Annotated in this window: 49 protein-coding genes, 2 tRNA genes and 1 pseudogene (1 of these 52 running past the window's edge); 38 read left to right on the top strand and 14 right to left on the bottom strand. The window is 74.7% G+C overall.

Annotated elements, in window-relative coordinates:
• A protein-coding gene (locus GCU67_RS15960; protein ID WP_163612201.1) for a peptidase M16 family protein crosses the window boundary here: on the top strand, positions 1–383 show its 3' portion. Its footprint begins 1,807 nt before the window's first position; the window shows 383 of its 2,190 coding nt (coding positions 1,808–2,190); its start codon lies off the left edge, out of view; it ends in the stop codon at positions 381–383.
• Positions 384–436: 53 nt separating this feature from the next.
• Entirely contained in the window at positions 437–2,731 is a 2,295-nt protein-coding gene (gene ligA / locus GCU67_RS15955) for an NAD-dependent DNA ligase LigA (RefSeq protein WP_170311070.1), read from the top strand.
• Positions 2,732–2,842: 111 nt separating this feature from the next.
• Here ligA and GCU67_RS15950 read toward each other — a convergent pair whose 3' ends face one another.
• Positions 2,843–3,505, bottom strand: a complete 663-nt coding sequence (locus GCU67_RS15950; protein WP_163612200.1) for an ACT domain-containing protein — start codon at positions 3,503–3,505, stop codon at positions 2,843–2,845.
• 194 nt (positions 3,506–3,699) lie between these two features.
• Here GCU67_RS15950 and gatC point away from each other — a divergent pair, with 194 nt between their 5' ends.
• The 5 genes from gatC to GCU67_RS15925 all read left to right on the top strand — a co-directional run bounded on the left by gatC (position 3,700) and on the right by GCU67_RS15925 (position 7,842).
• Positions 3,700–3,999 carry an Asp-tRNA(Asn)/Glu-tRNA(Gln) amidotransferase subunit GatC gene (gene gatC / locus GCU67_RS15945; RefSeq protein WP_163612199.1) on the top strand — a complete coding sequence of 100 codons (300 nt, stop codon included), beginning with the start codon at positions 3,700–3,702 and terminating at the stop codon, positions 3,997–3,999.
• An 80-nt stretch (positions 4,000–4,079) separates the two neighbouring features.
• Positions 4,080–5,597, top strand: coding sequence for an Asp-tRNA(Asn)/Glu-tRNA(Gln) amidotransferase subunit GatA (gene gatA / locus GCU67_RS15940; RefSeq protein ID WP_338105071.1), 1,518 nt, complete (start codon positions 4,080–4,082; stop codon positions 5,595–5,597).
• Entirely contained in the window at positions 5,594–5,776 is a 183-nt protein-coding gene (locus GCU67_RS15935) for a hypothetical protein (RefSeq protein WP_163612198.1), read from the top strand. The genes gatA and GCU67_RS15935 overlap by 4 nt, the downstream gene beginning before the upstream one ends.
• Positions 5,773–7,278 (top strand): Asp-tRNA(Asn)/Glu-tRNA(Gln) amidotransferase subunit GatB, encoded by a 1,506-nt coding sequence (gatB, locus tag GCU67_RS15930; protein ID WP_163612197.1) that lies wholly within the window; start codon positions 5,773–5,775, stop codon positions 7,276–7,278. Before GCU67_RS15935 ends, gatB begins: the two co-directional genes overlap by 4 nt.
• A gap of 9 nt (positions 7,279–7,287) precedes the next feature.
• Complete coding sequence (locus tag GCU67_RS15925) at positions 7,288–7,842, top strand: GNAT family N-acetyltransferase (RefSeq protein ID WP_163612196.1); 555 nt, start codon at positions 7,288–7,290, stop codon at positions 7,840–7,842.
• 93 nt (positions 7,843–7,935) lie between these two features.
• Here the strand turns inward: GCU67_RS15925 and GCU67_RS15920 are convergent, their stop codons facing one another.
• The gene (locus GCU67_RS15920) at positions 7,936–9,081 is read right to left on the bottom strand and encodes a PQQ-dependent sugar dehydrogenase (protein ID WP_170311069.1); all 1,146 of its coding nucleotides are present in this window, start codon (positions 9,079–9,081) and stop codon (positions 7,936–7,938) included.
• Positions 9,082–9,163: 82 nt separating this feature from the next.
• On the opposite strand from GCU67_RS15920, the gene GCU67_RS15915 reads away from it, so the two are divergent.
• Positions 9,164–10,138, top strand: coding sequence for a 2-hydroxyacid dehydrogenase (locus GCU67_RS15915; protein ID WP_338105070.1), 975 nt, complete (start codon positions 9,164–9,166; stop codon positions 10,136–10,138).
• Positions 10,139–10,217: 79 nt separating this feature from the next.
• Here the strand turns inward: GCU67_RS15915 and GCU67_RS15910 are convergent, their stop codons facing one another.
• On the bottom strand, positions 10,218–10,577 hold the full coding sequence (locus GCU67_RS15910) for a PH domain-containing protein (RefSeq protein WP_170311068.1): 360 nt from the start codon (positions 10,575–10,577) through the stop codon (positions 10,218–10,220).
• Between the two features lie 99 nt (positions 10,578–10,676).
• Between GCU67_RS15910 and ilvD the strand changes: the two genes are divergently transcribed.
• From ilvD to ilvC, 6 genes are all read left to right on the top strand, one after another.
• Positions 10,677–12,386: a dihydroxy-acid dehydratase gene (gene ilvD, locus GCU67_RS15905; RefSeq protein ID WP_163612194.1), complete on the top strand. Its 1,710-nt coding sequence runs from the start codon at positions 10,677–10,679 to the stop codon at positions 12,384–12,386.
• A 76-nt stretch (positions 12,387–12,462) separates the two neighbouring features.
• Positions 12,463–14,415, top strand: a complete 1,953-nt coding sequence (locus GCU67_RS15900; protein WP_163612193.1) for an EAL domain-containing protein — start codon at positions 12,463–12,465, stop codon at positions 14,413–14,415.
• Positions 14,412–16,055 (top strand): EAL domain-containing protein, encoded by a 1,644-nt coding sequence (locus GCU67_RS15895; RefSeq protein ID WP_163612192.1) that lies wholly within the window; start codon positions 14,412–14,414, stop codon positions 16,053–16,055. Before GCU67_RS15900 ends, GCU67_RS15895 begins: the two co-directional genes overlap by 4 nt.
• A gap of 238 nt (positions 16,056–16,293) precedes the next feature.
• On the top strand, positions 16,294–18,231 hold the full coding sequence (locus GCU67_RS15890; protein WP_163612191.1) for an acetolactate synthase large subunit: 1,938 nt from the start codon (positions 16,294–16,296) through the stop codon (positions 18,229–18,231).
• Positions 18,232–18,314: 83 nt separating this feature from the next.
• Positions 18,315–18,845 (top strand): acetolactate synthase small subunit, encoded by a 531-nt coding sequence (gene ilvN / locus GCU67_RS15885; protein WP_163612190.1) that lies wholly within the window; start codon positions 18,315–18,317, stop codon positions 18,843–18,845.
• 64 nt (positions 18,846–18,909) lie between these two features.
• Positions 18,910–19,935 (top strand): ketol-acid reductoisomerase, encoded by a 1,026-nt coding sequence (ilvC, locus tag GCU67_RS15880; RefSeq protein WP_163612189.1) that lies wholly within the window; start codon positions 18,910–18,912, stop codon positions 19,933–19,935.
• 99 nt (positions 19,936–20,034) lie between these two features.
• Here ilvC and GCU67_RS15875 read toward each other — a convergent pair whose 3' ends face one another.
• Positions 20,035–21,006 (bottom strand): hypothetical protein, encoded by a 972-nt coding sequence (locus tag GCU67_RS15875; RefSeq protein WP_163612188.1) that lies wholly within the window; start codon positions 21,004–21,006, stop codon positions 20,035–20,037.
• Positions 21,007–21,187: 181 nt separating this feature from the next.
• Between GCU67_RS15875 and serA the strand changes: the two genes are divergently transcribed.
• The 4 genes from serA to cimA all read left to right on the top strand — a co-directional run bounded on the left by serA (position 21,188) and on the right by cimA (position 29,689).
• Entirely contained in the window at positions 21,188–22,801 is a 1,614-nt protein-coding gene (serA, locus tag GCU67_RS15870; protein WP_338105067.1) for a phosphoglycerate dehydrogenase, read from the top strand.
• A gap of 408 nt (positions 22,802–23,209) precedes the next feature.
• On the top strand, positions 23,210–26,635 hold the full coding sequence (locus GCU67_RS15865) for a S8 family serine peptidase (RefSeq protein ID WP_163612187.1): 3,426 nt from the start codon (positions 23,210–23,212) through the stop codon (positions 26,633–26,635).
• 164 nt (positions 26,636–26,799) lie between these two features.
• Positions 26,800–27,819 (top strand): 3-isopropylmalate dehydrogenase, encoded by a 1,020-nt coding sequence (locus GCU67_RS15860; protein ID WP_163612186.1) that lies wholly within the window; start codon positions 26,800–26,802, stop codon positions 27,817–27,819.
• Between the two features lie 262 nt (positions 27,820–28,081).
• The gene (gene cimA / locus GCU67_RS15855; RefSeq protein WP_163612185.1) at positions 28,082–29,689 is read left to right on the top strand and encodes a citramalate synthase; all 1,608 of its coding nucleotides are present in this window, start codon (positions 28,082–28,084) and stop codon (positions 29,687–29,689) included.
• Here cimA and GCU67_RS15850 read toward each other — a convergent pair.
• Together GCU67_RS15850 and GCU67_RS23075 are read right to left on the bottom strand one after the other, a co-directional pair.
• Positions 29,664–30,014, bottom strand: a complete 351-nt coding sequence (locus GCU67_RS15850) for a VOC family protein (RefSeq protein ID WP_420846362.1) — start codon at positions 30,012–30,014, stop codon at positions 29,664–29,666. The genes cimA and GCU67_RS15850 overlap by 26 nt on opposite strands.
• Positions 30,002–30,076: pseudogene (locus tag GCU67_RS23075) on the bottom strand (VOC family protein); the annotation flags it as partial. The gene GCU67_RS15850 and the pseudogene GCU67_RS23075, both read right to left, overlap by 13 nt.
• Positions 30,077–30,132: 56 nt before the next feature.
• On the opposite strand from GCU67_RS23075, the gene GCU67_RS15845 reads away from it, so the two are divergent.
• From GCU67_RS15845 to GCU67_RS15815, 7 genes are all read left to right on the top strand, one after another.
• Complete coding sequence (locus GCU67_RS15845) at positions 30,133–30,942, top strand: fumarylacetoacetate hydrolase family protein (RefSeq protein WP_163612184.1); 810 nt, start codon at positions 30,133–30,135, stop codon at positions 30,940–30,942.
• Positions 30,939–32,414, top strand: coding sequence for a glutamate--tRNA ligase (gene gltX, locus GCU67_RS15840; protein ID WP_163612183.1), 1,476 nt, complete (start codon positions 30,939–30,941; stop codon positions 32,412–32,414). Before GCU67_RS15845 ends, gltX begins: the two co-directional genes overlap by 4 nt.
• A gap of 176 nt (positions 32,415–32,590) precedes the next feature.
• Entirely contained in the window at positions 32,591–33,781 is a 1,191-nt protein-coding gene (locus GCU67_RS15835; RefSeq protein WP_163612182.1) for a CPBP family glutamic-type intramembrane protease, read from the top strand.
• A gap of 83 nt (positions 33,782–33,864) precedes the next feature.
• Positions 33,865–33,936: transfer RNA gene (locus GCU67_RS15830), tRNA-Gln, on the top strand.
• Between the two features lie 87 nt (positions 33,937–34,023).
• Positions 34,024–34,096 (top strand) — tRNA-Glu (locus tag GCU67_RS15825).
• Between the two features lie 351 nt (positions 34,097–34,447).
• Positions 34,448–36,148 (top strand): sodium:solute symporter family protein, encoded by a 1,701-nt coding sequence (locus GCU67_RS15820; RefSeq protein WP_338105065.1) that lies wholly within the window; start codon positions 34,448–34,450, stop codon positions 36,146–36,148.
• Between the two features lie 31 nt (positions 36,149–36,179).
• On the top strand, positions 36,180–36,545 hold the full coding sequence (locus tag GCU67_RS15815; protein WP_211661505.1) for a hypothetical protein: 366 nt from the start codon (positions 36,180–36,182) through the stop codon (positions 36,543–36,545).
• Positions 36,546–36,606: 61 nt separating this feature from the next.
• On the opposite strand, the gene GCU67_RS15810 is transcribed toward GCU67_RS15815, so the two are convergent.
• Both GCU67_RS15810 and GCU67_RS15805 read right to left on the bottom strand, forming a co-directional pair.
• The gene (locus tag GCU67_RS15810) at positions 36,607–37,719 is read right to left on the bottom strand and encodes a sulfite oxidase (protein WP_163612181.1); all 1,113 of its coding nucleotides are present in this window, start codon (positions 37,717–37,719) and stop codon (positions 36,607–36,609) included.
• A 154-nt stretch (positions 37,720–37,873) separates the two neighbouring features.
• Positions 37,874–38,575 carry an IclR family transcriptional regulator domain-containing protein gene (locus GCU67_RS15805; RefSeq protein ID WP_163612180.1) on the bottom strand — a complete coding sequence of 234 codons (702 nt, stop codon included), beginning with the start codon at positions 38,573–38,575 and terminating at the stop codon, positions 37,874–37,876.
• A gap of 62 nt (positions 38,576–38,637) precedes the next feature.
• Here GCU67_RS15805 and leuC point away from each other — a divergent pair, with 62 nt between their 5' ends.
• Together leuC and leuD are read left to right on the top strand one after the other, a co-directional pair.
• Entirely contained in the window at positions 38,638–40,077 is a 1,440-nt protein-coding gene (leuC, locus tag GCU67_RS15800; protein ID WP_338105064.1) for a 3-isopropylmalate dehydratase large subunit, read from the top strand.
• 2 nt (positions 40,078–40,079) lie between these two features.
• The gene (leuD, locus tag GCU67_RS15795) at positions 40,080–40,688 is read left to right on the top strand and encodes a 3-isopropylmalate dehydratase small subunit (protein WP_163612178.1); all 609 of its coding nucleotides are present in this window, start codon (positions 40,080–40,082) and stop codon (positions 40,686–40,688) included.
• A gap of 299 nt (positions 40,689–40,987) precedes the next feature.
• Here the strand turns inward: leuD and GCU67_RS15790 are convergent, their stop codons facing one another.
• The 3 genes from GCU67_RS15790 to cofC are packed head-to-tail and all read right to left on the bottom strand — an operon-like array spanning position 40,988 to position 44,638.
• The gene (locus GCU67_RS15790) at positions 40,988–41,935 is read right to left on the bottom strand and encodes an NUDIX domain-containing protein (protein WP_163612177.1); all 948 of its coding nucleotides are present in this window, start codon (positions 41,933–41,935) and stop codon (positions 40,988–40,990) included.
• Complete coding sequence (locus GCU67_RS15785) at positions 41,919–43,979, bottom strand: RNA degradosome polyphosphate kinase (protein ID WP_163612176.1); 2,061 nt, start codon at positions 43,977–43,979, stop codon at positions 41,919–41,921. The genes GCU67_RS15790 and GCU67_RS15785 overlap by 17 nt, the downstream gene beginning before the upstream one ends.
• Before the next feature lie 14 nt (positions 43,980–43,993).
• Positions 43,994–44,638: a 2-phospho-L-lactate guanylyltransferase gene (gene cofC, locus GCU67_RS15780; RefSeq protein WP_163612175.1), complete on the bottom strand. Its 645-nt coding sequence runs from the start codon at positions 44,636–44,638 to the stop codon at positions 43,994–43,996.
• Positions 44,639–44,730: 92 nt separating this feature from the next.
• Between cofC and GCU67_RS15775 the strand changes: the two genes are divergently transcribed.
• The 6 genes from GCU67_RS15775 to GCU67_RS15750 all read left to right on the top strand — a co-directional run bounded on the left by GCU67_RS15775 (position 44,731) and on the right by GCU67_RS15750 (position 51,461).
• On the top strand, positions 44,731–46,137 hold the full coding sequence (locus tag GCU67_RS15775) for a serine hydrolase domain-containing protein (protein ID WP_163612174.1): 1,407 nt from the start codon (positions 44,731–44,733) through the stop codon (positions 46,135–46,137).
• Positions 46,134–47,627: an amidohydrolase family protein gene (locus tag GCU67_RS15770; RefSeq protein ID WP_163612173.1), complete on the top strand. Its 1,494-nt coding sequence runs from the start codon at positions 46,134–46,136 to the stop codon at positions 47,625–47,627. The genes GCU67_RS15775 and GCU67_RS15770 overlap by 4 nt, the downstream gene beginning before the upstream one ends.
• Positions 47,628–47,719: 92 nt before the next feature.
• A complete protein-coding gene (locus GCU67_RS15765) occupies positions 47,720–48,517 on the top strand; it encodes a lysophospholipid acyltransferase family protein (RefSeq protein ID WP_163612172.1) in 798 nt (265 codons plus the stop codon).
• A complete protein-coding gene (locus tag GCU67_RS15760; RefSeq protein ID WP_163612171.1) occupies positions 48,514–49,509 on the top strand; it encodes an NAD(P)H-dependent glycerol-3-phosphate dehydrogenase in 996 nt (331 codons plus the stop codon). Before GCU67_RS15765 ends, GCU67_RS15760 begins: the two co-directional genes overlap by 4 nt.
• Positions 49,510–49,560: 51 nt before the next feature.
• Positions 49,561–50,733 (top strand): cystathionine gamma-lyase, encoded by a 1,173-nt coding sequence (locus GCU67_RS15755; protein WP_338105062.1) that lies wholly within the window; start codon positions 49,561–49,563, stop codon positions 50,731–50,733.
• A gap of 62 nt (positions 50,734–50,795) precedes the next feature.
• A complete protein-coding gene (locus tag GCU67_RS15750) occupies positions 50,796–51,461 on the top strand; it encodes a hypothetical protein (RefSeq protein WP_163612170.1) in 666 nt (221 codons plus the stop codon).
• A gap of 17 nt (positions 51,462–51,478) precedes the next feature.
• Here the strand turns inward: GCU67_RS15750 and GCU67_RS15745 are convergent, their stop codons facing one another.
• Positions 51,479–52,012 carry a DUF3515 family protein gene (locus GCU67_RS15745; RefSeq protein ID WP_338105061.1) on the bottom strand — a complete coding sequence of 178 codons (534 nt, stop codon included), beginning with the start codon at positions 52,010–52,012 and terminating at the stop codon, positions 51,479–51,481.
• A gap of 97 nt (positions 52,013–52,109) precedes the next feature.
• Positions 52,110–52,385 carry an Lrp/AsnC ligand binding domain-containing protein gene (locus tag GCU67_RS15740; protein WP_460695152.1) on the bottom strand — a complete coding sequence of 92 codons (276 nt, stop codon included), beginning with the start codon at positions 52,383–52,385 and terminating at the stop codon, positions 52,110–52,112.
• 65 nt (positions 52,386–52,450) lie between these two features.
• Between GCU67_RS15740 and GCU67_RS15735 the strand changes: the two genes are divergently transcribed.
• From GCU67_RS15735 to GCU67_RS15725, 3 genes are read left to right on the top strand one after another with little or no spacing between them, the layout of a single operon-like run.
• Positions 52,451–53,494 (top strand): thiamine-phosphate kinase, encoded by a 1,044-nt coding sequence (locus GCU67_RS15735; protein ID WP_163612169.1) that lies wholly within the window; start codon positions 52,451–52,453, stop codon positions 53,492–53,494.
• Entirely contained in the window at positions 53,478–53,996 is a 519-nt protein-coding gene (locus GCU67_RS15730; protein WP_163612168.1) for a GNAT family N-acetyltransferase, read from the top strand. The genes GCU67_RS15735 and GCU67_RS15730 overlap by 17 nt, the downstream gene beginning before the upstream one ends.
• Positions 53,984–54,613 carry a cytidylate kinase family protein gene (locus tag GCU67_RS15725; RefSeq protein ID WP_170311067.1) on the top strand — a complete coding sequence of 210 codons (630 nt, stop codon included), beginning with the start codon at positions 53,984–53,986 and terminating at the stop codon, positions 54,611–54,613. Before GCU67_RS15730 ends, GCU67_RS15725 begins: the two co-directional genes overlap by 13 nt.
• A 96-nt stretch (positions 54,614–54,709) precedes the next feature.
• Here GCU67_RS15725 and rpmB read toward each other — a convergent pair whose 3' ends face one another.
• Positions 54,710–54,892, bottom strand: a complete 183-nt coding sequence (rpmB, locus tag GCU67_RS15720) for a 50S ribosomal protein L28 (RefSeq protein ID WP_460695151.1) — start codon at positions 54,890–54,892, stop codon at positions 54,710–54,712.
• Between the two features lie 221 nt (positions 54,893–55,113).
• Here rpmB and GCU67_RS15715 point away from each other — a divergent pair, with 221 nt between their 5' ends.
• Together GCU67_RS15715 and GCU67_RS15710 are read left to right on the top strand one after the other, a co-directional pair.
• On the top strand, positions 55,114–56,715 hold the full coding sequence (locus tag GCU67_RS15715) for a DAK2 domain-containing protein (RefSeq protein WP_163612166.1): 1,602 nt from the start codon (positions 55,114–55,116) through the stop codon (positions 56,713–56,715).
• A gap of 1 nt (position 56,716) precedes the next feature.
• On the top strand, positions 56,717–57,671 hold a 955-nt coding region (locus tag GCU67_RS15710), incomplete at its 3' end, for an ATP-dependent DNA helicase RecG (protein WP_476738953.1).

Here is a 57,671-nt window from a genome sequence, read left to right as displayed (position 1 = left end):
CGGCGCTCGGACTGCCGGGCGAGGTCGTGGACCTGCTCGCCGGACGGGACGTCGCGACGGTGGAGCGCGTGGCGGGTCGGGGCGCGCTGGCCGGCTTCCGCTCCGCCATGCGCGGGGACTCCGCACCGCCGCCGGGCAGCGGCAACTGGGCCGACCGCTGGTTCGCGCTCAGCAACAGCCGTCCCGGCTGGTACCGGGCGGCCAACGCGGTCTCCGCGGTGGCGCTGGCGGTCCTCACGGTGCGGCTGCTCACCGTGGACGGCGAGCTCACCGGCTGGCGCATCGCCGGTGCCGTCGTGTGCGCCGGGCTGCTGTTCTCCAGCCTCCGGGACGTCCGGCGCGCGCCCGCGGTGGCCCGGGACGGGGGCCACCCGGCGAGGTGACCCGGGACCGCATCGGCCGCGGACTGTCGGGACCTCCGGTTACGGTTCCCGGCGTGACCAGCGCGGACCAGGTGGAGCAGGAAGCCGTCGGCGGACCCGACCAGCCCGCGGTCGAGGCCGCCGTCGACCGGGAGGACCTCACCGAGGTCCCCGACGACGCGCGCACCAGGCACCGCGACCTCGCCGAGGAGCTGGACCGGTACGCCTTCGCCTACTACGTGCAGGACGCGCCGCTGGTCAGCGACGGCCAGTACGACGAGCTGCTGGGCGAGCTCAAGGCGATCGAGGCCGCCCACCCGGCGCTGGTCACCCCCGACTCGCCCAGCCAGAAGGTCAACGGCGGCTTCGGCGCCACCTTCGCCCCGGTCACCCACCCCGAGCGCATGCAGAGCCTGGACAACGTCTTCAGCTCCGACGAGCTGTCGGCCTGGGCCGCCCGCGCCGAGCGGGACGGCGCCACCGGTGCCGGCTGGCTGTGCGAGCTGAAGGTCGACGGCCTGGCCATCGACCTCGTCTACGAGAACGGTCGGCTCACCGGCGCGGCCACCCGCGGCGACGGCGTCACCGGCGAGGACGTCACCGCCAACGTGCGCACCCTGGCCGTCGTCCCGCAGCAGCTCACCGGCGACGACCTGCCGGAGTTCCTCGAGGTGCGCGGCGAGGTCTTCTTCCCGGTCGCCGCCTTCGCCGAGGTCAACGCCGGGCTGGTCGAGGCCGGCAAGGCGCCGTTCGCGAACCCGCGCAACGCCGCCGCCGGCTCGCTGCGGCAGAAGGACGCCCGGGAGACCGCCAAGCGTCCGCTGAGCATGGTCGTGCACGGCATCGGTGCCCGCCGCGGCTTCGAGCCGGCCACCCAGTCCGCGGCTTACGAGCAGCTGGCGGCCTGGGGGCTGCCGACCAGCTCCCGCTACGAGGTGGTCGCCGACCTCCCCGCCGTCTGGGCCTACATCGAGCGCTACGGCGAGCAGCGGCACTCCGTCGAGCACGAGATCGACGGCGTGGTGGTCAAGGTCGACCAGGTCTCCCTGCAGCGCCGGCTCGGCTCCACCAGCCGCGCCCCGCGCTGGGCCATCGCCTACAAGTACGCCCCGGAGGAGGCCACCACCCAGCTCCACGACATCCGGGTCAACGTGGGGCGGACCGGCCGGGTCACCCCCTTCGCGTACATGGAGCCGGTCAAGGTCGCCGGCTCCACGGTGCAGCTCGCCACGCTGCACAACGCCAGCGAGGTCAAGCGCAAGGGCGTGCTCATCGGCGACACCGTCGTCATCCGCAAGGCCGGCGACGTCATCCCCGAGGTGCTCGGCCCGGTGGTCGCCGCCCGCGACGGGTCCGAGCGCGAGTTCGTCTTCCCCACGCACTGCCCCGAGTGCGGCACCGAGCTGCGTCCGGAGAAGGAGGGCGACGCCGACATCCGCTGCCCCAACGCCCGCTCCTGCCCGGCCCAGCTGCGGGAGCGCGTCTTCCACGTCGCCGGCCGCGGCGCCTTCGACATCGAGGTGCTCGGCTACGAGGCCGCGATCGCGCTCCTCGCCGAGCACCTGCTCAGCGACGAGGGCGACGTCTTCTTCCTCGACGAGGAGGCACTGCGCCGCACCGCGTTCTTCACGAAGAAGGACGGGACGCTCTCCGCCAACGGCGGGCGGCTGCTGACCAACCTGCAGACCCGCAAGGACGTGCCGCTGTGGCGGGTCCTGGTCGCGCTGTCCATCCGGCACGTCGGGCCCACGGCGGCGCAGGCACTGGCCCGGGAGTTCCGCTCCATCGACCGGCTGATGGCCGCGAGCGAGGAGGAGCTGGCCGCCGCCGAGGGCGTCGGGCCCACCATCGCCACCGCGGTCCGCGACTGGTTCGCCGTCGACTGGCACCGCGATGTGCTGGAGAAGTGGCGCCAGGCCGGCGTGCGGATGGCCGACGCGGACGTCGACGACGCCCCCGGCCCGCTCACCGGCGTCACCGTCGTGGTCACCGGCTCGCTGCGCGACCACAGCCGGGACGAGGCCATCGCCGCCATCCAGGAGCGGGGCGGCAAGGTCACCAGCGGGGTGTCGAAGAAGACCGGCTTCGTCGTCGTCGGCGCCGACCCGGGCAGCAAGTACGACAAGGCGGTGCAGGTCAAGGCCCCGATCCTGGACGACGACGGCTTCACCGTGCTGCTCGAGCAGGGCCCGGACGCCGCCCGCGAGGTGGCCACCATCGGCGACGGCACCGAGCCGGCGGAGCCGGAGGCAGGTGCCGAGCCCCAGCCCAAGCCGAAGCGGGCGCCGCGGTCGCGGAAGAAGCCCCCGGCGGAAGCTGCCGAGCCGGTCGCCGACGAGCCCACCACGGACGGGGCGCCCGAGGCCTGACGGCCCCGTCGGAGGCCTGGGCCCCCGTCGCCGTACACGGCTCCGTCGCACGTGACCCCGCTGCAGGTCCCGCCCCGAGCGTGCGAGCGGTGGGGGCAGCGGGGTCCTTGCTCATGCCGGTGGCAGCCGGGCGACGGTGGCGGCCAGACCGGTGAGGTGCGCCAGCCGCAGCAGTTCCGACCGCCGGAACACCGGGCCACCCGAGCGGCCCAGCAGCACCGCGGTGCCGTCGGGGTCCAGCGGGGCGGCCATCATCTCCACGGCCATCTCCTGCCAGCGCAGCGGCACCCACTCGGCGTCGCTGGGCAGCAGCAGGGGAGTGGTCAGCGGCAGCCACGGCAGCGGCACGCCGTCCAGCACGGGCGCGGCGTCGGAGGCGGCCAGCACGGTCAGGTCCGCCGACGTCCCGGCGAGCACCACCGCCCAGCCGCTGCGGAACACCCGGGGCAGCTCGGCGGCCAGCACCTTCGCCGTCCCGACCCCGGCCGGGGCGAGGGCCTCCAGCAGGTCGAGCTCGCGGTGGGTGTCCATCGGGCCGGCGAACGGGCGCAGCGACTCCACCTGGACGCCGGGCACGCTGGTCGCTGCGGTGATCAGGCTGTCGGCCACGCGGTCGGTGGGCAGCTCCACGACCACGTCGTCGACGGCGACGCCGTTGCCGCGCTCGAGGACGTCGACGGAGACGATGTCGATGCCGGCAGCGCCGAGCGCGGTGGCGACGGCGCCGAGCGTGCCGGGCCGGTCGGGCACGACCAGCCGCAAGAGGTAGGACACGGATCCTCCGGGTGCGCCTGCTGAACGGGCCGATCGGCGTCGATCGCGGACAGCGAGGAGCCTCCCGCATCAGGGGGCCCTGTGGCGAACACCGGCGCGCGGCCGGGGGAGCGACCTGCCCCACGTACAGTTGACACGAGGTCTGCGGCGCAGGTCGCGGCAGCACGACGTCGACGAAGTGAGGTCCTCCAGCTTTGAGCAGCATCTCCCGGGACGACGTGGCGCACCTCGCCCGTCTGGCCCGTCTGGCGGTCACCGACGAGGAGCTGGACCGGTTCGCCGGGCAGCTCGACCAGGTGCTGGCCGCCGTGGCGCGGGTCGGTGACGCCGCAGTGGCCGACGTGCCGCCGATGACGCACGCCGTCCCGCTGACCAACGTGCTGCGTGCCGACGTGGTGGCCCCGAGCCTGTCGCGCGACGTCGTGCTGGCCGGTGCGCCCGCCGCCGAGGACGACCGCTTCCGCGTGCCGCGCATCCTGGGGGACGCCGAGTGAGCAGCGCCGAGAACGACCCGCGAGCGAGCATCGCAGGGAGCGCCAGCGACCGAGGAGCGGAACGAGTGGGGAGTCGAGCAGTGGGCTCGGACCTGACCACCACCGACGTCGCGGGGCTGTCCCGGCTGCTGACCGCCGGTGAGGTGAGCGCGGTCGAGGTGGCCACCGCGCACCTGGACCGCATCGCCGCCGAGGACGGTGCGCTGGGCGCCTACCTGCACGTCGAGCGCGACTCCGCCCTCGCCGCCGCGGCCGCGGTCGACGCTGCCCGTGCTGCTGGCGACGAGCTCGGCCCGCTGGCCGGCGTGCCCGTGGCGCTCAAGGACCTCGTCGTCACCGAGGGCGTGCCGACCACCAGCGGCTCGAAGATCCTCGAGGGCTGGCGCCCGCCGTACAGCGCCACCATCGCCACCCGGTTGGCCGAGGCCGGCACGGTGCTGCTGGGCAAGACCAACATGGACGAGTTCGCGATGGGCTCCTCCACCGAGAACTCCGCCTACCAGGTCACCCGCAACCCCTGGGACCGCGACCGGATCCCCGGCGGCTCCTCCGGTGGCTCCAGCGCCGCGGTCGCCGGGCACCTCGCGCCCTGGTCGATCGGCACCGACACCGGCGGCTCCATCCGCCAGCCGGCCGCCGTCACCGGTCTGGTCGGGCACAAGCCCACCTACGGCTCGGTGTCCCGCTACGGCCTCATCGCCTTCTCCTCCAGCCTGGACCAGGCCGGTCCGATGGCGCGCACGGTGCTCGACGCCGCGGTGATGCACGAGGTGATCGGCGGCCACGACCCGCGCGACTCCACCAGCATCGACAGCCCGCTCACCGGGCTGGCCGCCGCCGCCCGGGCCGGTGCGGCCGGCGACCTGCGCGGCCTCCGGGTCGGCGTCGTCCGCGAGTTGGGCGGCGACGGGCACACCGAGGGCTACGAGGACGGCGTCCTCGCCCGCACCCGCGAGGCGGTCGAGCTGCTGGCGAGCCTGGGCGCCGAGGTCGTCGAGGTCTCCTGCCCGTCGTTCGACCTGGCGCTGCCGGCCTACTACCTCATCGCCCCCAGCGAGGCCTCGTCGAACCTGTCCCGCTACGAGGGCGTCCGGTTCGGCCTGCGGGTCGGCGACGACGGCAGCCACGACCTCGACGAGGTCATGGCGCTGACCCGCGAGCAGGGCTTCGGCCCCGAGGTCAAGCGGCGGATCATCCTGGGCACCTACGCGCTGTCCAGCGGGCTCTACGACGCCTACTACGCCCAGGCGCAGAAGGTGCGCACGCTCATCGCCCGCGACTTCACCGCCGCCTTCACCGGCGTCGACGTGCTGGTCAGCCCCACCACCCCGACGGTCGCCTTCCCGATCGGCTCCCGCGTCGAGGACCCGATCGCGATGTATGCCGCCGACCTGTGCACCCTCCCCGCCAGCCTGGCGGGGCTGCCGGCGATCTCGGTCCCCAGCGGGCTGTCCGAGGGCCTGCCGGTCGGCTTCCAGGTCATGGCGCCGGCGCTGGCCGACGACCGCTGCTACCGGGTCGCCGCCGCGCTCGAGGCCGCGCAGGACGCCGCCCGCGGGCACCGCCTGCTCGACGAGCTGCCCGGGGGGCGCGCGTGAACGGCGCGCTCAAGGCCGCCTGGGCGCTGACCGTCTTCGTCATCGCCGCGGGGATCATCGGCTGGGCCGTCAGCGGCCGTCCCGTCTTCGCCGTCTTCATCGTCCTGGGGGTGCTGACCGGAGGCGCTGCGCTCGTCGCCTTCCGCTCCGCACCGTCCTCTCCTGAGGAGCGCTCGTGAGCACCACCGACCGCCTCGTCGACTACGACGAGCTGCTGACCCGCTACGAGCCCGTCATCGGCCTGGAGACCCACGTCGAGCTGGGCACCGCCTCGAAGATGTTCTGCGGCTGCTCGACCACCTTCGGTGCCGAGCCCAACACCCAGACCTGCCCGGTCTGCCTGGGCATGCCCGGCTCGCTGCCGGTGGCCAACGCCGCGGCCGTGGAGTCGACCATCCAGATCGGCCTCGCGCTGGGCTGCAGCATCGCCAGCTGGTCGCGGTTCGCGCGGAAGAACTACTTCTACCCCGACATCCCCAAGGGCTACCAGACCAGCCAGTTCGACGAGCCGCTGTGCGTGGACGGCTTCCTGGACGTCGACGTCGAGGGGCGCACGTACCGCGTGGAGATCGAGCGGGTGCACCTGGAGGAGGACACCGGCAAGAACCTGCACGTCGGTGGCGCCACCGGCCGCATCCACGGCGCCGACCACTCGCTGGTCGACTTCAACCGGGCCGGCATCCCGCTGGTGGAGATCGTCACCCGCCCGGTGCCCGGCGCCGGTGCGCTGGCCCCCGAGGTCGCCCGCGCCTACGTCACCGAGCTGCGCGAGATCGTCCAGGCCCTCGGCGCCTCCGACGTGCGGATGGAGCAGGGCAGCCTGCGCTGCGACGTCAACATCTCGCTCAACCCGACCGGCGCCACCGAGCTCGGCACCCGCACCGAGACCAAGAACGTGAACTCGCTGCGGTCGGTCGAGCGGGCCGTGCGGTTCGAGATGCGCCGGCAGGCCGCCGTCCTGGACGACGGCGGCCGGGTGGTGCAGGAGACCCGGCACTTCCACGAGGACACCGGCACCACGTCGTCGGGGCGCAGCAAGGAGGAGGCGACCGACTACCGGTACTTCCCCGAGCCCGACCTCGTGCCGCTGGCCCCCGACGCCGACTGGATCGAGACGCTGCGCGCCGGCCTCCCGGAGCTGCCGGCCGCCCGCCGGGTCCGGCTGCAGGAGGAGTGGGGCATCTCGGGCACCGAGATGACCTGGCTGGCCAACGCCGGCGCCCTCGGCCTGGTGGAGCAGACCGTCGCCGCCGGCGCCGCCCCGGGCGACGCCCGCAAGTGGTGGCTGGGCGACCTCGCCCGCCGCGCCAACGACACCGGTGTCGAGCTCGGCGAGCTGGCCGTCACCCCGGTCCAGGTCGCGCAGCTGTGCGGGCTGGTCAGTGCGGGCACGATCAACGACAAGCTCGCCCGGCAGGTGCTCGACGGCGTGCTGGCCGGCCAGGGCGACCCGGCGCAGGTCGTCGAGGCCCAGGGGCTGGCCGTGATGGGGGAGTCCGACGAGCTGGTGGCCGCGGTCGAGGCCGCGATCGCCGGCGCCCCCGACGTCATCGCCAAGGTGCAGTCGGGCAAGGTCGCGGCACTCGGCGCCCTCGTCGGTGCGGTCATGAAGACGACCCGCGGCAAGGCCGATGCGCCGACCGTGAAGCGGATGCTGGAGGAACGGGTGCTGGGCTCCTAGCCTGGGGCGGTGGCCCTGCCCACCGTCGAGCTCCGCCCGCTCACCCGGGCGGACTTCCCGCTGCTCTGCCGCTGGCTGGCCGAGCCGCTCGTCGCCCGCTGGTGGGCGCACGACAGCAGCCCCGAGGCGGTCGAGCGGGACTTCGGCCCCAGCCTGGACGGCGAGGACGTCACGGCCCTCCTCGTCGGCGAGGTGGACGGCCGGCCGGTCGGGCTGGTGCAGCTCTACCCGATCGGGGCCCACCCCGAGTACGTCGAGGAGCTGGCCCCGGTCTGTGAGGTGCCGCCCGGTGCCCTGAGCATCGACTACCTCGTCGGGGAGCCCGACGCGCGTGGCCGGGGCGTCGGGGCGGGGCTCATCGCCGCAGCGGTGGCCCGGGGGTTCGCCGACCACCCGGGGGCATCGGACGTGCTCGTGCCGGTGGCGGCAGGCAACGTCGCGTCGTGGCGGGCGCTGCAGCGCGCGGGGGCGACCTGGTACGCCGCCGGGGAGATGGCCCCCGACAACCCGGCCGACCCCCGCGACCACGTCGTCCACCGCTTCACCCGCCCGGCCCTCCTGTAGGGGCCCGCCACGAGTGGGAGGACCCCGTCCTCCTCATCCCTCGCACGCTCGGGACGAGCCTCGGGACGGCGCCGAGGGCAGGAGGGCCCTCGTTCAGAGCGGGGAGCTGGCGCCGCCCGCGGGCGGCAGGATGCGCAGCACCCGGTCGTCGTCCTCGGCCGGGGTGCCCACGCCGTCCTCGTTGGACGTGGTGATCCACAGCGCCCCGTCGCCGCCGAGGACGACGGTGCGCAGCCGCCCGTACCGGCCCTGCAGGAACGGGGTCGGCTCGCCCACCGGGGCACCGGTGCCGTCGAGCTCGACGACGTGCACCCGCTCCCCGTCCAGGGCGCCGAGGAAGACGTAGGGGCCGGTGACCGCGCAGCCGGCCAGGCCCGCGTCGGCCGCGGCGATCTCGATCACCGGGTCGGTGGTCGCGAGGTCCCGGCCGGCGGCCAGGGCCTCGAGCTGGTCGGGGGCGTCGCCGTCGGTGTCTACGGCGAACACCGGGCTCACGCCGTCGGAGCACAGTGCGGTGACGTCGCGGTGCCCCCTGGTGAAGACCGGCCCGGGGCCCACCGGCTCGCCGAACACGTCGACGGCGAGCACCTTGCCGGCCAGGGACGCCGGGTCCGCGGCCAGCGCCGGGTCGCCGGCGTCACCGGTGCCCACGTACAGCGTGCCGTCGGGCCCGAACAGCAGCCCGCCGCCGTTGTGCAGCTCGCCGTGCGGGATGCCGGTCAGCACCGGGTTCGGGGCGCCGCCGACCGGGAAACGGACCACCCGGTTGTCCGTGGCCGTGGACACGTAGGCGTAGTAGAGCCCGTCCTCGGTGAACGTCGGCGAGATCGCCAGCCCGAGCAGGCCCCCGTCACCGGTGGTGTCGATGCCGGGCACGGTCATCAGCTCGCGGGCGGGGGAGCGGTCGGGGAACACCTGCAGCAGCCGGCCGGTGTCCCGCTCGGCGACGACCGCCGTCCCGTCCGGGAGCACGACCAGCCCGGTGGGCACGGCCAGGTCGGTCGCGACCACGGTCGGGTCGCCGTCGGACTCCCCGCTGCCAGGGGAGCCGGGGGCGGGCGGCGCGGGGACGCTGTTGCCCTCCGGCGGCGGCGCCACCTCGGGTGGCTGCCCCTGCGGCAGCTCGCGGAACGGCCCGGCCGGCTCGTAGCCGTCCCCGCCGCAGCCGGCGAGCAGCAGGCAGCCCACCGCGACCGCGGCCAGCCGCCGGGCCCCGGGTGCCGTGCTCCGCCGTCCCACCGGCCCACAGTACGACGGACGGCGCGCACCACCGGGTGCCCCGACGGGTGGCGGGCGCCGGCCCGGCCTAGGGTCGGGACCCGTGTCCGACGCACCCGCCGACCAGACCCCCGCGCACCCGGCGCCCGTCCTGGACCTCGGTCCCGAGGAGACGCTGCACGTGCTCGTCCCCTCCGGTGCGCTGGCCGAGGCGGTCGAGCAGCTGTCGCCGCGGGTGCGGGCGCACCGCTACGACCTCCGCGACGGGCTGCCCACCGGGGAGGCCGCGCAGGCCCAGGTGCTCGTGCCGCGGGGTCCCCTGCCCGACGGGCTCCTCGACGCGCTGCCCCGCGTGCAGCTGGTCCAGCTGCGCAGCGCCGGTGCCGAGCAGTTCGCCGGCACGCTGCCCGCGCGGGTGACCCTGTGCAACGCCCGCGGCGCGCACACCCCGGCCACCGCGGAGTGGGCGGTCACCGCGACGCTGGCCGCCCAGCGCGGCATCCCGCACTACGTCCGCGAGGCCGACGCCGGCCGCTGGTCGCCGGGGAGCGTCGCCAGCCTGGTCGGCGCGCGGGTGCTCGTGGTCGGCGCCGGCGACATCGGCCGCACGATCGGGGCGATGATGGCCGGTTTCGACGTCGAGCTCACCTACGTCGCCCGGACCGCCCGGGAGGGCGTGCACGGCTTCGAGGAGCTCCCCGCGCTGCTGCCCGACGCCGACGTCGTGGTGCTCATCGTGCCGGTCACCCCGCAGACCACCGGCATGGTCGACGCGGCCTTCCTCGCGGCCATGCCGGACGGCGCGCTGCTGGTCAACGCCGCCCGCGGGGTGGTCGTGGACACCGACGCGCTGCTGGCCGAGCTGACCGCCGGGCGCCTGCGGGCGGCCCTGGACGTCACCGACCCCGAGCCGCTGCCCGAGGGCCACCCGCTGTGGTCCGCGCCGGGCCTGCTGCTGACCCCGCACGTCGGCGGCGCCGTGCCCGACACCGAGGCCCGCGCCACCGCGGCCGTCACCGACCAGCTCCGGCGCGTCCTCGCCGGGGAGCCGCTGCAGAACGTCGTCGCCGACTACTGAGGAAGGACCCCCTCGCCCCCCACCACGAGCAAGCTCGCGGCGGGCCCCTGCGAGGGGGCCGGGCGAGAGTCCGGGGCCGTCAGGTGGGGGAAGGGCCCTCGGGGTCGGGGATGCGGCCGCCGGAGAGGGAGGAGAGCTGGGGGAGGTCGCGGGCGCGCAGGACCGGCAGCTTCACCTGGGTGTCGGCGGTGGTGACCAGCCAGAGGTCACCCCGGGGGCCGACCCGGATGCCGGACAGCTCCGACCAGCCCACCGTGCGGGCGCTGGTCAGCGAGCGCGCGGTCACCCCGGCGTCGGAGACGTCGACGCCCACCCGCAGCACCCAGGCGGCCGCGGCGGCCGGCACCGCCATCAGCAGCAGCGCCCACGGCGTCACCCCCGCCAGGGGCAGGACGCAGGCGAACCCGATGACGACCGGCAGCAGCGCTGTCCGGCTCATGCGCAGACGAGCGACAGCCACCCGCGGATCTTCCCAGACCGTGGGACGGGGCGACCAGGCCCGTCGGAGCCGACCCGCGGCGGCCTACCATCGCCGGTCGTGACGACCGTCGAGGACAGCCCGACCACCACCGACTCCGTCGACATCAAGCCGCGCAGCCGCGACGTCACCGACGGGGACGCCAAGGCCCCGGCCCGGGCGATGCTCCGCGCCGTGGGGATGGGCGACGACGACTGGGTGAAGCCGCAGATCGGCGTCGCCTCGTCCTGGAACGAGATCACCCCCTGCAACCTCTCGCTGGACCGGCTGGCCAAGTCCGCCAAGGAGGGCGTGCACGCCGCCGGCGGGTACCCCCTGGAGTTCGGCACCATCTCGGTCTCCGACGGCATCTCCATGGGCCACGAGGGCATGCGCGCCTCGCTGGTCTCCCGCGAGGTGATCGCCGACTCCGTCGAGACCGTCATGTTCGCCGAGCGGCTGGACGGCTCGGTGCTGCTCGCCGGCTGCGACAAGTCGCTGCCCGGCATGCTGATGGCCGCCGCCCGCCTGGACCTGGCCAGCGTGTTCGTCTACTCCGGCTCGACCCTGCCCGGCCGGCTGGGCGACAAGGACCTCACCCTCATCGACGTCTTCGAGGGCGTCGGCGCCTGCGCCGCCGGCAAGATCACCCGCGACGAGCTGACCGCGATCGAGAAGGCCGCCTGCCCCGGCATGGGCTCCTGCGGCGGCATGTACACCGCCAACACGATGGCCAGCATCGCCGAGGCCCTCGGCATGGCGCTGCCGGGCAGCGCCGCCCCGCCGGCCCCCGACCGCCGCCGCGACGACATCGCGGTGCGGTCCGGCGAGGCCGTGGTGAACCTGCTCCGGCTGGGCATCACCGCGCGCCAGATCATGACCAAGGACGCGTTCGAGAACGCCATCACGGTGCTCATGGCCCTGGGCGGGTCGACCAACGCCGTCCTGCACCTGATGGCGATCGCGCACGAGGCCGACGTCGACCTGTCCCTGGACGACTTCAACCGGATCGGCGACCGCACGCCACACCTGGCCGACGTCAAGCCCTTCGGCCGGTTCGTGATGACCGACGTCGACCGCATCGGCGGCGTCCCGGTGGTCATGCGCGCGCTGCTGGACGCCGGGCTGCTGCACGGCGACGCGCTCACCGTCACCGGCCGGACCCTGGCGGAGAACCTCGAGGAGCTCTCCCCGCCGGACCCCGACGGCGCGATCATCCACGCGATGGCCGACCCGATCCACAGGACCGGCGGCCTGACGATCCTGCGCGGCTCGCTGGCACCGGAGGGCGCGGTGGTGAAGTCCGCGGGCTTCGACGCCGAGGTCTTCGAGGGCACCGCCCGGGTCTTCGACGGTGAGCAGGGCGCCATGGACGCCGTCACCGAGGGCACCCTGAAGGCCAACGACGTCGTGGTCATCCGCTACGAGGGCCCCAAGGGCGGCCCGGGCATGCGGGAGATGCTCGCCGTCACCGGGGCGATCAAGGGCGCCGGGCTGGGCAAGGACGTCCTGCTCCTCACCGACGGCCGGTTCTCCGGCGGCACGACCGGTCTGTGCGTCGGGCACATCGCCCCCGAGGCGGTCGACGGCGGCCCGATCGCCTTCGTGCGCGACGGCGACCGGATCCGGCTCGACCTCGCCGCCCGCACGATGGACCTGCTGGTGGACGAGGCGGAGCTCGCCACCCGCCGCGAGGGCTGGGCGCCGCCGGAGCCGCGCTACACCCGGGGCGTGCTCGCCAAGTACGCCAAGCTCGTCGGCTCGGCCGCCCAGGGCGCCATCACCAGCTGAGCGGTGACCAGCCCCAACGGGTGAGTCCTCCCCTCGCACCCTGTGGTGCGGGGGGACATCCGTCGACAGTGCGGGGGTGGAGCCCACGCGTCGCAGGTCAGTGTCCGGGGAGCGGCGTGCCGCCCCGGCCACCGCCGTCGACCGGGCGCGGCTGCACCTGCGCGGGCGGCTGGCGCCGCAACTGGCCCTGGTCGCCGCCGCGCTCGCGCTCCTCGGCGCGGCCGCCCTCTCCGTCGACGTCCCGCCGGTCGCCGGTGCCGCCCTGGCCGGCTGCCTCGCGCTGACCGCCCTCCAGCGGTCCCTCGCCGCCCGCGTCGAGGCCCGCGACACCGCCCGGCTCCGCCGCAGCGAGGCGGTCCACCGCGCGCTGGCCACCGCCGAGGGCGACGTCGTCCTCACGCTGGACGGTGACCTGCGCGTCAGGCAGGTCACCCCCGCGCTGTCCGGTCTGCTCGGCCACCCGCTGACCGGCTGCGTGCCCGCCGAGGACGCCGCCGAGGTGTGCGCCTGGCTCACCGACCCGCAGCCCGCCGGCGCCCGGCACACGCTCCGGCTGCTGCCGGACACCGGCCTCCCGCAGGTGCTCGAGACCACGGTCAGCGACCTGCGCGCCGACCCCGACGTCCGGGCGCTGGTCGTGCACGGCCGCGACGTCACCGCCCGGGACGACCGCGAGCGCGAGCTGCGTGCGCTGGCCTACGCCGACCCGCTCACCGGCCTGCCCAACCGGGCGGCCCAGGAGCGGTCGGTGCACGCGTGCCTGACCGCCGGCACGGCCGACCTGACCCTCCTGCTGGTCGAGGTGCACGGGCTGCGGGCGGTGCACGAGGACGCCGGCCGCGTCGTCGTCGACGCCGCGCTGGTCGAGGTCGCCCGCCGGCTGCGCGCCACCGTGCGCGGCTCGGACGAGGTGTCCCGGGTCGACGCCGAGCTGTTCACCGTGCTGGCCTCCGGGACCACCGCCGAGGTCGGCCGGCTCGCCGCCCGCTGCCTGGCGGTCCTGGAGGCACCGATCGTCACCGACGCCGGGCTGGTCGACCTGTCCGCCGTCGTCGGGCTGGCCCCGCTGTCGGCCGGCTCGACCGCCGCGGAGGTCCAGGACCACGCCGAGCTCGCCCTCGCCGACGCCCGGTCGGCCGGCACCGGCTCGGTGCACCGCTACCGGCCCGAGCTCACCGCCGTCCGCGACCGCCGCGACCAGCTGCGCCACGACCTCGTCGGCGCCCGCGACCGCGGGGAGCTCGAGCTCGCCTGGCTGCCGGTCGTCGACCTGACCGAGCGCCGGGTCGCCGGCGTCGAGGCGCTGATGCGCTGGCGGCACCCCGACCTGGGCGACGTCCCGCCGGAGGAGTTCCTGCCGGTGGCCGCCCGGGCCGGGCTGACCGTGGACCTGCAGCGCTGGGTGCTGCAGGAGGCCACCCGCGCGGTGGTCCGGCTGTCGCAGTCCGGGCCCGCGCTGCGGCTGGGCGTCAACGTCTCGGCCGCCCACCTGGCCGCGGGCACCCTGGTCGCCGACGTCACCCGGGCGCTGGCCGACAGCGGCCTGCCCCCCGAGCACCTGGTGGTCGAGCTCGCCGAGTCCGCGCTGTCCGGGCCCCGGGTCCGCGACGACGTCTCCGCGCTCCGGCTGATGGGCGTGCACGTCGCCCTGGACGACTTCGGCCGCGGTGCGTCCTCGCTGGCCGGCCTGGGCCGGCTCCCGGTCGACGTCATCAAGCTCGACCGCAGCCTGCTCTCCCGGATCGACCGGGACCCCTACGTGCGCGCCGTCTGTGCCGCGGTCGTCGCCCTCGGCGGGACCCTGGGCGTCGACGTCGTCGCCGAGGGCGTGGAGACCGTCGGCCAGCTGGCCGTCCTGCAGAACCTCGGCTGCGGCTTCGCCCAGGGCTTCCTGCTCTCCCGGCCGGTCGGGCTCACCGCGCTCACCGAGCTCCTCGAGGCCGACGGCGGTCGGCTGTGGCCCGGCGTGCCCGGGCCGCCGTCCGGTCCGGTGGCCGCACCCGCCTCCGGTCCGGTGGCCCTCCTGTGACCGGGCCCGACCGCCCGGCCCCGCGCCGGCGGCGGACGGACGTCGCCCGACCCCCGGTGCCCCCGCGGGCCCTCGTCGCCGGCGGTGCGCTGGCCGTCGGTGGCCTGCTGCTGGTCGGCGGCCCCCTCGCCGGGCGACCGGTCACCGCCACGGAGGCGGTCGCGGCCGCGGTGCTGGTGGTGGTGGCGCTCGTGGCCGGTCTCCTGCGCGGGACACCGCCGGGCGGGCTGCCGGGGCGCGGGCCGGACGTGCGGGACGACGTCCGCACGAGCCAGCAGGAGCTGGAGCGGATGGCCTACAGCGACCACCTCACCGGGCTGCCCAACCGGGCCCGGCTGATGGCCGCCCTGGCCGCCGCGCGCAGCCGGACCGCCGACGGGGAGCCGTACAGCGTGCTGCTGCTGGACCTCGACGGGTTCAAGGCGGTCAACGACATCGCCGGGCACGAGGCGGGGGACCTGCTGCTGGTCGAGGTCGCCGACCGGCTGCGCGCGACCGTGCGGGACCAGGACCTGGTCAGCCGGCTCGGTGGCGACGAGTTCGCCGTCGTGGTGCGCTCGGGCGTCGCGGAGGCCGCGGCGCTGGGGGAGCGGATCATCGCCGAGCTGGCCGGCGTCCACCGGTCGGTGCCCACCGCCGGCGCCGACCCCGACCTGGTCTTCGACGTCTCGTGCAGCATCGGCGTCGCCGAGCTGCAGGCCGCCGAGGAGGTGTCGGTGAGCCTGCGCGACGCCGACGTGGCGCTCCGCGCGGCCAAGGCCGCCGGCAAGGGCTGCGTCCGCCTGCACGGGGCGGCCGCCGACGGGGCGACCGTGCGACGCAACCGGCTGGTCCGCGACCTGCCCGACGCGCTGGCCCACGGGCAGCTGCGGCTGGTCTACCAGCCCGTGGTCGGCACCGTCGAGCGCCGCGTCCTGGGCCTGGAGGCGCTCGTGCGCTGGGACCACCCGGTCCTGGGGGAGGTGCCGCCGTCGGAGTTCGTGCCCCTGGCCGAGGACGACGGGCTGATCGTCCCGCTGCAGCGCTGGGTGCTGGACCAGGCCACCGCCGAGCTCGCCCGGCTGCTGGCCGAGGGCCGGGACCTGCAGCTGGGCGTCAACATCAGCGTCCGCCACCTGCAGTCCGGGAGCCTGGTGCGCGACGTGACCGCCGCACTGGCCCGGGCCGGGCTGCCGGCCCGCCGGCTGATGCTGGAGGTCACCGAGTCGATGTTCATCGGCGAGATCGAGCGGGCCGGCGGGGACCTGCAGACCCTGCACGACATGGGCTGCGTGATCTCCCTGGACGACTTCGGCCGCGGCTACTCGACCTTCGCCTACCTGACCCGGTTGCCGGTGGACGTGCTGAAGATGGACCGGGAGTTCCTCGCCGGGATCACCGACGACGCCCGCAGCGCCGCGCTCGTGCTCAGCGTGATCGAGCTGGGCCGGCGGCTGTCCATCGACGTGGTCGCCGAGGGCGTCGAGACCCCCGGTCAGCTGGCCACGCTGCGCGAGCTGGGCTGCCGCTTCCTGCAGGGCCACCTGCTGGGCCGGCCGACCCGCCCGGCCGAGCTGGGCGCGGTCATCGACGCCTTCGACGAGCGGGTGCTCGACGTCCCGGCGCTGGGTGCGCCGGTCGCCGTCCCAGTGGGTGAGTGACCCCGTCCCACCTGCTGGGACACCCTGGTTGACGCGACCGCGCCGGCAGGCGCACAGTGTCGGGGTGCCACGCACTCGTCTGCTCGTAGCGATCCACTAGCGCGCCGGTCCTCCCGACCGACGCGCCACCCCTCCGTGCCAACGGCACGAGGGGTTTTTTGTTGGCCGGGTACCACCTGGCCGGCCCAGCGACAGGCGTCCGCGCCAGCACCCCACCCGCGCCCAGGGAGATCGTCAGATGAGCACCACCGCCAGCACCGGCCGCACCTCCACCGCCCTCACCTCGCCCGCCCCCGGCGCCGGCCCGGCCCCGGCCACGCCGACGACGCCCACGGACGCCGCCGCGCAGGCCACCCTCGGGGTCGAGACCACCGCCCGCACCATGGCCGAGGCCGCCTCCGAGCCGGCCACCGGCATCACCGGCGCGCAGAGCCTGGTGCGCTCGCTCGAGGCGATCGGGGTCGACGTCGTCTTCGGCATCCCGGGTGGGGCGATCCTGCCGCTGTACGACCCGCTGTTCGACTCCGCGGTGCGCCACGTGCTGGTCCGCCACGAGCAGGGCGCCGGGCACGCCGCCACCGGGTACGCCCAGGCCACCGGCCGGGTCGGCGTCTGCATCGCGACCTCCGGCCCCGGCGCGACCAACCTGGTCACCCCGCTGGCCGACGCCTACATGGACTCCGTGCCCGTCGTCGCGATCACCGGCCAGGTCAACAGCAGCCTGATCGGCACCGACGGGTTCCAGGAGGCCGACATCCGCGGCATCACCATGCCGATCACCAAGCACAGCTTCCTGGTCACCAGCGCCGACGAGATCCCGCAGCGGATCGCCGAGGCCTTCCACCTGGCCAGCACCGGCCGGCCCGGGCCCGTGCTCGTCGACGTCCCCAAGGACGTCCTGCAGGCGACCACCGACTTCAGCTGGCCGCCGAAGATCGACCTCCCCGGCTACAAGCCGACCACCCGCCCGCACGGCAAGCAGGTCCGCGAGGCCGCCGCGCTGATCGCCGCTGCCCGCCAGCCGGTGCTCTACGTCGGCGGCGGGGTGCTCAAGGCGCACGCCACCGACGAGCTGGCCGAGCTGGCCGAGCTGACCGGTGCACCGGTGGTCACCACGCTGATGGCCCGCGGAGCGTTCCCCGACAGCCACCCGCAGAACCTGGGCATGCCCGGCATGCACGGCACCGTCGCGGCCGTCACCGCGCTGCAGAAGGCCGACCTGCTCATCACCCTGGGCGCCCGCTTCGACGACCGGGTGACCGGCCAGCTCTCCAGCTTCGCCCCCGACGCGGCGGTCATCCACGCCGACATCGACCCCGCCGAGATCGGCAAGAACCGCCGGGCCGACGTCCCGATCGTGGGTGACGCCAAGGCGACCATCGCCGAGCTGGTCACCGCCGTGCGCGCCGAGCACCAGGCCGGGCGCACCCCGCAGCTGACCGGGTGGTGGGAGCAGCTGGAGGACTGGCGCACCCGCTACCCGCTGGGCTACGACCGGCCCGAGGACGGCATGCTCTCGCCGCAGTACGTCATCGAGCGGCTCGGCGCGATCGCCGGGCCGGACACGATCTACACCTCCGGCGTGGGCCAGCACCAGATGTGGGCCGCGCAGTTCATCAAGTACGAGAAGCCGGGCACCTGGCTCAACAGCGGTGGCCTGGGCACCATGGGCTACTCGGTGCCGGCCGCCATGGGCGCCAAGATGGGCTGCCCGGACACCACGGTGTGGGCCATCGACGGCGACGGCTGTTTCCAGATGACCAACCAGGAGCTGGCCACCTGCGCCATCGAGGGCATCCCGATCAAGGTCGCCGTGATCAACAACGGCAACCTGGGCATGGTCCGACAGTGGCAGACCCTGTTCTACGAGGGCCGCTACTCCAACACCCACCTGGCCACCCACGGCGCCAAGGACCCCTCGGCGCGGCAGGTCCGCATTCCCGACTTCGTCACCCTGGCCGAGGCGCTGGGCTGCGTCGGCCTGCGCTGCGAGACCGAGGCCGACGTCGACGCGGTGATCGAGAAGGCCATGGCGATCAACGACCGGCCGGTGGTCATCGACTTCATCGTCGGCTCCGACGCCCAGGTGTGGCCGATGGTCGCCGCCGGGGCCAGCAACGACGCGATCATGGCCGCCCGCGGCCTGCGTCCGAACTTCGGAGAGGGGCAGGTTTAGGACCCCCGTTCCCCCCACCACTCGCTCCGCTCGCGGCGGGCCCCTGAACGGGGGCCGACCACTGCTCGAAGAAAGGTCCGCTCATGCCACGGCACACGCTGTCGGTGCTCGTCGAGAACAAGTCCGGTGTGCTGGCCCGGGTGTCGGCGCTGTTCAGCCGGCGCGGGTTCAACATCGAGTCCCTCGCCGTCGGCCCGACCGAGAACCCCGACCTGTCCCGGATGACGATCGTCGCCGAGGCGGAGTCCGCGCCGCTGGAGCAGATCACCAAGCAGCTGAACAAGCTGATCGAGGTGATCAAGATCGTCGAGCTGGACGGCGAGGCGTCCGTGGAGCGGGAGCTGCTGCTGGTCAAGGTGCGCGCACCGCTGGCCGACCGCACCACCGTCCTGCAGACCGCCGAGCTGTTCCGGGCCCGGGTGGTCGACGTCAACACCGACACCGTCACCATCGAGGCGACCGGGACGCCGGAGAAGCTGCGGGCACTGCTGGCGGTGCTCGCGCCGCTGGGCATCAAGGAGATGGCCCAGTCCGGCACGGTCGCCCTCGGCCGGGGCCCCCGGTCGATGAGCGGCTCTGGCAGCCTGCGTCCCGTCGACCAGCGCACGGCCTGAACCACCCCCTGAACCGGGCCGGCCACCGCCGGCCCACCCACCGATCCAAGGAGTGCATCACCGCATGGCCGCCGAGATCTTCTACGACGCCGACGCCGACCTCTCGATCATCCAGGGGCGCACCGTCGCCGTCCTGGGCTACGGCAGCCAGGGCCACGCCCACGCGCTGTCGCTGCGCGACTCCGGCGTCGACGTCCGCGTCGGCCTGCCCGAGGGGTCCAAGAGCCGGGCCAAGGCCGAGGCCGAGGGCCTGCGCGTGGTCACCCCGGCCGAGGCGTCCGCCGAGGCCGACCTGATCATGATCCTGGCGCCGGACCACGTGCAGCGTTCGCTGTACGCCGAGTCCGTCGAGCCCAACCTGCAGGACGGCGACGCGCTGTTCTTCGGCCACGGCTTCAACATCCGCTTCGGCTACATCAAGCCCCCGGCCGGCGTCGACGTCGCCATGGTCGCCCCCAAGGGCCCCGGCCACCTCGTGCGCCGCGAGTTCAGCGACGGCAAGGGCGTGCCCTGCCTCATCGCCGTCGAGCAGGACGCCTCCGGCTCCGCCCAGGCCCTCGCGCTGTCCTACGCCAAGGCCATCGGCGGCTCCCGCGCCGGCGTCATCAAGACGACCTTCGCCGAGGAGACCGAGACCGACCTGTTCGGTGAGCAGGCCGTGCTGTGCGGCGGCATGTCCGCCCTGGTGACCGCCGGCTTCGAGACCCTCACCGAGGCCGGCTACCAGCCCGAGATCGCCTACTTCGAGTGCCTGCACGAGCTCAAGCTGATCGTCGACCTCATGTACGAGGGCGGCATCGCCAAGCAGCGCTGGTCGGTCTCCGACACCGCCGAGTACGGCGACTACACCTCCGGCCCGAAGGTCGTCGACGCCCGCGTCAAGGAGTCGATGAAGGACGTCCTCACCGCCATCCAGGACGGCTCGTGGGCCGCGGCCTTCATCGCCGACCAGGACGCCGGTGCCCCCGACTTCACGGCCAAGCGCGCAGCCGCCGAGGCGCACCCGATCGAGGCCACCGGCCGCGAGCTGCGCGGGCTGATGAGCTGGGTCAGCGCCACCGACGACTACACCGGTACCGCCGCACGCTGAACGAGGACCCCGCTCTCCTCACCCCTCGCGAGCTCGGGGCGAGCCTCTGAGCGGGGCCGGACAGCCCCCGCAGCCATGTGCTGCGGGGGCTGTCGTCGTTCAGCGGGGCGTGAGGGCCCGCCGTTGCCGGTGCGCGGCGAAGAACGCGGTCGAGGGGCGGAGCAGCAGCAGCACAGCCATCGCCACGGTGCCCAGGAACAGCAGCAGGAAGAGCACGATCCCGCCCGCCCCGCCGCCCTCCGGTGCGGTGGCCGCGCCGATGACGCCGAAGAGCAGCAGCACCGCGGTGACGGCGACCGCGATCCAGGCCCCCACCAGCAGCAGCACCCGGCTGCGGCCCCGCAGTGCCAGGAAGCTGCCCCAGATCATCACCACGGCCCACGCCAGCGCGACCACGCCGAACACCACCAGGACGGCCTGGAAGCCGTTGACCTCCGAGGACCCCAGAGTGCCCTCGAGCGAGGGGTCGGCGTCCTCGACGGCGTCGAGGAAGTCGTCGGCGTAGGCGCCACCGATCACGAACAGCAGCGCGGTCAGCAGGCCGAGGACGCCGTAGAGCAGGCCGAGCACCGCCGCGGTGATGACCGTGCCCGGTCGGCCCGGCACGGCCGGCTGTCCGGACCCGCCGTACGGGGCCGGCTGGCCGTAGGGGGACTGCCCGTACTGCGGGGACTGCCCGAACTGCGGGGCCTGCCCGTACGGCGCCTGACCCCAGGGCGCCTGACCCCAGGGCGCCTGACCGTAGGGGGACTGCGGCGCCTGGCCGTAGGGAGAGCCGTACTGCTGCCCGTACGGGGGAGCCTGCTCGTGGGGCCCGGAGCCGTGCTGGGCCGCACCCCACGACTGGTCGTCCTCCCGCGGTGCGTCCCAGGCCGGCTGCTGGCCGGCCGCGGTCGCACCGGCCGCCGTGGCACCGGCCGCCGTGGCACCGGCCGCCGTGGCGCCGGCTGCGGGACCGTCGGTCAGGCCGTCCCGGTGCACGGCGCCGGGCTGCTCTGCCGGGTGCTCGCCCCACGTGCCGGACGGGTCGGGCTGCTGCCGGCCCTGGGCGTCGTCCCGGTCGTTGCTCATGGTCTCCTCCGCACGGGGCCGGTCGTCCCGGCGCTGCGCCGTCAGCTTGGCGGTGCACCGGGGACCGGGCAAGCACGGCGGGCGGCGGTTCCCCCGGGAGGGCCAGGGTGGCCGTCCACCCAGTGGGACCCACGGGCACCGGCGCCCCGCGGGAGGTCGCGGCTCCCTACGCTGTGGACCCGTGACAGCCACTCAGTCGGGGTCCGTGCCCGTCGTCCTCATCGCCGAAGAGCTCGCACCCAGCGTGCTGGAGGTGCTCGGCGACGACGTCGAGATCCGCCACGTCGACGGCGCCGACCGGGCCGCCCTGCTCCCGGCGCTGGCCGAGGCCGCCGCGGTGCTCATCCGCTCCGCCACCCAGATCGACTCCGAGGCGCTGGCCGCGGCCCCGAACCTGAAGGTCGTGGCGCGCGCCGGCATCGGCCTGGACAACGTCGACGTCCCCGCGGCCACCGAGCGCGGCGTGCTGGTGGTCAACGCACCGACGTCGAACATCGTCAGCGCCGCCGAGCACGCGATCGCCCTGATGCTGGCCGCCGCCCGGCACATCCCCGCCGCCGACGCCTCGCTGCGCGAGGGGAAGTGGGCGCGGTCGAGGTTCACCGGCGTCGAGGTCACCGAGAAGACCGTCGGTGTCGTGGGCCTGGGGCGCATCGGCGTCCTCGTCGCCCAGCGGCTGGCCGCGTTCGGCGTCACGCTCATCGCCTACGACCCCTACATCCAGGCCGGCCGCGCCGCCCAGCTCGGCGTCCGGCTGGTCTCGCTGGAGGAGCTGCTGCGGGAGTCGGACTTCATCACCGTGCACCTGCCCAAGACCCCGGAGACGCTGGGCCTGATCGGGGCCGAGCAGCTCGCGGCCACCAAGCGCGGCGTGATCATCGTCAACGCCGCCCGCGGCGGGCTGGTCGACGAGGCCGCCCTGGCCGAGGCGCTGCAGTCGGGGCAGGTCGGTGCCGCGGGCATCGACGTCTACGCCAAGGAGCCGTGCACCGACAGCCCGCTGTTCGGGCTGCCCAACGTCGTGGTCACCCCGCACCTGGGCGCCTCCACCACCGAGGCGCAGGACAAGGCCGGCACCGCGGTGGCCCGCAGTGTCCGGCTGGCCCTGCAGGGGGAGTTCGTGCCCGACGCGGTCAACGTCCAGGCCGGCGGGGTCGTCGCCGAGGACGTCCGCCCGGGCCTGCCGCTGGCGGAGAAGCTCGGTCGGGTGTTCACCGCCGTCGCCGGCGGGCTGGCCCAGTCGGTGAACGTCGAGGTGCAGGGCAAGATCGCCGAGTTCGACGTCTCGGTCGTCCAGCTGGCCGTGCTGCGCGGCGTGTTCGCCGACGTCGTGGAGGAGGCCGTCACCTACGTCAACGCCCCGCTCCTGGCGGAGCAGCGCGGGCTGGACGTGACCCTGTCCAGCAACACCGAGAGCCCGCACTACCGCAACCTGATCAGCGTCCGCGGCGCGATGGCCAACGGCGCCGAGGTCACCGTGTCGGGCACGCTCTACGGCAAGAACCAGGTGCCCAAGCTGACCGAGGTGGGCGGCTTCGAGATCGACCTCACCGCTGACGGCTACCTGCTGTTCTTCGTCTACGCCGACCGCCCCGGCGTCGTCGGCACGGTCGGTGCGGCCCTGGGGGAGGCCGGCGTCAACATCGCCGGCGCCCAGGTCAGCCGGACGACGCAGGGCGGCGAAGCGCTGATGGCGGTCACCGTCGACAGCCCGGTCAGCGGCGAGCTGCTCGACCAGATCGGCGCCCGCATCGGCGCCCGGCGGGCCCAGGCCGCGGACCTCAGCCCGCTCTGACCCCACCACCGGTCGGCCCACCGACCCACGCGCGTCCGACGAGGCCGCGTCGTCCACCCGGACGGCGCGGCCTCGTCGCGTCCGCCGGGTGTCGCGGGACCCCGGCCGACGGGCGGCGGACACCTGGCCGCCTCGTCCTGGCCACCGGCGGGTGCTTGAGAGCTGGTGCAACGTGTCGTCTGCGTGACCACGTTGCTCCGTTCGGCTCGGCCACGCCGTGACAGGGGTGTCCCACCTCGATGCGGCACACAACAGTCTCACCGGATCGGCAGGTGCCGATCACAGCGGGTGTGCGCTGAGCCGTTCGGCCTCTTGGCCGCTGTCCATGGCAACGACGACTGTGTGTACAGGTCGCCTCACCCCACGTGTGGGGGAGTGGGCGGTCGTCCGAGGTTCTCGTCGTCAGGGGTGCACGTGGGTCCGAGAAGTTCTCATCCGAACCGGGCAGGGCGTCGACACGCGCTCGCCCGGACGGGGGTCGTCGCCGTCGCGGCCGCCCTCGCCACCACCGGCGGGCTGGGCACCGCACTGGCCGCCCCCGCGGCTCCGGTGGCCGACGAGCAGGCCACGCTCAGCCCGGCCCAGCTCGCCGAGCTCAAGGCCCAGTTGGCCGCGCAGTCGGCATCCGGCCGCCCGGCCGGCCTGCCCGAGAGCGGCCCGACGTCGTTCTTCCTGAGGATCGGCACGCCGTCCACCTCGCAGGTCTACTCCGAGACGCTGGCGCAGGGCGGCGAGGCGGAGGCAGCCGACGCCGCCCGCGCCGCGCAGCCCGGCGTCGAGGCCGCGACCGATGAGGTCGTGGCCGGGCTGCCCGACGCCGTCGCCGGCGCCGAGGTGCTCTACACCGCCTCCACCGTGGTCTCCGGTGTGGCGGTCGCCGCCGACGCCGCCGACTACGACGCGCTGCGCACCCTGCCGGGCGTGACCGCCGTCCTGCCGATCACCCGCAAGGTGGCCGGCAACACCGCGGCCGCCACCGTGACCCGCGCCGTCGAGGCCTGGCAGGAACTGGGCAACACCGGCGAGGACGTCTCGGTCGGCATCATCGACACCGGCATCGACTACACCCACGCCGACTTCGGGGGCAGCGGCGACGTCGCGCAGTTCGACGCGATCCAGGCCGCCGAGGCCGCGCCCGCCCCGGCCGGGGTGTTCCCCAGCGCCAAGGTCGTCGGCGGTCGCGACTTCGTCGGTGACAGCTACAACGCCGACCCGGCCAGCCCCGACCACCAGCCGGTCGCCAGGCCCGACGACAACCCGCTGGACTGCAACGGGCACGGCAGCCACGTCGCCGGCACCGCGGCCGGCTACGGCGTCACCGCGGACGGTGGCACCTACACCGGCCCGTACGACTCCTCCCTGGACCTGTCGACGATGGAGATCGGCCCCGGCATGGCGCCAGAGGCCTCGCTGTACGCCCTGAAGGTGTTCGGCTGCGAAGGCTCCACCGACGTCACCGGCCAGGCCATCGAGTGGGCCATGGACCCCGACGGCGACGGCTCGATCGACGACCACCTCGACGTGGTCAACCTGTCCCTCGGCTCCACCTACGGCCTGCCCGACGACGCCGACGCGACCCTCGCCAACGAGGCGATGGCCCACGGCATGCTCGTGGTCATGTCCGCCGGCAACTCCGGTGACAACTACGACATCGGCGGCTCGCCGGGCAACGCCCCGCGCGGCATCGGCGTCGCGGCGTCCAACGACGGCCACGGCGTCTTCGACGGCTGGCAGGTCGTCTCCGGGGGTGGCCCTGACGGGGTGCGCCCGGGCCTGCGCTCGGTCAGCTACAGCGACCGGGACGAGGCCGGCGACGTCAAGCCCGACGTGACCGGTCCGGTCACCCTCCCCGAGGCCGGCGACGACCCGGCCGCCTGCTCCCCGTGGAGCGGTGACTACTCCGGTGAGATCGTGGTCATCCAGGCCGCGGGCTTCGCCTGTGGCTCGGTGGCCAAGGGCTCCAACGCCCGCGACCACGGCGCGGCCGGCTTCCTGATCGTCGGTGACGACGACCTGCTGGAGAGCGGGATCACCGGCGTGCCGCAGGTCCCCGGCATCCTCACCACCGCCACGGACGGCGCGGCCCTGGCCACCGCCGTCGCGGCCGGCCCGGTCACCGTCACCTTCGGCCCGAGCTTGAAGGACGCAGCCGTCCTCGACGACCCGGCGCAGGTCGACCTGCTCGCCTCGTTCTCCTCCCGGTCCAGCCGGGGCGCGGGCGACCTCAAGCCGGACGTCTCCGCGCCCGGCGTGACGCTGTACTCGGCCGCCGTCGGCACCGGCAACGGTGGCGTCAGCGAGTCCGGGACGTCGATGGCCGCCCCGACCACCGCCGGTGTCACCGCGCTCATCCGCGCGGCCCACCCGGAGTGGACCACCGAGGAGGTCAAGGCCGACCTGATGAACACCGCCGGCCACGACGTCCACACCGAGGACGGCACGGTCTACGGCCCCAACCGCCAGGGCGCCGGCCGCATCGACGCCGCGGCTGCCCTGGACAACCAGGTGCTCGCCTACGCCAGCGCCGGCACCGGCGTGGTCTCGGCGTCCTTCGGCGTCATCGAGGCCACCGCCCCCAAGGTCGTGCAGAACCGGCAGGTCACCGTCTCGAACAAGGGCGGCGCGCCGGTCAGCTACCAGATCGCCTACGAGGCGCTCGCGGCGCAGCCCGGCGTCACCTACCGGGTGCAGCCGTCGGTGGTCACCGTCGCCCCGAACGCCACGACGGTGGTCAACGTCGTCATGACCGTCAACCGCGACCAGCTCCGCAAGGTCGCCGACCCCACGGTCGACGTCGACAGCGACGCCGACCTGGGCCGCCAGTTCCTCGGTGAGGCCAGCGGCCGCGTCGTCCTGACGCCGCGGTCGGGGGACGCGCCGAGCCTGCGGGTCCCGGTGCACGCCAACGCCAAGCCCTCGTCCGACCTCACCGCGCAGAACCGTCAGCCCGGGACGACCATCGCCCTGGCGGGTCGTGGCGTGAGCAACGGCCCGGCCTACGGCCTGGACTCCTACACCTCCCTCGGTGCGGTCTTCGAGCGGCTGGGCACCAGTCCGCAGCTGCCGCAGTGCACCACGGAGGCACGCCTGGACTGCTACAAGTCCGCGCAGGAGCGTGCGGTCGACCTGGCCTCGGTGGGCGTGGCCTCCGACGTGGCGGCCTCCCCGGAGGACCCGTACCTGTACTTCGGGATCTCCGCCCACGGGACGTTCGCCTCGGCCCAGACGGCCGTGAACTACGGCGTCTACCTCGACGCGACGGACGACGGGATCTGGGACTACCAGGTCACCACCACCCGGATCACCGACTACGACGTGCCGCTGGTGATCGTGCAGGACCGGGACGGTGGCCTCCTGCCCAGCGACGACGCCCCCTACGTCGGCTTCATGAACGTCGCCGACGGCACGGTGGACACCAACGCCTTCGACAACGACGTGCAGGTCCTGCCCGTCCCGGTCTCGGCGCTGCCGCTGGTCACCCCGGCGGCCAGCCGGCTCACCTTCGGCGTCCAGTCGGCCAGCGCCTACGGCACGGTGGACGACCTGGGCACGACGATCAGCCCCGAGGGCACCTCGGAGCTGGCCGCGCAGCGGATGAGCTTCGACCCGCTGCACCCGGGCCTGTCGTTCACGGTGGCCGGCGACCCGGCGGTGCTCTTCCCGGCGCAGAACGGGACCAGGATCGCCGTGACGCAGGACCCGGCCGCCTACGCGGCCGACGTCACGATCGGCGAGGCGGTCAAGGGCGCCATGGTGGTCGTGCTGCACAACGACAGCCAGCGCGGGCGGACCCAGTTCGTCCCGGTGGCCCAGCAGCGGGTCCCCAGCCCGTGACCGGGGTGCCGGTGACCACCGGCACCCCCCTCGGCTGAGCCGGCCGGCACCCCCGCAGGACAGCTCCACGGCACGACCCGGACGCCCTCCGCAGCACGACGCGGGGGGCGTCCGGCGTGTGCGGGTGCACGCCCGGGCACCGGCGCCCACTAACCTCTGGCCTCATGCGCCTGGCAGTGGTCCCTGGAGACGGCATCGGTCCCGAGGTGGTGGCCGAGGGCCTCAAGGTCCTGGGCGCGGTCGCCCCGGACATCGAGGCAACCCCCTACGACCTGGGAGCGGCGCGGTGGCAGCGCACCGGTGAGCTGCTGCCGGACTCCGTGCTAGAGGAGCTGCGCGGCCACGACGCGATCCTGCTCGGGGCCGTGGGTGACCCCTCGGTCCCCGCCGGCATCCTCGAGCGCGGCCTGCTGCTCAAGCTGCGCTTCGAGCTCGACCACCACGTGAACCTGCGCCCGGCGCGGCTCTTCGACGGCGTCCGCAGCCCGCTGGCCGAGCCCGGCGCGATCGACATGCTGTGCATCCGCGAGGGCACCGAGGGCCCCTACGTCGGCAACGGCGGCGTGCTGCGGCGGGACACCCCGCACGAGGTGGCCACCGAGGTCAGCCTCAACACCGCCTTCGGCGTCGAGCGCGTGGTGCGCTACGCCTTCGAGCGCGCGCTGGCCCGTCCCCGCCGGCACCTGACGCTGATCCACAAGACCAACGTGCTCACCCACGCCGGGTCGCTGTGGTCGCGCACGGTCGAGGAGTTGTCCACGGAGTTCCCCGAGGTCACTGTGGCCTACAGCCACGTCGACGCCGCGGCGATGTACTTCATCACCGACCCGGGCCGCTACGACGTCATCGTCACCGACAACCTCTTCGGCGACATCGTCACCGACGTGGCCGCCGCGGTGACCGGTGGCATCGGCCTGGCCGCCAGCGGGAACCTCGACGTCTCGGGCACCAACCCCAGCATGTTCGAGCCGGTGCACGGCTCGGCCCCCGACATCGCCGGCACCGGCGTCGCCGACCCGACGGCCACCGTGCTGTCGGTCGGCCTGCTGCTGGACCACCTGGGCCGGCCGGAGCTGGCCAAGAAGGTCAACGCTGCGGTCGCCTTCGACCTGTCCACCCGCGACCCGAAGGCGACGATCCGCACCACCGAGGTCGGCGACCGGCTGGCTGCGCTCGCCGGCTGACGAAGACGGAGGACCCCGCTGCCCCCCCACCACGAGCGAGCTCGCGGCGGGGCCCTGCAGCGGGGCCGGACGGGGCGTCCCGCACAGTGGACGCCCCGTTCCACTCACGGGCCCGGTCGTGCTCTACTGGCCGTGATGCACACCACCGGCTCGATCATCGTCTAGCGCGCAGTCAGCACCACCGACTGCGCGCCACCTCCCGTACTCCGGGAGGTTTTTTCACGTCCGGGCCCGAATCACCATCGACACCACCGGAGACACCGTGGCCGACCAGCCCGCCCCCGTCGACGTGACCGACTTCCACGTCTTCGACACCACCCTGCGCGACGGCGCCCAGCGCGAGGGCGTGAGCTACTCCGTCGCCGACAAGCTCGCCGTCGCCCGGCTGCTGGACGAGATCGGGGTGGGGTTCATCGAGGGCGGCTGGCCCGGCGCCCTGCCCAAGGACACCGAGTTCTTCGCCCGTGCGCGCACCGAGCTGCAGCTGCGCCACGCCCAGCTGGTCGCCTTCGGCGCCACCCGCAAGGCCGGGGTGGCCGTGGCCGAGGACCCGCAGGTGCAGGCGCTGCTGGACGCGGGGACCCCGGTGGTCTGCCTGGTCGCCAAGTCCGACGTCCGGCACGTGCGGGAGGCACTGCGCACCACGCCGGAGGAGAACCTGGCGATGGTCGCCGACACCGTCGCCCACCTGGTGGCCCACGGACGGCGGGTGTTCGTCGACTGCGAGCACTTCTTCGACGGCCACGCCGCCGACCCCGACTACGGCGTCCAGGTGCTGGAGACGGCCTTCGCCGCTGGTGCGGAGGTGGGCGTCATGTGCGACACCAACGGCGGCATGCTCCCGATGGGCCTGGGACGGGTGGTCGCCGACGTGCGCGCCCGCACCAGCGGCAAGCTGGGCATCCACTGCCAGGACGACACCGGGTGCGCGGTCGCCAACAGCTTGGCGGCGGTCGAGGCCGGCGTCACGCACGTGCAGGGCACCGCCAACGGCTACGGCGAGCGGGCCGGCAACGCCGACACCTTCGCCCTGATCGGCAACCTGGTGACCAAGATGGGCCTGCCGGTGGTGCCCGCCGAGTGCCTGCCCGAGCTCAAGCGGGTCAGCCACGCCATCGCCGAGCTGGCCAACATCGCCCCCGACGACCACCAGCCCTTCGTCGGCGCCTCGGCGTTCGCGCACAAGGCCGGGCTGCACGCCAGTGCGATCAAGGTCGACCCCGAGCTGTACAACCACCTCGACCCCGCTGTCGTCGGCAACGACATGCGCATCCTGGTCACCGAGATGGCCGGCCGGGCCTCGGTCGAGCTCAAGGGCCGTGAGCTCGGCGTGGACGTCACCGGGCAGGGCGACGCGATCGGCCGGGTCGTCGCCCAGGTGAAGGTGCTCGAGGCCGAGGGGTGGTCCTTCGAGGCCGCCGACGCCTCCTTCGAGCTGCTGCTGCGCGCCGAGCTGCCGGACGCGCCCGCGCCGCTGTTCACGCTGGAGAGCTGGCGTGCGTCGGTCGAGCACGCGGCCACCGGCGACGTGGTCAGCGAGGCCACGGTCAAGGTGCACCTGCCCAACCCCGACGGGACGACGGAGCGGGTCATCAGCACCGCGGAGGGCAACGGCCCGGTCAACGCCCTGGACAACGCGCTGCGCCAGGCGCTGGTCGGCCGCCACCCGCACCTGGCCGGGGTCTCCCTGGCGGACTACAAGGTGCGCATCCTGGGCTGGAAGGGCGGCACCAGCGCCACCACCCGGGTCCTGGTCGACACCACCGACGGCACGGGGGAGTGGACCACCGTCGGGGTGCACGACAACATCGTCGAGGCCTCCTGGCGGGCCCTGGTCGACGCGCTCACGTACGCGGTGCGCCACCGCTGAGCGGGTCGACCGTGCTGGCCAGCAGGCAGAACTCGTCTCCCTCCGGGTCGGCCAGCACGTGCCAGGTCGTCTCCGGGGTCAGCGGGCCCTGCCCGACGTCGACCGGGGTGGCGCCGAGGGCCAGCAGCCGGTCGAGCTCGTCGGCCTGGGTCCGGTCGGTGGCGTTGAGGTCCAGGTGCAGCCGGCGCCGGTCGGGCGTCGGTCGAAGGAGCCCGTCCTCCTCACCCCTCGCGAGCTCGGGGTGAGCCTCTGGACGGGGCCGAAGCCGATGGTCACGACCCCGTCCTCGGTGCCGGTCACGGCGTAGCCGACGACGGCGGCCCACCAGGCGGCGAGCGCGGCGGGGTCGGTGCAGTTGACGGCGATGGCAGTGATCCGGGCGGCCACGGGGCACCGTAGCGCCGTCGCGCGGGACCGGTCGGCACGGCGACTAACCTCTGGACGTGCGCATCGTCCGCTTCGCCCACCCAGCCGGCATGTCCTTCGGGGTCCTCGACGGGGACGGCCAGGTCGCCCAGATCGAAGGCCACCCCTTCGGGCAGATCTCCTTCACCGGTCAGCGGTTCGCCGCGGCCGACGTCCGGCTGCTCTCCCCGATCCTCCCCAGCAAGGTCGTGTGCGTGGGCAAGAACTACGCCGACCACGTCAAGGAGATGAACACCGGAGAGGCGCCCGCTGAGCCGCTGATCTTCCTCAAGCCCTCCACCTCGGTGATCGGCCCCGGTGACGCGATCCGCATCCCGCCGGGCAGCACCAACGTCCACCACGAGGTCGAGCTCGCCGTCGTCATCGGCGCCCGTGGCGCCCGCCAGGTCAGCCCGGAGCAGGCCATGGCCAGCGTCTTCGGCTACACGATCGGCAACGACGTGACCGAGCGGGACATGCAGCGCTCCGACGGGCAGTGGACCCGGGCCAAGGGCTTCGACTCCTTCTGCCCGCTGGGCCCCTGGATCGAGACCGACCTGGCCGGCGTCGGCAAGGACCCCGCCGACCTGGCGGTCACCTGCACCGTGGACGGGGAGCTGCGCCAGTCCGGGCGCACCAGCCAGCTGCTGTTCTCGGTCGCGACGATCATCAGCCACATCTCCCAGGTGATGACCCTGCTGCCCGGCGACGTCGTGCTCACCGGCACCCCGGCCGGCGTGGGCCCGATCCGCCCCGGCCAGCGCGTCGAGTGCTCGATCGAGGGCCTGGGCACGCTGACCAGCACCGTCGCCGGCGCCGACCCGACCTCCACGGCCGGCACCCGGTGACCGCCCCCGTGCGGACCCGGTTCTGCCCGTCCCCGACCGGCAGCGTGCACGTCGGCGTCATGCGGGCGGCGCTCTACAACTGGGCCTACGCCCGGCACACCGGCGGCCAGTTCGTCGTCCGGATCGAGGACACCGACGCGGCGCGCAACACCGCCGAGTCCGAGCGGCACCTGCTCGACTGCCTGCGCTGGCTCGGCCTGGACTGGGACGAGGGCCCCGAGGTCGGCGGCCCGCACGGGCCCTACCGGCAGTCCGAGCGCAGCGAGGTCTACCGCGACGTGGTCGCCCGGCTGCTGGAGTCCGGGCACGCCTACGAGTCCTTCTCCACCAACGAGGAGGTCGACGCCCGCCGCCGCGCCGCCGGGCAGGACCCCAAGCTGGGCTACGACAACGCCGACCGGACGACGACCGACGCCCAGCGGGCCGCGTTTCTCGCTGAGGGCCGGGAGGCGGTCGTCCGGCTGCGGATGCCCGACACCGACCTCACCTGGGTCGACCACGTGCGCGGCGAGATGCGCTTCGCCGCCGGCGCCGTCCCCGACTTCGCCCTCGTCCGGGGCAACGGGACGCCGCTGTACACGCTGGTGAACCCGGTCGACGACGCCCTGATGGGGATCACCGACGTGCTGCGCGGTGAGGACCTGCTGTCCTCCACCCCCCGCCAGCTCGCCCTCTACGCCGCCCTCACCGACATCGGTGTCGCCAGTGCCACCCCGCGCTTCGGGCACCTGCCCCTGGTGATGGGGGAGGGCAACAAGAAGCTGTCCAAGCGCGACCCGCAGTCGAACTTCGACGTCTACCGCGACCGCGGCTTCCTCCCCGAGGGCCTGGTCAACTACCTGGCGCTGCTGGGATGGTCGATCGCCGACGACCGGGACGTCTTCTCACCTCAGGAGATGGCCGACGCCTTCAACGTCGACAGCGTCAACGCCAACTCGGCCCGCTTCGACCTGAAGAAGGCCGAGGCGATCAACGCCACGCACCTGCGGGCGCTGCCGGTCGAGGACTTCCTCGCCCGGGTCACCCCGTTCCTGGCCGGCGCCGGGCTGGTCACCGACCCGCCGAGCGCCGAGCAGGCTCGGGTGCTGGCGGCGATCGCGCCGCTGGCCCAGGAGCGGATGATCGTGCTCTCCGACGCCGTCGGGCTGCTGGGCTTCCTGTTCACCGACGAGGTCGAGATCGAGCCGGCCGCCGCCGACAAGCAGTTGGGTGCCGGCGCCGGCGAGGTGCTCGACGCGGCCACCGTCGCCCTGCAGGCGCTGCCGGAGTGGACCACCGCGGCGATCGAGACCGCGCTCAAGGACGCCCTCGTCGAGGGGCTGGGGCGCAAGCCGCGGCAGGCCTTCGGCCCGGTGCGGGTCGCGGTCAGCGGCCGCACCGTCTCCCCGCCGCTGTACGAGTCGATGGAGCTGCTCGGCCGGGAGCGCACGCTCACCCGGCTGGCGGCCGCCCGCACGGCCGCGACCGGATGAGCGCCGGAGGCTGGGGCGGGCCGCAGCCCGAGCCCGCTTACACCGGGCCACCGCCGACCGGCCGCTATGGGGCACCACCCCAGGTGCCGGTCGGCCCGCCGCCGTGGCTGCAGCCGGCCCCGTACCCGTTCCCCGGGTACGGGCCGGCACCCGCGCCGGTGCGGCCGTCGCGCCCGGTGACCCCGCCAGGGGCGCCGCCGCACGCCGTCCGGCAGCCCTTCGAGCTGCTCATGCGCGCTCGCGACTGGGTGTGGTGGCGCCCGCTGCTGGGCCTGCTGCTGTTCATCGTCGTGTACGGAGTGGCGAGCCTCGCGGTGCTGCTCGTGTCCGCGGTGACCGGGCTCGTGCCCGACCTGGCGCTGCTGGAGCTCACCGACCCCGGCGTCCTGCTGGTCACCAACATCTCGCTGATCGTGGCCATCCCGATCGTCTGGCTGTGCTGGTACGTCACGCACGGGATGCGGACCGGCTGGTCGTCGTCGGTGCTGGGGCGCCTGCGCTGGCGGCTGCTGCTGCCCTGGACCTGGCGGGCCCTGATCACGCTCGGGGTGGCCGTGGTGCTGGGCCTGGTCATCGGCCTGGTCGCGACCGACGTCGAGGCGACCGGCTTCACCGACTCCTTCGGCTGGCTGCTGCTCGTCGTGCTGCTCACCACCCCGCTGCAGGCCGCCGCCGAGGAGTACGTGTTCCGCGGGTACCTCACCCAGGCCATCGCCGGCTGGGTCGGCCGGCCGCGCGCCGGCGCGGTCGTCGCGGCCGTCGTGACCGCGGCGCTGTTCTCCGCCGCGCACGTCCCCCCGGACCTCGAGACGTTCCTCTACCGCTTCGCGATCGGGCTGGCCTTCTCGGCCGTCGTCTGGCTGACCGGCGGGCTCGAGGCGGCGATCGTCCTGCACGCGGTGAACAACGTGGTGATCTTCGTCCTGGCCGGGGCGCTGGGGGAGCAGGTCGCGTCCGCCGACCCGGGCGGTGCGATCGGCTGGCTGACCACACTGCTGGGGATCGCCGGCATGGCCGGCTTCGTGGCCGCGGTCGCGCTGGCCCGCGGCCGGCTGAGGACCGAACTGCTCAGCGACGCACTGGAGCTGCCGCCCGCGCCCGCCGGCCCCGCGTGGGGGCCGCCGGCCGGGGGCCCGGGTCCGTGGGGACAGTCGGCCTGGGCCGCCGCTCCACCGCCCTGGGGCGCGCCCCAGGCGGGCTGGGCGCCCACGGGTGGTCCCGGGTGGGGCCCACCGGCAGGCCCGGGCTGGGGGCCGCCGTCCGCGCCGAGCTGGGGGCCGCCGTCGGCAGCTGCGTGGGGGCCGCCCGCCGGGCCCTCTCCGGGGACCGGGCAGCCGCAGGACTGGGCCCGGCCACCAGCCCCGTGACGCGCCGCAGGGGGGTGGCTGGAACCCCCCTGCGGGCATCGGGTACAGTTCTCTCCCGGCGCCGAAAGGTGCTGAACGGCCATTGGGGTATGGGGTAATTGGCAGCCCGACGGTTTCTGGTTCCGTTAGTCTAGGTTCGAGTCCTGGTACCCCAGCGAGGGAGCACGACCTCCTCAGCACCACCGCACGACAGCACCACGAGCTCCATCCGGTAAGATCAGCACCGCAGCGTCACCTTCTGGGGCCCCGTCGTCTAGCGGCCCAGGACGCCGCCCTCTCACGGCGGTAGCGAGGGTTCGAATCCCTTCGGGGCTACAACGCACAGAGCCCCCGACCCACCCCGGGTCGGGGGCTCTCGTCGTCTCCGGGTACTCCTCGCGCTCCTGCTCCGCTCGGTCAGCCGCCGCCGCGAGGTGGTGCCATCATGAGCACCGCACCGGCGCGGGTGACCCCCGTCACCGTGGTGCGCACGTGTGGGGGAGCCCCGTGGCGCTGCTCACACACGGTCACCTTTCCGGTGACCAACCAAGTTGTTGAGCGCTTGTGCAGTGTTAGCGTCCCCGTTGCTGATCACCGCGCCGCACCACCGTGCCCGCCTTGAACGGCAGGCAGGGACCGGCGCCGGACAGCGGCGCGGTCCGTCATCGTGACCTGGAGGGAACCCTGGTGGTCCTCGCTGCAGACGAGACACTGCGTCTCGATGCGAACGCCGTCGACTACACGCTCGTCGTCGCCTACTTCGCGGTCGTCATGCTCATCGGCTTCGCCGCCCGCCGGCGCGTGTCCGACAGCCTCGACTTCTTCCTCTCCGGACGGTCGCTGCCCGCGTGGGTGACCGGTCTGGCCTTCATCTCGGCGAACCTCGGCGCGGTCGAGATCATCGGCATGTCGGCCAACGGGGCCCAGTTCGGCATGGCCACGTTCCACTACTTCTGGATCGGCGCCGTCCCGGCGATGCTCTTCCTGGGCGTCGTGATGATGCCCTTCTACTACGGCTCGAAGGTCCGCAGCGTCCCGGAGTTCATGCGCCGCCGCTTCGGCACCGGGGCCCACCTGGTCAACGCGCTGAGCTTCGCCATCGCCCAGGTGCTCATCGCCGGCATCAACCTCTACCTGCTGGCCAACATCGTCAACGCCCTGCTGGGCTGGCCCTTGTGGGTCTCGCTGATCCTGGCCGCGGTCATCGTCCTGAGCTACATCACCCTGGGCGGTCTGTCGGCGGCGATCTACAACGAGGTCCTGCAGTTCTTCGTCATCGTCGCGGCCCTGCTGCCGCTGACCCTGATCGGCCTGCACCGCGTCGGTGGCGTCGGCGGTCTGGTCGACAAGGTGCGGGCCTCCACCGGCGGTGAGGCCGACCTGCGGTCCTGGCCGGGTGAGGGCCTGTCCGGCATCGACAACCCGGTGCTCTCGGTCATCGGCATCGTCTTCGGCCTGGGCTTCGTGCTCTCCTTCGGCTACTGGACGACGAACTTCGTCGAGGTCCAGCGGGCGATGGCGACCAAGTCGCTGTCGGCGGCCCGCAGCGCGCCGATCATCGGCTCGTTCCCGAAGATGTTCATCCCGTTCATCGTGATCATCCCGGGCATGATCGCCGCCGTCCTGGTCAACGACGTCACCACGGCCAAGGCCGCGGCCGACCCGGACTTCGACTACAACAACTCGATCCTGCTGCTGATCCGCGACGTGCTGCCCAACGGTCTGCTCGGGGTGGCGATCGCCGGCCTGCTGGCCTCCTTCATGGCCGGCATGGCGGCGAACATCTCCGCCTTCAACACGGTCTTCAGCTACGACCTGTGGCAGCAGTACGTGAAGAAGGACCGCCCGGACGCCTACTACCTGGCCGTCGGCCGTTGGGCGACCGTCGGGGCCACCGTGATCGCGATCTTCACCGCGCTCATCGCCGCCGGCTACAGCAACCTGATGGACTACCTGCAGACGCTGTTCGGCTTCTTCAACGCCCCGCTGTTCGCCACGTTCATCCTGGGCATGTTCTGGAAGCGGATGACCCCGACCGCCGGCTGGACGGGGCTGGTCTCCGGCACGCTCGGTGCCATCACCGTCGCCGTCCTGAGCGAGGACTCCCTCGGTGGCCTCTCCGTCGGCGCCCTGCCGCTGAGCGGTCAGGGTGCGAGCTTCGTGGCCGCGGCGACGGCGTTCGTCGTCGACATCGTGGTCAGCGTGGCCGTCAGCATGGTGACCCGGCCCAAGCCGGTCGCCGAGCTCGCCGGGCTCGTCTACTCCGAGACGCCCAAGGAGACCCGCACCGACCCCGAGGCGCACCTGCTGCCCTGGTACTCCTCGCCCACCAAGCTGGCCGGCATAGCCCTGGTGATGGTCGTCGTCCTGAACGTGATCTTCCGCTGACCGTCGCCAGCGTTCCCGAGAGGAGCAGGACATGAGCACCGCATCGCACGCCTCAGACAACGCGGGCAAGCCGGCGTCGGGCAAGCCGGCATCTGGCAAGCCGGCGTCTGGCCAGAAGCACACGGCGGGCGCCTACGACGTCCGCACGGTGATCGCCGGCCTGATCGGCTTCTACGGCATCGTGCTGACGGTCGTCGGCATCGTCGACAACAGCGAGAGCGACCGGGCCAAGACCGGTGACGTGAACGCCAACCTGTGGGCCGGCATCGCCATGATCGTCGTCGCGCTGGTCTTCGTCGCCTGGCTCCGGCTCCGCCCGGTCGTCGTCGACCCGGCCGCGCTGGAGAAGCAGGCCGACGAGGGCACCAGCGACGGCTCGGACCTGCCGAAGCAGTAACCGCCCCACCGAGCGCACGACAGCGGCTCCGCACCGAACCGGTGCGGGGCCGCTGTCTCGTTCAGCGGGGCGGGAGCACCGTCACCGGGACGCGCTGCACGAGGGTGTTGGCCATGCCCTGGCGGTTCCACTGCTGGTCCACCGGCTGGGTCTCCCCGGTGGCGTCGGTGGCGCGCACCAGCAGCTCGGCCGTGCCGGGCTCGGCGGTCCAGGAGTGCGACCAGGCGCGCCAGGCGAACGGGTGCGCCCGGTCGTCGGGGGTGAGTTCCGCGTCGGCCCATGCGGCGCCGCCGTCGGTGCTGACCTCGACCCGGGTGACCGGTGCGCGGCCGGACCAGGCCCGCCCGGTCAGCGTCACCGGACCGGCCGGGACGAACCTCTCGCGGGTCATGAAGTCCGGCCAGCCGGGTGGGCTCATGAGTGCACGCGGGCGGATCCGGGTCACCGGCTCGCCGGGGTCGCCGGCCTCCGTGGCGACCCGGTAGGCCACCGCGTTCTGGTAGCCGGTGAAGGGCTCCGTGAGCACCTCGATGCGGGTCAGCCACTTCACGTGCGCCATGCCGTACCAGCCCGGGACCACCAGCCGCACCGGCGCCCCGTGCTGCGGTGGCAGGGGCTCCCCGTTCATCGACCAGGCCAGCATCGTCTCCGGGCGCAGCGCCTCGGCGACCGGGAGCCCGCGGGCGTAGTCCTGCTCGACCCCGCGCTCCACGCCGTGGTCGGCGCCGGTGAACACCACGTCGACGGCCTCGGGGGACATCCCCGCCTCGGTCAGCAGCGGGGCCAGCGGCGTGCCGCCCCACTGCGCGGTGCCGACCGCCTCGAGCAGCCAGGGCTGGCTCACCGGCCGCGGGGTGAACCGGGCACGGCCGTTGCCGGCGCACTCCAGCAGCACCCGGGCCGAGGCGCTGCTGCGGGCCTGCAGGTCGGCGAGGGTGAGCCGCAGCGGCCGCTCGACGGCGCCGGTGACCTCCAGCGCCCAGGTGTCTGGGTCGACCGCGGGGATGTCGAAGTGGGTCAGCACGTAGTGCAGCCCCGGCGGGGTCAGGTCCCAGCGCAGGGCCTCCAGCGGCAGGCCGTGGTTGCGGGTGGCCAGGGCCAGCTCGTCGAGCCCGACCCCCTCACCCTCCCCGGCGATGCGTGCCCGGCCCCGGTACGTCTCCGTCTCGGTCATGCCGCCAGTCTCGGTCCCGCAGTCGCCGAGCGGTAGTCCGGCCTCCCTTCAGGGACCCGCTCCGCGCGGAGCGTGGAGAGGGGGGGAAGGGGGGTCCTTCCGTCAGGGGGCTCGCCCTGAGCCTGCGAAGGGTGGGGGAGAGGGGGTCCTTCCGTCAGCGGGCCGCGCGGGAGATGGAGACCGCGGCGTCCAGGACGGCGGCGACCACCTCGGGGCCGGGACGGCGGCCCACCCGCTCGACCGGCCCGGAGATCGACACCGCGCCGAGCACGCCGCCGGCCCCGTCGCGCACCGGCGCGGACAGCGAGGCGACGCCGGGCTCGCGCTCGGCGACGCTGTGCGCCCAGCCTCGGCGCCGGACGTCGAGCAGGGTGCGGGCGGTGAAGCTCGCCGCCGGCAGCAGCGGGGTCACCTCGTCGGCGGGGGCGAAGGCGAGCAGCGCGTGGGCCGCGGAGCCCGCGGTCAACGGCAGCCGGGCACCGACCGGGACGGTGTCGCGCAGTCCGCTGCTGCGCTCGGCCGCGGCGATGCAGACCCGGCTGCCGCCGTCGCGCACGTAGAACTGGGCACTCTCCCCGGTGACGTCGCGCAGCGCCGCCAGTGGCCGGGCGGAGACCTCGGCGAGGTCGGCGCCGCCCCGGCCGAGCTCGGACAGCGCCGGGCCCGGCGCCCAGGTGCCGGCGGAGGTGCGGCGCAGCAGCCGGTGCGCCTCCAGCGCCGTGGCCAGGCGGTGGGCGGTCGCGCGGGGGAGCTCGGTCCGGGTGACCAGCTCGGCGAGGCTGGCCGGTTCGTCGGCCACCGCGCGGAGGATGGCCACTGCTTTGTCCAGGACGGCAACGGGGCTAGGCTGTACCACGTACTGATACTCGCATCTCACTGTATGAGATGGCAACGAGCAGGTGGCAACGAGGAGGACCGGTGGGCCAGACCCTGGCGCAGAAGGTGTACGAGGAGCACGTCGTCCGGCGGACCGAGGGCGAGCCGGACCTGCTCTACATCGACCTGCACCTCGTGCACGAGGTGACGAGTCCGCAGGCCTTCGACGGGCTGCGGGCCGCGGGCCGCACCGTCCGCCGTCCCGACCTGACCATGGCCACCGAGGACCACAACGTCCCGACGCTGGACATCCTGAGCCCGATCGCCGACCCGGTCAGCCGCGCGCAGGTCGACGCGCTGCGCCGCAACGCCGCCGAGTTCGGCATCCGGCTGGCCCCGATGGGCGACCGCGACCAGGGCATCGTGCACGTCATCGGCCCGCAGTTGGGGCTCACCCAGCCGGGCATGACCATCGTGTGCGGCGACAGCCACACCTCCACGCACGGCGCCTTCGGCGCGCTGGCGTTCGGCATCGGCACCAGCGAGGTCGAGCACGTGCTGGCCACCCAGACGCTGCCGCAGTACCCGGCCAAGCAGATGTCGGTGACCGTCGACGGCGAGCTGCCCCCGGGCGTGAGCGCCAAGGACGTCATCCTCGCGGTCATCGCCGAGATCGGCACCGGCGGTGGCCAGGGGCACGTCATCGAGTACCGCGGCAGTGCGATCGAGGCGCTGTCGATGGAGGCCCGGATGACGATCTGCAACATGTCGATCGAGGCCGGTGCCCGCGCCGGGCTCATCGCCCCCGACCAGACCACCTTCGACTACCTCGCCGGGCGCCCGCACGCCCCGCAGGGCGCCGACTGGGACGCCGCGGTCGCCCACTGGTCGACTCTGCGCACCGACGACGACGCCGTCTTCGACCGGGAGGTGCGGATCGACGCCGCCTCCCTCACCCCCTACGTCACCTGGGGCACCAACCCCGGCCAGGGGCTGCCGATCGGTGCCAGCGTGCCCGACCCGGCCACCATCGCCGACGACAGCGACCGAGCGGCCGCGGAGTCCGCGCTGGAGTACATGGGGCTGACCGCCGGCACACCGCTGCGCGAGATCTCCGTCGACACCGTCTTCCTGGGCTCCTGCACCAACGGCCGGATCGAGGACCTCCGGGTCGCGGCCGCCCTGCTCAAGGGCAAGCACGTCGACGCCGACACCCGGATGCTCGTCGTCCCCGGGTCGGTGGCGGTGAAGCTGCAGGCCGAGGCCGAGGGCCTGGACCAGGTCTTCACCGAGGCCGGCGCCGAGTGGCGCGGCGCGGGTTGCTCGATGTGCCTGGGCATGAACCCCGACCAGCTCAAGCCCGGCGAGCGCTCGGCCTCGACCAGCAACCGCAACTTCCAGGGCCGGCAGGGCAAGGGCGGGCGCACCCACCTGGTGTCCCCGGCCGTGGCCGCCGCGACCGCGCTGACCGGGAAGCTCACCGCCCCGGCCGACCTCGAGACCCTGCTGGCGCCCACCCACGCCGCCCCGATCGGAGTCTGACGATGGACGCCTTCACCACGCACACCGGCACGGCCGCCCCGCTGCGCCGCAGCAACGTCGACACCGACCAGATCATCCCGGCCGAGTACCTCAAGCGGATCACCCGCACCGGCTTCGAGGACGGGCTGTTCGTGGCCTGGCGGAAGAACGAGCCCGACTTCGTGCTCAACCAGCCGCAGTACGCCAGCGCCTCGATCCTGGTGGCCGGCCCCGACTTCGGCACCGGGTCCTCGCGCGAGCACGCCAACTGGGCGCTGCTGGACGGCGGCTTCCGGGTGGTCATCAGCTCCCGGTTCGCTGACATCTTCCGCAACAACTCGACCAAGGCCGGGCTGCTCACCGTCGTCCTGCCCGAGGCCGACGTCGAGGCGCTGTGGGCCGCGGTCGAGGCCGACCCGGCGCTGCCGGTGACCGTCGACCTGCAGACCGAGCAGGTCACCTACGGCAGCACCAGCGTGCCGTTCGTGATCGACCCGTACACCCGCTGGCGCCTGCTCGAGGGCCTGGACGACGTCGGCCTCACCGAGCGGCACCTCGACGACATCACCGCCTTCGAGTCCCGCCGTCCGGCCTGGAAGCCGGCGTCCCTGCCGGCCCTGCCCACCCGCTGACCCGTTCGGCCCCGCTGCAGGGTCCCGCCGCGAGCCTGCGAGTGGTGGGGGGCAGTGGGGTCCTTCCACTGATCAAAGGCCGTCCTCCTGTAGCTACGCAGGTGCGGGAGGACGGCCTTTGGTGCAGTAGGACGAGCCCGGGCCGCACCGGGCGCACCGGACGGTGATCAGGTGACCTGATCACCGTCTGGCCCCCTGCAGCAGCGTTGGTACCGGGGGACGGTCGTTGGTGCAGGGGGACGGCGGCAGTGCGGTCCCGCGGGCTGCCCAGCGGTGCGGAGCACGGGCAGGGACGGCCGTCAGCGCGGGGCGGAAGGGTCGGCGGAGAAGTCGCGGTAGTAGTCGGCGAACAGCCCGTCGGTCTCCTCGTCGGGCCGGCCGCCCAGCGCCCACACGCTGCCCTTGGCCGCCGGCGGGTGCAGCGCCGCAGCACCGGCGTGCCAGCGCACGCCCAGCGCCAGCAGCACCGACGGGATCGCGCCGCCCTGGCTGCACACCAGGGTCGGGCCGGCGCCGTCGTCGACGGCCAGCAGCTCCTCGACGAGGTCCAGTCCGGCCTGCGGGTCGAAGGAGAAGTGCTCCTCGCCGAGCTCAGGTGCCTCGCCCACGGTCAGCCCGAGGGCCCCGGCGAGCGGCGCGAGGGTCTCCCGGCAGCGGACCGGGGGAGCGGTGAGCAGCCGGGCGGGGGCGAAGACGGGCAGCAGCGCGGCCAGCCGGGCGGCCTGGTCGCGGCCGCGGCGGTCCAGCGGGCGCTCGGCGTCCGGGCCGTCCCAGTGCGACCGGTCGCCGGCCGAGGCGTGCCGCACGAGCAGCACCCGCGGGGCGCGGGGCACGTCGGTGCGCGCGAGGTCGGTCAGCACCGCGCGGTCGTGGTCGTGGCTGACCTGCGCCACGGCCTCGGGCACCGGCAGCCAGCGCAGCTCGTCGACCTCGTCGTTGGGCACGAACTCCCCGCCGACGACCTGCATCACCCAGTAGTCGACCCGCTTGGGGCCGTGCCGGTTGACGTAGCGGGTCTGCACGCTGCGCCGGCCGACGACGACCTCCAGGCCGGTCTCCTCGGCGACCTCGCGGACGGCGGCGGCCAGCGCGTGCTCCCCGGCGTCGAGCTTGCCCTTGGGCAGCGACCAGTCGTCGTACTTGTACCGGTGCACCAGCGCGGTCTCCAGCGCCCCGTCGGCGTCCAGGCGCCACAGCGCCCCGCCGGCGGCCGGGATCAGCCTGAGCTCCTCAGCCAGCGTTCTCACCCCGGGTGGCGAGCAGCTCGGCCTGGGAGTCCCGCCCGCCGGTGTGCGTCCAGGTCGCGTCGGCGGCCAGCTCCCAGCTGCGGACGTCCGGGGCCATGTCCAGGTCGAACACGCGCTGCAGCTGGCGCTGGGCGGCGGGGTCGTTGACCCGCAGCAGCACCTCCACGCGGCGGTCGAGGTTGCGGTGCATCAGGTCTGAGCTGCCCAGCCACCACTCCGGCGTCCCGGCGTTGGCGAAGTGGATCACCCGCGAGTGCTCCAGGAAGCGGCCCACGATCGAGCGCACCCGGATGTTGTCGCTCAGGCCGGGCACGCCCGGGCGCAGCGCGCAGATGCCGCGGATGAGCAGCTCGACGGGCACCCCGGCGCGGGAGGCCTCGTAGAGGGCGTCTATGAGCTGCTCGTCGACGAGGGAGTTCACCTTGATCCGGATGCCGGACGGGGTGCCCTCGGCGGCGTGCCGGGCCTCCCGGCGGATCTTCTCCAGCAGCCCGTTGCGGATCCCGTGCGGGGCGACCATCAGCGACCGGTAGGTGGTCTGCCGCGAGTAGCCGGTGAGGGTGTTGAACAGGTCGGTGAGGTCGGCGCCCACCCGGGCGTCGGCGGTGAGGACGCCGAGGTCCTCGTAGACCCGGGCGGTCTTGGGGTTGTAGTTGCCCGTGCCGATGTGGCAGTAGCGGCGCAGCACGCCGTTCTCCATCCGGACCACCAGCGCCGTCTTGCAGTGGGTCTTCAGGCCCACCAGGCCGTAGACGACGTGGCAGCCGGCGCGCTCCAGCGAGCGGGCCCAGCTGATGTTGGCCTCCTCGTCGAAGCGGGCCTTGATCTCCACCAGCACCACGACCTGCTTGCCGGCCTGGGCCGCCTCGATCAGCGCCTGCACGATCGGGGAGTCACCGGAGGTGCGGTAGAGGGTCTGCTTGATCGCCAGCACGTGCGGGTCGGCGGCGGCCTGCTCGATGAACCGCTGCACGCTGGTGGCGAAGGAGTCGTAGGGGTGGTGCAGCAGGACGTCGCCCTCGCGCAGCGTGGCGAACACGCTCTTGGGGCTCTCGCCGTCGCTCAGCCGCGGGTGGGTGGCCGGGACGAACGGGTCGTCCTTGAGCTCGGGGCGGTCGAGGTCGTAGAGCGCCATCAGCGCGCCCAGGTCCAGCGGGCCGGGGACGGAGACGACGTCGGCGGTGCTGATCTCCAGCTCCGACACCAGCACCTCGAGGATCTGCGGGTCCATCGTGTCGGTGACCTCCAGCCGCACGGCCGGGCCGAACCGGCGCCGGGCCAGCTCGCGCTCCAGGGCCTGCAGGAGGTCCTCGTCGCGGTCCTCCTCGACCTCCAGGTCGGCGTTGCGGGTCACCCGGAACAGGTGGTGGTCCAGCACGTCCAGGCCGGGGAACAGCGCGCTGAGGTGCGCGGCGATGAGCTCCTCGAGCAGCAGGAACACCGCGGTCTCCCCGACCGGGCCGACCGGGATGAACCGCGGGACGTTGTTGGGGACCTTGAGCCGGGCGAACTTGGGCGCCCCCGTCTCCGGGTCGCGCACCGAGACGGCGAGGTTCAGCGACAGCCCGCTGATGTAGGGGAAGGGGTGCGCCGGGTCGACCGCCAGCGGGGTCAGCACCGGGAACACCTGGTCGCGGAAGTACTCCCGCAGCCGCATCGCGTCGGCGTCGTCGAGGTCGGACCAGCCCACGATCCGGATGCCGCGCTCGGCCAGCTGCGGGACGACGTCGGTGTTGAAGACCGCCGCGTGCCGGTGCACCAGGTCGCGGGTGCGGTCGGTGACCCGGGTCAGCTGCTCGCGGATGGTGAGGCCGTCGGGGGAGCGGACGGCCAGGCCCGTGCTCTGCCGGCGCTTGAGCCCGGCGATGCGGACCATGAAGAACTCGTCGAGGTTGCTGGCGAAGATCGAGAGGAACTTGACCCGCTCGAGCAGGGGCGCGTCGGTGTCCTCGGCCAGTTCCAGCACGCGGGAGTTGAAGTCCAGCCAGGACAGCTCTCGGTTGAGGAAACGGTCGGCGGGCAGCGGGGAGGGAGCGGCGGGCACGGGTGGATCCTGCCTCACCCCGGTGACCAGGGAGTGGCGGCCAGGAGCCGGGTGGTCCGGGGGCCCACGCCCAGGGCCCTGGCCGCGTCCAGGTCCGCGGCGGTGTCGACGTCGCGGCGCAGCCCCGGCCAGTCGCCGGCCAGCGCCACCGCCCCGCCCGCGGCGTGCGCGGCGGCCGACCCGGGCCCGAAGCGCGGGTCCAGCCCGCCGGCCGCAGCACACAGCAGCGTCGTCCCGGTGCCCTCGGCGTCGGCGACGAACCCGCGGCCGGGCACCCCGGCCAGGGCCGCGGTGAGCTCGGCCGGGCGCAGGGCCGGCAGGTCCGAGCTCATCGCCGCGACCGCCCCCGCCCCGACGGCCCGGGCGGCGGCCGCGCCGTGGGCGAGGGCGGCGTTCAGCCCGCGGTCGGGGGTGTCGGGGACCGTCCGCGCCCCCAGCGACCGCACCAGGTCACCGACCCCCGGGTCGTCGGTCACCACCAGCACGCCGGCCACCGCCGGGCTGGCCAGCGCCGCGGCCACGGTGTCGGCCAGCATCGCCAGCACCAGCTCCCGGTGCCGGGCGGGGGCGTCGTCGCCGAAGCGGCCGGTCAGCGGCGCCAGCCGGGTCTTGGCCCGGCTCAGCAGCTTGGCGGGGACGACGAGGGACCACGGCTGCACCCCCCGATGTGAGCACACCCCGGCGCAGCGCGGTCCGGCCGGTGTGGTGGTCTGCTCCCGCAGCCCCCGTCCCCGGCCCAGGAGCGCACCTGATGAGCAGCAGCCCCGAGCAGACCGCCGAGGTGGCCGCGGCCGCCGCCCCGTACCTGGAGTCGTGGCTGGAGCTGCAGCGCCGGAAGCTGCGCGTCCCCGGGGTGCAGGCCGCCGTCCGGGTGGGCGACCGGCTGGTGCTGGACACCGCCCTCGGCGTCGCCGACGTGGACACGGGTGCGCCGCTGACCCCGGCGCACCTGTTCCGGATCGCCTCGCACTCCAAGACCTTCACCGCCACCGCCGTCCTGCGACTGGTCGAGGCCGGCCGGATGCGGCTGGACGACCCGATCGCCACGTGGGTGCCCGCGCTGGCCGGGACGCCGCTGGCGCCGGTCACCGTGCGCGAGCTGCTCGGCCACCAGGGCGGCGTGATCCGGGACGGCGGGGACAACGACCACTGGCAGCTGCTGCAGCCCTTCCCCGACGAGGGGCTGCTGCTGGAGATCGCCACCGGCGAGGGCGCGGTGTTCGACCGCAACGAGCACTTCAAGTACTCCAACATCGGCTACTCGCTGCTCGGCCTGGCCATCGAGGCGGTCACCGGCGTCGGCTACGCCGCGCACGTGCAGGCCGCCGTGGTCGACCGCCTGGGCCTGGCCGACACCGGCCCGGAGTGGGACCCGGCCCGGGCGCACGAGTACGCCGCCGGGCACACCGGGCTGCTGGACGGCGAGGACGTCCGGCTCACGATCCCGCACGTCGACACCCGGGCCATGGCCGCGGCGACCGGCTTCTTCTCCACCGCCCGCGACCTCACCGGCTTCGGTGCCGCGCACGTCACCGGCGACACCACGCTGCTGACCGAGGCGAGCAAGCGGCTGATGCGCCGGCCGGAGTCGGTCGTCGAGGCGCACGGGAAGCCGCCGCGGCACTACGGGCTGGGGATGGACCTGCGCACCTCCGGCGACCGCACGCTGGTCGGGCACAGCGGCGGCTACCCCGGCCACATCACCCGCACCTGGATCGACCCGGACGCGCACGTGGTGGTCAGCGTGCTCACCAACGCCGTCGACGGCCCCGCCGACGCCCTCGCCCGCGGGCTGTTCGCCCTGCTCGACCTGGCCCTGGCCGCACCCGGCGGCCCGCGGCCGCCCACCGCGGAGCTGGAGCGCCACGCCGGCCGCTTCGTCAACCTCTGGGGCGTCACCGACGTCGCGCTGCTGGGCGGGCGGCTGGTGCTGCTGCACCCCGGCGCACCCGAGCCGGCCGAGGACTTCCTGGAGCTGACGGTGGAGGCCCCGGGCGCGCTGCGCCAGGAGGCGGTGGCCGGGTTCGGCTCGGCGGGGGAGCCGGTCACCTACCACTGGGCCGAGGACGGCACCGCGGCGTCGGTCCGGCTCGGCGGCATCACCGCGTGGCCGGAGGAGGTCTTCCGCGCCCGGCGCGCCGGCCAGGTGGCCGGGTGAGCGGCCTGCTCCTGCGCCGCGCCCGGCTGGACGGCGAGGTCGCGGACGTCCGGGTGGACGGCGGCCGGGTCACCGCGATCGGAGCGGACCTGCCCGCCGCGGGGGAGGTGCTCGACCTGGACGGCGCCGTGCTGCTGCCCGGGCTGGTCGACGCGCACGTGCACCTGGAGCAGTGGGCGGCGGCGCGCCGGCGCATCGACGTCTCGGCCGCCCGCTCGGCCGCCGAGGCCGCCGCGCTGGTGGCCGCGGCCCTGCCCGCGGGCACCCCGCCCGGCCTCGTGGTCGGCCAGGGCTTCCGGGACGCGCTGTGGCCCGAACCTGCCGACGCCGCGGTGCTGGACGCCGCCCTCCCCGGCGTGCCCGTCGTCCTGGTCAGCGGTGACCTGCACACGGCCTGGTGCAGCACCGCCGCCGCCCGGCTGCTCGGGGTCACCGACCCGACCGGCGTCGTCCGGGAGCACGAGGCGATGGAGGTCTTCGCCCGCGCCGGCGGGGCCGACCCGGCGGTGGTCGACCGCTGGGTCCTCGACGCCGCCGCCGCGGCCGCCGCCCGTGGGGTCACCGCCGTCACCGACTTCGAGTACGGCGACCTGGTGGCCGCCTGGGCCCGCCGGGCCGCGCTGGCACCCGGCGGTCCGCCGCTGCGGGTGCGCACCGCGGTCTGGGTCGACCGGTTGGAGGCCACGATCGCCGCCGGGCTGCGCAGCGGTGACCCGCTGCCCGGCGTGACCGACGCGGTGGCCGCCGACCGGCTGCGGGTCGGCCCGCTCAAGGTCTTCGTCGACGGTTCGCTGGGCACCCGCACCGCCTTCTGCTCCGCTCCCTACCCCGGCGCCACCGGACCGGAGGCGCACGGCCTGCTGCGCACCCCGGCCGACGAACTGGCGCGGCTGCTGCGCCGGGCCGCCGACGCCGGTCTCGACCGGGCCGTGCACGCCATCGGCGACCGGGCCACCGCGGTCACCCTCGACGGGTTCGCCGCCGCCGGGGTCACCGGGCGCGTCGAGCACGCCCAGCAGGTCCACGACGCCGACCTGCCGCGCTTCGCCGCGCTCGGCGTGGTGGCCAGCGTGCAGCCCCGGCACGCCGTCGACGACCGGGACGCCGCCGACCTGCACTGGGCCGGCGCCACCGCCCGCGCCTTCCCCTACCGGGCGCTGGCCGACGCCGGGGCCGAGCTGGTGCTGGGCTCCGACGCTCCGGTCGCGGCCCTGGACCCCTGGGACGGGATCGCCGCCGCCGTGCACCGGTCGCTGGACGCCCGCGCCGCCTGGCACCCCGAGCAGCACCTGGACCTCGACGTCGCGCTGGCCGCGGCCAGCGGCGGCCGGACCGCGGTGCGGGTCGGCGACGTCGCCGACCTGGTCGTGGTGGCCGAGCCGCCAGCGGCGGTGCTCGCCCGGGACGGCGCCGCGGGCCTGCGGTCGACCGAGGTGCTCGCCACCCTGGTCGGCGGCCGCACCACCCACCGGTCGGCCGTGCTGGCCTGAGCACGGCCGGGGGCGCGTGCGCGCCGTCCGGGGCCGGGGGGCACGATCAGGCGCGGGTCAGGAAGCGGCCCGACCGAGGGGAGAGGTGTCGGATGTCGCAGGACGAGTCGCCCGCCGGGTCCGGGCACGCCCGCCGCCCACCGCACCGGCAGACCCGCCGTCCGGTGCCCTTCGCGCTCGCCCTGTGCGTGGGGGTGGTGTACCCGGTCGCGTCGCTGGTGTTCTCCCTGCGCTACCGGCACGCCGACCGGATCCCGCCCACCGGCGGGGTGCTGCTGGTGGCCAACCACGTCTCGGTGCTCGACCCGCTGGCCTGCGCGCGGCTGGTCTGGGACGCCGGCCGGGTGCCGCACTTCCTGGCCAAGGACGCCCTCTTCACCGGCCTGGCCGGCACCGTCCTGCGCGGCGCCGGGCAGATCCCGGTCTCCCGCGGGTCGAGCACGGCCGGCTCCTCGGTGCACGCGGCGAAGGCCGCACTCGACGCCGGCGACGTCGTGGTCATCTACCCGGAGGGCTCGGTCACCCGCGATCCCGACTGGTGGCCGATGCAGGCCCGCTCCGGGGTCGCCCGGCTCGCGCTGACCACCGACGTCACGGTGCTGCCGGTCGCCCAGTGGGGGCCGCAGCGGGTGCACGACTACCACGCCAAGCGGCTGCACCTGCGGCTGCGGGCGCCGGCCGAGTACCTGGTCGGCGAGCCCGTCGACCTGTCCGCCCAGCGCGCCGCGGTGCGCGCCGGTGCGCCCCTGTCGGGCGAGCTGCTGCGTGAGGTGACCGACCTGCTGATGACCCGTGTCCGCGACCAGCTCGGCGAGCTGCGCGGCGAGCAGCCGCCCACCGTCTTCCACCCGCGCCCGGCCGGCCGGGCGCTGCCCGGGGCCGCCGCATGACCCGCGCCGCGGTGCTGGGCGCCGGCTCCTGGGGCACCACCTTCGCCAAGGTCCTGGCCGACGCCGGGTGCACGGTCACGTTGCACGCCCGCCGTCCCGAGCTGGTCACCGCCATCCAGGGCAGCCGGGAGAACGCCGACTACCTGCCCGGCGTCCGGCTGCCCGACGCCGTCCGGGCCACCGCCGACGCCGCCGACGCCCTCGACGGCGCCGACGTCGTCGTCCTCGCCGTGCCCAGCCAGACGCTGCGGGCCAACCTCACCGGCTGGGCACCGCTGCTGCCCGGCGAGGCCTCGCTGCTGTCGCTGATGAAGGGCGTCGAGCTCGGGACGACGAAGCGGATGAGCGAGGTGATCTGCGAGGTGACCGGCGCCGGGCCGGACCGGGTGGCGGCGCTGTCGGGACCGAACCTGGCCCGGGAGATCGCCGAGGAGCAGCCCTCGGCCACCGTGATCGCCTGCACCGACACCGCCCGCGCCGAGGCCCTGCAGGCCGCCTGCCACACCCGCTACTTCCGCCCGTACACGAACGCCGACCTGGTGGGCTGCGAGCTGGGCGGGGCGGTCAAGAACGTCATCGCGCTGGCCTGCGGGGTCGCCCAGGGGCTGGGCTACGGCGACAACACCCGGGCGTCGCTGATCACCCGCGGCCTGGCCGAGACCGCCCGGCTGGGCACGGCGCTGGGCGCGGACCCCGCCACCTTCGCCGGGCTGGCCGGGCTCGGTGACCTGGTGGCCACCTGCTCCTCGCCGCTGTCGCGCAACCGCACCTTCGGCGAGCACCTGGGCCAGGGCATGTCGGTGGCCCAGGTCGAGCAGATCACCCGGCAGACCGCCGAGGGCGTGAAGAGCTGCCGCTCGGTGCTGGACCTGGCCCGGGCGCACGGGGTCGACGTCCCCATCACCGAGGCCGTCGTCCGGGTCTGCCACGAGGGCGAGTCGGCCGGGCAGATGGTGCGGGAGATGATGTCGAGGGAAGCCAAGCCCGAGTGACGGGCTGGACGGGCCGAGCCCGAGCAGGGGGCGGCGCACCGAGGAGGACCTGTGAGCACCGCTGACGACCTGAGCCCCTTCGGCGACGGCACCCGGCTGGCCCACGCCGGCGACGAGCCGGTCGTGCCGGGCACGCCGCTGCGGCCCTCCCCGGTCTTCGCCGCCCCGTACCACCTGGGTGACCAGCCCCCGGGTGCGAACGGCGCGGACTCCTACGCCCGGGCCGACAACCCGACGCTGCGGGTCTTCGAGCGGGCGGTCGGCGAGCTCGACGGCGGCGACTGCCTGTCCTTCGCCACCGGCATGGCCGCGATCAGCTCCGCGGTGCTCGCGCTGGCCTCGGCCGGTGACCGGGTGGTGCTGCCGTCGGACGGCTACTACGCCAGCCGCGTGCTGGGCCGCGACGAGCTGGAACGCCTCGGCCTGACCGTCGAGCTGGTGCCCACCCTGGAGATCGGGGCGGTCGCCGCCCGCGGCGACCTGGACGGGGCCCGGCTGGTGCTGCTGGAGACCCCGAGCAACCCCCAGCTGGACGTCTGCGACATCGCCGCCGTCGCCCGGGCCACCCAGGCCGCCGGGGCCGTCCTGGTCGTCGACAACACCACGGCCACCCCGATCGGGCAGCGGCCGCTGGAGCTCGGCGCCGACGTGGTGGTGGCCGCGGACACCAAGGCGCTCACCGGGCACAGCGACGTCCTGATGGGGCACGTGAGCACCGCCCGCAGCGAGAAGGGCCGCGAGCTGTACGCCCGGGTCGCGGCGTGGCGGAAGACCACCGGCAACCCGCCCGGGCCGTTCGAGGCGTGGCTGGCCCACCGGTCGATGGGCACCCTGGACCTGCGGCTGGCCCGGCAGGCGGCCAACGCCGCGGCGTTGGTCGAGGTGCTGGCCGCCTCCCCGGCGGTGCGCGGGGTGCGCTGGCCCGGCCGCCCCGGCGACCCGTCGTACGAGCTGGCCAGCCGGCAGATGCTGCGGCACAACGGCGTCGTCTCCGCCGAGCTCGCCGACGCCGACGCGGTCGTGCAGCTGGTCCGGGCCAGCCGCTTCTTCCCGGCCGCCACCAGCTTCGGCGGCCTGCACACCACGCTCGACCGGCGCGCGCAGTGGGGCGGGGACGCCGTCCCGGCCGGCTTCGTCCGGTTCTCCTGCGGCATCGAGGACACCGCCGACCTCGTCGCCGACCTCGAGCAGGCCCTGGCCGGCCTGCCGGACCTGCGCAGCTGAGCGTCCCGGGGGCCGGGCGCGGCGCGCTCGACTAGGGTCGGATCGATGACCGGGCAGGCACCGTGACCGCCCGCTGGGGGCCCGCCACCACCGCGGCGCTGCTGCTGTTCGGCGCCCCGGCGCTCGCCGGGTGCGCGCCGTCCAGCGCCGGGCCCGCCGACGTCCCGGCGGCCGCCGCCACGTCCTCGGCCGCCCTGCCGACCGACGGCGCCGGCCTCGAGCCGCTGCTGCTGGACGAGGTCCCCTCGGGGCGGCCGCGGGTGCCGGACGACGAGCTGCAGCCGCAGGCGGGGGAGAAGACCATCGACGACGTCGCCCGCTACGGCGACGACGCCCAGCACCAGGAGGACGTGCTGGGCCAGTACGGCTACCAGCGCGGCTGGGAGCGGTTCTGGCGGTCGGGTGACGAGCTGACCAGCGTCTTCCTCGACCAGTTCGCCGACGCCGGGGGAGCGTCGTCCTACGCCGTCGACCTGGCTGGCAACGACGCGGAGTACTACGGCGGCACCCTGGACGACGACCCGACCGGCCTGCCCGAGGACTGCACGCTGCTGCTGCGCACGACTCCGGCGCCCGAGCTGGGCATGGCCGGGCCGGCCGCGTTCACCTGGTGCCCCGCCGGGCCCTTCACCGTGTCCGTGGCCTCGGTGGCCGCCGACGTCCAGGCCGCCCGGGCCGAGGTCCTCGCGGTCACCCGCGCCCAGCTGGACCGGCTGCCCCCGACCTGAACGGCCCAGCCGGGACCTCACTCGGCGGGGGCGGGGACCGGCTCGACGTAGGGGAGGGCGGTGGCGATGATCGGCCCCAGCGCCGTCGGGACCGCGCTGTCGGAGGTCGAGGGCACCCGCACCTCGACCGGCACGTTGCGGTCGACCGTCGTCCACACGAAGACCGCCGGGTCGGTGGTGTCGACGAACCACTCGACGCCGGAGACGGCGAAGGTCTGCGGTCCGCCCACCACGAAGCCCGCCGGCGGTGCGACACCGCAGACCAGCACCACCGGTGGCTCGCCCCAGGCATAGGCGAACGGGGTGTCGGAGTCGACCTGCCGGGAGGTCTCCCCGGCGATCTCCAGCGGCAGCTGGCCCATCAGCACCGGGCAGGCGAGGTCGGCGGCCGGGGTGACGTCGGGGGTGTCGACCGGTACTGGCGGCAGGTCACCGCGCGGGTCGGCGGTCGCGCCGGAGACGTCGGCAGGGCCGTCGGCGTCGACGCCGGCCTCGTCCCGGCCCAGCACGTTGACCAGCACCAGCAGGACGACGACCAGTGGCACCAGCACGGCCGTGGACAGCAGGGCGGCGCGGCGCAGCGGGTCGACCGGTGGCTGCCCAGGGGGCGGGTCGACCGGTGCGTCGGCGGCGGGCGTGCTCAGGGGCTCAGATGTTGACGACGGGGCAGGTCAGCGTGCGGGTGATCCCGTCCACCGACTGCACGCGGGCCACGACCAGCCGGCCGAGCTCGTCGACGCTGTTGGCCTCCGCCCGCACGATCACGTCGTAGGGGCCGGTGACGTCCTCGGCCCGGGTCACGCCGGCGATCTCGCCGATGCTCGCGGCGACCGCGGCTGCCTTGCCGACTTCGGTCTGGATCAGGATGTAGGCGTGGACCACGACGTGACCTTCCTCGGGCAGTGCGGTGACGGCGACCGTCACTGGCTCGACCTGTCCGCAGAGCAGCGGACAGACCGGCAACGTACCCCAGCTGCGTGGGGCGCCCGGTGACTCGGCCCCGTCCGCTGATCCCGCGGCCCGACGCCGCCGACAGCGTGGGCGTCGTCGGTGAGTTCGGCCTCATCGCCCGGGTGGTCGCCCGCTCGGGCACCGCGGCGCTGGCCGACGTCGGCCCCGGCGACGACGCCGCGGTCGTCCGCACCCCCGACGGGCGGGTGGTGGCCTGCACCGACGTCCTGGTGGAGGGGCGGCACTTCCGCCGTGACTGGTCCTCGGCGGAGGACGTCGGGCACAAGGCCGCCGCCGCCAACCTCGCCGACGTCGCCGCCATGGGCGCGGTGCCCACCGCGCTGCTGGTCGGGCTGGCCTGCCCCGCAGGCACCCCGGCTGCCTGGCTGGAGGACGTCGCCTCCGGCATGGCCGAGGAGTGCGAGCGCTTCGGCGCCGCCGTGGTCGGCGGGGACACCTCGGCCAGCGCCCCCGACAGCTCGGCCGTCGTGCTGTCGGTCACGGCGCTCGGTGACCTGCAGGGGCGGTCGCCGGTGCTGCGCAGCGGTGCCCGACCCGGGGACGTCGTCGCCGTCGCCGGCCGGCTGGGCTGGTCGGCGTGCGGGCTGGCCGTGCTGCGGCGCGGCTTCCACTCACCGATCGCCGCGGTCTCCGCCCACCGCCGTCCCACGCCGCCCTACGCGGCCGGCCCGGCCGCGGCCGACGCCGGGGCCACCTCGATGTGCGACACCAGCGACGGGCTGCTGGCCGACGCCGGGCACCTGGCCGCCGACAGCGACGTGCTGATCGACCTGGACCGGGCCGCGCTGGCCGCGGGCTTCCTGGACCCGGTGGGGCCGCTGGCGCAGGTCGCCGCCGCCCTCGGCGGGGACCCGATGGCCTGGGTGCTCACCGGCGGGGAGGACCACGCCCTGGTGGCCACGTTCCCGGACGAGGTCGAGCTCCCGGCAGGATGGACGACGATCGGCACCGTGAGCGCGGTCCCGGCCGGCGGAGAGCCCGGCGTCCGGGTGGACGGGGTGCCCGCCGTGCGGGTCGCCGAGGACCTGGGGGAGGGGACCGGCCATGTCCACTTCGGCTGAGCGGGGGGTGACCCTGCGGCAGGTCGGCTACGCCGACCCGGTCGCCCAGCACCTCATCGAGCGGGTGCAGCAGGAGTACGTCGTCCGCTACGGCGGGCGGGACGAGGCGGTCGTCGACCCGGCCGAGTTCTCCCCGCCGCACGGGCTCTTCCTGGTGGCCGAGGTCGACGGGGTGCCGGCCGCGTGCGGTGGCTGGCGGGCACACCGCGCCGGCGAGGGGGCCGCGGAGCTCAAGCGGATGTACGTGGAGCCGGACTTCCGGCGACGCGGGCTGTCGCGGGTCGTGCTGGCCGAGCTGGAACGCACCGCCGCCGCGGCCGGCCACACGCAGCTGGTGCTCAACTCCGGTGACCGGCAGCCCGAGGCGCTGGCGCTCTACGCCCGGGAGGGCTACACGTCGGGCCCCGGGTACGGGGTCTACGCCGACTCGCCCGAGGCGGTCTTCCTCGGCAAGACCCTGGTGGCCGACGGATCGGCGGTGGAGGACCAGTGGGCGTCGTGACGGTGTCGGCGCCGTTCGGCTGCGGCGGGGCGGAGATCGCCCCGGCGATCGCCGAGGTCCTCGGCCTGCCCTTCCACGACCGGGTCATCCCCGCGCAGGTGGCCGGCCGGCTGGGGGTGCCCGTCGCCGAGGCCGAGGCCAACGACGAGACGATCACCCGCGGGCTGTGGCGGCTGGTCAGCTCGCTGGGCACCATGCCCGACCCGGTGGGCGGCGTGCTGCCCACCTCGTCGCTGCCCGACGAGCGCGCCTACCGCCAGCAGACCGAGCGGGTGCTCGGCGAGATCGCCGCCGGCCCCGGGGGCGTGGTGCTGGGCCGGGCGGCGGCGATGGTGCTGCGCGACCGGCCGGGTGTGCTGCACGTGCGGCTCGACGGCTCACCGGAGCGCCGGCTGGCCGCCGCGGTGGCGCACTCCGGCCGGCCGGAGGCCGAGGTCCGGCGCGACCGGGACGCCGCCGACGCCGGCCGGGTCGCCTACGTCCGGCACTTCTACCGGACCGACCCGGCCGAGGCCCGGCACTACCACCTGGTGGTCGACAGCACCGTCCTCCCGCACGACACGGTGGTGGGGCTGGTGGTCACCGCGGCCCGGGCGCTGGGCATCGGCGCGACCTGAGGCGCACGCCGGAGACCCCGGAGGTCGCTGACCTCCGGGGTCTCCGGACCCGCCGGGGCGGGGTGGTGCTGAGGCGCTGGCAGTCAGCGCCCGGGATCAGACCCGGGCGACCTTGCCGGCGCGGATGCAGGACGTGCAGGCGTTGATGCGCTTCCGGCCACCGCCGGTGAGCGCAGCCCGCACGGACTGGATGTTCGGGTTCCAACGGCGCGGCGTCCGGCGGTGCGAGTGGGACACCGCCATGCCGAAACCGGGCCCCTTGCCACACACGTCGCACACGGCAGCCACGGTCGATCACTCCCAGAAGATTGGTTGAGCTGAAGTCGGTTCGCGGTGCTCGCCGGGGGTGCCCTGGGGCACGGTCCAGCTCGGCACACGCCTGGCTCACTGTAGACGGTCGTCGGGGCAGGTGTCGGACCACCCCGGTCCGGGGCGCCCGCGCCGACCGCCCGACCCGCGGTCGGGGAGTCCTGTCGGGCGTCGGCGGTACCCTCCCGGACGTGCTCGAGGCGCTGGACGAGGCCGCGGTCGGCCGGTGGAGCCGCGCCGTGGTCGACACCCTTGCCCAGGCCCGGGGCCGGCTCGACGAGCTCAACGTCTTCCCGGTCCCCGACGGCGACACCGGCACCAACCTGCTGATGACCGCCGAGGCAGGGCACGCCGCCCTGACGGCGGCCGCCGGTGCGGAGTCGGCCTGGACCGCGCTCGCCCGCGGTGCGGTCCTGGGCGCCCGGGGCAACTCCGGCGCGATCCTGGCCCAGCTGCTGCGCGGGCTGGCCGACGGCCTCGCCGGTGCTGCCCCGGTCGACGGGCCCGCACTGGCCGAGGCGCTGTCGGCGGCCTCGCGCACCGCCTACCGCGCGGTCGCCGACCCCGAGGAGGGCACCTTCCTCACCGTCGCCCGGGCCGGTGCCGAGTCCGCCGTGGCCGCGGTTTCCGACGGCCGGGCGCTGCTGGCCGACGTCGTCCGGGCCGCCGCCGACGGCGCGCTCACCGCCCTGCAGGCCACGCCCGGCCAGCTGGCCGCCCTCCGCGACGCCGGGGTCGTCGACGCCGGCGGGGCCGGCTGGTGCCTGGTGCTCGACGCCCTGGTCGGCACCGTCACCGGCACCGCACCGACCCGTGCCCCGCTGGCCCGCCGACCGCTCCGGGACCGCGGTGTGCCCACCCCGGTCCCCGCCGCGCCGGCGCCCGGGCCGGGCAGCGAGGTCCAGTTCCTGCTCGCCGACTCCGACGCGGCCGCGGTGGACCGGCTGCGCGCCCGGCTCGCCGAGCTCGGCGACTGCCTGGTCGTGGTCGGGGTCGACACGCCCAGTGGCCGGGAGTGGAACGTGCACGTGCACGTGGCCGACGTGGGCGCCGCGGTCGAGGCCGGCATCGAGGCCGGGCGCCCGCACCGGATCTCGGTCACCGCACTGGCCCCGGTCCGGGCGCCGGTCGCGGCCGCGGGCACCCGGGCGTCGGTGGCGCTCACCTGCTCTGCCGGCCTGGCCGACCTGTTCGCCGGCGAGGGCGTCGTGGTGCTCACGGCGCCGGTGGGCGAGATCACCGAGGACGCCGTGCTGGCCGCGGTGCTGGGCACCGGCGCCGCGCAGGTCGTCGTCCTGCCCAACCACGCCGAGGTCACCGCGGTCACCGCCCGCGCCGCCGAGCGCGCCCGCGAGGACGGCCGCGACGTCGTCGTCGTCCCGACCCGGTCGGCGGTGCAGGGGCTGGCCGCGCTGGCCGTCACCGACCCGGCCCGCCGCTTCGGCGACGACGTGGTCGCCATGGCCGAGGCCGCCGCCGCCACCCGCTGGGCCGAGGTCACCGTCGCCGAGCACGACGCGCTCACCTCCGCCGGCCGCTGCGCCGCCGGCGACGTGCTGGGCAGCGCCGAGGGCGACGTCGTGGTGATCGGCCCCGACCCCGATGCGGTGGCCCGCGACCTGCTCGACCGGCTGCTGTCCGCCGGCGGGGAGATGGTCACCGTGGTGGTGGGGGAGGACCCCGCGCTGGGCGACGCGGTCTGCGCCCACCTGGCCGCGGTGCACCCCACCGTCGACGTCGTGCGGTACGCGGGCGGTGCCGGGGCGGTCCCGCTGCTGGTCGGGGTGGAGTGAGATGGCGATGACCATGGGCACGCCGCTGACCCGGGTGCTGGGGCCCAAGACGGCCAAGGTGATGGCCGAGCAGCTGTCGCTGCTCACCGTCCGCGACCTGCTGCGCCACTACCCGCGGCGCTACGCCCGGCGCGGGGAGATGACCCGGCTCGACGGCCTGGAGGTCGGCGACCGGGTGACCGTGCTGGCCCAGGTCAAGAGCGTGAACACCCGGCGGATGCAGCAGCGCCGCGGGACGCTCACCGAGGTCACCGTCGGCGACGGCGCGGGCAGCATGCGGCTGGTCTTCTTCAACAACCGGCACGCCCACCTCGACGTCGGCGAGTGGGGCCTGTTCGCCGGCACGGTGGGGCTCTGGCGGGGGGAGAAGCAGTTCAGCCACCCCGACTGCCACATCATCACCGGGGACGACGACGACTGGGCGCGGGCGATGGTGCCGCTCTACCCGGCGAGCAAGGACGTCTCCAGCTGGGTGGTCCAGAAGTCGGTCAAGATGCTGATGGACGACCCGCGGTCGCTGGAGCAGATGCTCGAGGACCCGATCCCGGCAGCGGTCCGGGAACGCCACGCGCTGGTCGACCTGCCCACCGCGCTGCGCCAGAAGCACCGCCCGGAGACCCAGGAGCAGGTCGACGAGGCCGACGAGCGGCTGAAGTGGGACGAGGCGCTGGTGCTGCAGGCCACCCTCGCCGCCCGTCGCCGGGCCGCGGCCGTGGAGCCCGGCATCGCCCGGCCGCGCCGCAGCGGCGGCCTGCTGGACGCCGTGGACGCCGCGCTGCCGTTCTCGCTGACCGACGGCCAGCGCGAGGTGGGCGAGGAGCTGTCCGCCGAGCTGTCCCGTGAGCAGCCGATGAACCGGCTGCTGCAGGGCGAGGTGGGCTCGGGCAAGACCGTGGTGGCGCTGCGGGCCATGGCCCAGGTGGTCGACGCCGGCGGGCAGGCCGCGCTGCTGGCCC

Origin of the sequence: Modestobacter muralis (assembly GCF_010682105.1) — a bacterium.
GTDB lineage: Bacteria > Actinomycetota > Actinomycetes > Mycobacteriales > Geodermatophilaceae > Modestobacter > Modestobacter muralis.
This window is presented reverse-complemented; position numbering and strand designations above follow the sequence as displayed.

Coding starts and splice junctions, on each gene's coding strand:
- GCU67_RS15730 (WP_163612168.1), top strand. CDS start 53,478: ATGTCCACTTCGGCTGAGCGGGGGGTGACCCTGCGGCAGGTCGGCTAC.
- GCU67_RS15775 (WP_163612174.1), top strand. CDS start 44,731: ATGAGCAGCAGCCCCGAGCAGACCGCCGAGGTGGCCGCGGCCGCCGCC.
- GCU67_RS15910 (WP_170311068.1), bottom strand. CDS start 10,577: ATGAGCCGGACAGCGCTGCTGCCGGTCGTCATCGGGTTCGCCTGCGTC.
- GCU67_RS15890 (WP_163612191.1), top strand. CDS start 16,294: ATGAGCACCACCGCCAGCACCGGCCGCACCTCCACCGCCCTCACCTCG.
- GCU67_RS15815 (WP_211661505.1), top strand. CDS start 36,180: ATGAGCACCGCATCGCACGCCTCAGACAACGCGGGCAAGCCGGCGTCG.
- GCU67_RS15860 (WP_163612186.1), top strand. CDS start 26,800: ATGCGCCTGGCAGTGGTCCCTGGAGACGGCATCGGTCCCGAGGTGGTG.
- GCU67_RS15875 (WP_163612188.1), bottom strand. CDS start 21,006: ATGAGCAACGACCGGGACGACGCCCAGGGCCGGCAGCAGCCCGACCCG.
- leuD (WP_163612178.1), top strand. CDS start 40,080: ATGGACGCCTTCACCACGCACACCGGCACGGCCGCCCCGCTGCGCCGC.
- GCU67_RS15810 (WP_163612181.1), bottom strand. CDS start 37,719: ATGACCGAGACGGAGACGTACCGGGGCCGGGCACGCATCGCCGGGGAG.
- GCU67_RS15765 (WP_163612172.1), top strand. CDS start 47,720: ATGTCGCAGGACGAGTCGCCCGCCGGGTCCGGGCACGCCCGCCGCCCA.
- GCU67_RS15760 (WP_163612171.1), top strand. CDS start 48,514: ATGACCCGCGCCGCGGTGCTGGGCGCCGGCTCCTGGGGCACCACCTTC.
- ilvN (WP_163612190.1), top strand. CDS start 18,315: ATGCCACGGCACACGCTGTCGGTGCTCGTCGAGAACAAGTCCGGTGTG.
- ilvC (WP_163612189.1), top strand. CDS start 18,910: ATGGCCGCCGAGATCTTCTACGACGCCGACGCCGACCTCTCGATCATC.